The sequence below is a fragment of the Streptomyces sp. NPDC012794 genome, from assembly GCF_042901085.1.
Classification (GTDB): domain Bacteria; phylum Actinomycetota; class Actinomycetes; order Streptomycetales; family Streptomycetaceae; genus Streptomyces.
This window is the reverse complement of the sequence record NZ_JBIBCI010000018.1, coordinates 1-54,353: the sequence shown is the minus strand read 5'-3', so window position 1 is coordinate 54,353 and position 54,353 is coordinate 1. Positions and strand designations below refer to the sequence as shown.

54 protein-coding genes (1 of these 54 running past the window's edge) are annotated in these 54,353 nt (G+C 73.7%); 22 read left to right on the top strand and 32 right to left on the bottom strand.

What is annotated here, in order from left to right:
- Both ACFY7H_RS27460 and ACFY7H_RS27455 read right to left on the bottom strand, forming a co-directional pair.
- A protein-coding gene (locus ACFY7H_RS27460) for an exo-alpha-sialidase (RefSeq protein WP_388943086.1) crosses the window boundary here: on the bottom strand, positions 1–1,189 show its 5' portion. It extends 749 nt beyond the left edge of the window; only the first 1,189 of its 1,938 coding nucleotides appear in the window; it begins with the start codon at positions 1,187–1,189; its stop codon lies beyond the left edge, outside the window.
- Between the two features lie 133 nt (positions 1,190–1,322).
- Positions 1,323–3,014, bottom strand: coding sequence for a FadD3 family acyl-CoA ligase (locus tag ACFY7H_RS27455; RefSeq protein WP_388943084.1), 1,692 nt, complete (start codon positions 3,012–3,014; stop codon positions 1,323–1,325).
- Positions 3,015–3,106: 92 nt separating this feature from the next.
- On the opposite strand from ACFY7H_RS27455, the gene ACFY7H_RS27450 reads away from it, so the two are divergent.
- From ACFY7H_RS27450 to ACFY7H_RS27430, 5 genes are all read left to right on the top strand, one after another.
- Positions 3,107–4,258: a lipid-transfer protein gene (locus ACFY7H_RS27450; RefSeq protein WP_388943082.1), complete on the top strand. Its 1,152-nt coding sequence runs from the start codon at positions 3,107–3,109 to the stop codon at positions 4,256–4,258.
- A gap of 10 nt (positions 4,259–4,268) precedes the next feature.
- Complete coding sequence (locus ACFY7H_RS27445) at positions 4,269–4,730, top strand: Zn-ribbon domain-containing OB-fold protein (protein ID WP_388943079.1); 462 nt, start codon at positions 4,269–4,271, stop codon at positions 4,728–4,730.
- Positions 4,727–5,503 (top strand): enoyl-CoA hydratase/isomerase family protein, encoded by a 777-nt coding sequence (locus tag ACFY7H_RS27440; protein ID WP_388943076.1) that lies wholly within the window; start codon positions 4,727–4,729, stop codon positions 5,501–5,503. The genes ACFY7H_RS27445 and ACFY7H_RS27440 overlap by 4 nt, the downstream gene beginning before the upstream one ends.
- A gap of 211 nt (positions 5,504–5,714) precedes the next feature.
- Entirely contained in the window at positions 5,715–6,158 is a 444-nt protein-coding gene (locus ACFY7H_RS27435; protein ID WP_388943073.1) for an SRPBCC family protein, read from the top strand.
- A gap of 72 nt (positions 6,159–6,230) precedes the next feature.
- Positions 6,231–6,707, top strand: a complete 477-nt coding sequence (locus ACFY7H_RS27430) for a hypothetical protein (RefSeq protein ID WP_388943071.1) — start codon at positions 6,231–6,233, stop codon at positions 6,705–6,707.
- 60 nt (positions 6,708–6,767) lie between these two features.
- Here the strand turns inward: ACFY7H_RS27430 and ACFY7H_RS27425 are convergent, their stop codons facing one another.
- From ACFY7H_RS27425 to ACFY7H_RS27415, 3 genes are all read right to left on the bottom strand, one after another.
- Positions 6,768–7,265: a peptidylprolyl isomerase gene (locus ACFY7H_RS27425; RefSeq protein WP_388943068.1), complete on the bottom strand. Its 498-nt coding sequence runs from the start codon at positions 7,263–7,265 to the stop codon at positions 6,768–6,770.
- Positions 7,266–7,468: 203 nt separating this feature from the next.
- Positions 7,469–9,886, bottom strand: a complete 2,418-nt coding sequence (locus ACFY7H_RS27420) for a PQQ-binding-like beta-propeller repeat protein (protein ID WP_388943066.1) — start codon at positions 9,884–9,886, stop codon at positions 7,469–7,471.
- 95 nt (positions 9,887–9,981) lie between these two features.
- On the bottom strand, positions 9,982–10,815 hold the full coding sequence (locus ACFY7H_RS27415; RefSeq protein ID WP_388943063.1) for a VOC family protein: 834 nt from the start codon (positions 10,813–10,815) through the stop codon (positions 9,982–9,984).
- Between the two features lie 384 nt (positions 10,816–11,199).
- Between ACFY7H_RS27415 and ACFY7H_RS27410 the strand changes: the two genes are divergently transcribed.
- Positions 11,200–11,847, top strand: a complete 648-nt coding sequence (locus tag ACFY7H_RS27410) for a TetR family transcriptional regulator (RefSeq protein WP_388943060.1) — start codon at positions 11,200–11,202, stop codon at positions 11,845–11,847.
- Positions 11,848–11,931: 84 nt separating this feature from the next.
- On the opposite strand, the gene ACFY7H_RS27405 is transcribed toward ACFY7H_RS27410, so the two are convergent.
- Together ACFY7H_RS27405 and ACFY7H_RS27400 are read right to left on the bottom strand one after the other, a co-directional pair.
- Positions 11,932–12,405 carry a nitroreductase family deazaflavin-dependent oxidoreductase gene (locus ACFY7H_RS27405; RefSeq protein WP_388943057.1) on the bottom strand — a complete coding sequence of 158 codons (474 nt, stop codon included), beginning with the start codon at positions 12,403–12,405 and terminating at the stop codon, positions 11,932–11,934.
- A complete protein-coding gene (locus tag ACFY7H_RS27400) occupies positions 12,405–13,595 on the bottom strand; it encodes an acyl-CoA dehydrogenase family protein (RefSeq protein ID WP_388943054.1) in 1,191 nt (396 codons plus the stop codon). Before ACFY7H_RS27400 ends, ACFY7H_RS27405 begins: the two co-directional genes overlap by 1 nt.
- Positions 13,596–13,862: 267 nt before the next feature.
- Between ACFY7H_RS27400 and ACFY7H_RS27395 the strand changes: the two genes are divergently transcribed.
- From ACFY7H_RS27395 to ACFY7H_RS27375, 5 genes are all read left to right on the top strand, one after another.
- The gene (locus ACFY7H_RS27395) at positions 13,863–15,062 is read left to right on the top strand and encodes an acetyl-CoA acetyltransferase (protein ID WP_388943051.1); all 1,200 of its coding nucleotides are present in this window, start codon (positions 13,863–13,865) and stop codon (positions 15,060–15,062) included.
- Positions 15,063–16,544: 1,482 nt separating this feature from the next.
- On the top strand, positions 16,545–19,478 hold the full coding sequence (locus ACFY7H_RS27390; protein ID WP_388943049.1) for an alpha/beta fold hydrolase: 2,934 nt from the start codon (positions 16,545–16,547) through the stop codon (positions 19,476–19,478).
- A 121-nt stretch (positions 19,479–19,599) separates the two neighbouring features.
- Positions 19,600–19,791: a hypothetical protein gene (locus ACFY7H_RS27385; protein WP_388943047.1), complete on the top strand. Its 192-nt coding sequence runs from the start codon at positions 19,600–19,602 to the stop codon at positions 19,789–19,791.
- Positions 19,792–19,902: 111 nt separating this feature from the next.
- Complete coding sequence (locus tag ACFY7H_RS27380) at positions 19,903–20,667, top strand: proline hydroxylase (protein WP_388943044.1); 765 nt, start codon at positions 19,903–19,905, stop codon at positions 20,665–20,667.
- Between the two features lie 98 nt (positions 20,668–20,765).
- On the top strand, positions 20,766–21,605 hold the full coding sequence (locus tag ACFY7H_RS27375; RefSeq protein ID WP_388943041.1) for a PhzF family phenazine biosynthesis protein: 840 nt from the start codon (positions 20,766–20,768) through the stop codon (positions 21,603–21,605).
- 146 nt (positions 21,606–21,751) lie between these two features.
- On the opposite strand, the gene ACFY7H_RS27370 is transcribed toward ACFY7H_RS27375, so the two are convergent.
- The 16 genes from ACFY7H_RS27370 to ACFY7H_RS27295 form a co-directional block, all read right to left on the bottom strand.
- Entirely contained in the window at positions 21,752–22,222 is a 471-nt protein-coding gene (locus ACFY7H_RS27370; RefSeq protein WP_388943037.1) for a RidA family protein, read from the bottom strand.
- A gap of 276 nt (positions 22,223–22,498) precedes the next feature.
- Entirely contained in the window at positions 22,499–22,762 is a 264-nt protein-coding gene (locus ACFY7H_RS27365) for a hypothetical protein (protein ID WP_388943035.1), read from the bottom strand.
- 17 nt (positions 22,763–22,779) lie between these two features.
- Positions 22,780–25,314: a class III lanthionine synthetase LanKC gene (gene lanKC, locus ACFY7H_RS27360; protein WP_388943032.1), complete on the bottom strand. Its 2,535-nt coding sequence runs from the start codon at positions 25,312–25,314 to the stop codon at positions 22,780–22,782.
- A 42-nt stretch (positions 25,315–25,356) separates the two neighbouring features.
- Positions 25,357–27,039 carry a daptide biosynthesis intramembrane metalloprotease gene (gene mpaP / locus ACFY7H_RS27355; RefSeq protein WP_388943028.1) on the bottom strand — a complete coding sequence of 561 codons (1,683 nt, stop codon included), beginning with the start codon at positions 27,037–27,039 and terminating at the stop codon, positions 25,357–25,359.
- A gap of 14 nt (positions 27,040–27,053) precedes the next feature.
- Positions 27,054–27,797 carry an ABC transporter permease gene (locus ACFY7H_RS27350; RefSeq protein ID WP_388943025.1) on the bottom strand — a complete coding sequence of 248 codons (744 nt, stop codon included), beginning with the start codon at positions 27,795–27,797 and terminating at the stop codon, positions 27,054–27,056.
- Positions 27,790–28,542, bottom strand: a complete 753-nt coding sequence (locus ACFY7H_RS27345; RefSeq protein ID WP_388943022.1) for an ABC transporter ATP-binding protein — start codon at positions 28,540–28,542, stop codon at positions 27,790–27,792. The genes ACFY7H_RS27350 and ACFY7H_RS27345 overlap by 8 nt, the downstream gene beginning before the upstream one ends.
- A complete protein-coding gene (locus ACFY7H_RS27340; RefSeq protein ID WP_388943019.1) occupies positions 28,539–28,733 on the bottom strand; it encodes a hypothetical protein in 195 nt (64 codons plus the stop codon). Before ACFY7H_RS27340 ends, ACFY7H_RS27345 begins: the two co-directional genes overlap by 4 nt.
- A 155-nt stretch (positions 28,734–28,888) precedes the next feature.
- On the bottom strand, positions 28,889–29,044 hold the full coding sequence (locus tag ACFY7H_RS27335; RefSeq protein WP_388943016.1) for a daptide-type RiPP: 156 nt from the start codon (positions 29,042–29,044) through the stop codon (positions 28,889–28,891).
- A gap of 70 nt (positions 29,045–29,114) precedes the next feature.
- Positions 29,115–29,291, bottom strand: coding sequence for a daptide-type RiPP (locus tag ACFY7H_RS27330; RefSeq protein WP_388943013.1), 177 nt, complete (start codon positions 29,289–29,291; stop codon positions 29,115–29,117).
- An 82-nt stretch (positions 29,292–29,373) separates the two neighbouring features.
- Positions 29,374–29,550 (bottom strand): daptide-type RiPP, encoded by a 177-nt coding sequence (locus ACFY7H_RS27325; protein ID WP_388943010.1) that lies wholly within the window; start codon positions 29,548–29,550, stop codon positions 29,374–29,376.
- Between the two features lie 140 nt (positions 29,551–29,690).
- Positions 29,691–30,881, bottom strand: coding sequence for a daptide-type RiPP biosynthesis dehydogenase (mpaC, locus tag ACFY7H_RS27320; protein ID WP_388943007.1), 1,191 nt, complete (start codon positions 30,879–30,881; stop codon positions 29,691–29,693).
- On the bottom strand, positions 30,878–32,182 hold the full coding sequence (gene mpaD, locus ACFY7H_RS27315; protein ID WP_388943005.1) for a daptide-type RiPP biosynthesis aminotransferase: 1,305 nt from the start codon (positions 32,180–32,182) through the stop codon (positions 30,878–30,880). The genes mpaC and mpaD overlap by 4 nt, the downstream gene beginning before the upstream one ends.
- The gene (gene mpaM, locus ACFY7H_RS27310; protein ID WP_388943003.1) at positions 32,179–33,033 is read right to left on the bottom strand and encodes a daptide-type RiPP biosynthesis methyltransferase; all 855 of its coding nucleotides are present in this window, start codon (positions 33,031–33,033) and stop codon (positions 32,179–32,181) included. The genes mpaD and mpaM overlap by 4 nt, the downstream gene beginning before the upstream one ends.
- A 5-nt stretch (positions 33,034–33,038) precedes the next feature.
- Positions 33,039–34,094: a daptide biosynthesis RiPP recognition protein gene (gene mpaB, locus ACFY7H_RS27305; RefSeq protein ID WP_388943000.1), complete on the bottom strand. Its 1,056-nt coding sequence runs from the start codon at positions 34,092–34,094 to the stop codon at positions 33,039–33,041.
- Between the two features lie 246 nt (positions 34,095–34,340).
- A complete protein-coding gene (locus ACFY7H_RS27300) occupies positions 34,341–35,300 on the bottom strand; it encodes an LLM class flavin-dependent oxidoreductase (RefSeq protein ID WP_388942997.1) in 960 nt (319 codons plus the stop codon).
- An 89-nt stretch (positions 35,301–35,389) separates the two neighbouring features.
- Positions 35,390–35,644, bottom strand: a complete 255-nt coding sequence (locus tag ACFY7H_RS27295) for a hypothetical protein (RefSeq protein ID WP_388942995.1) — start codon at positions 35,642–35,644, stop codon at positions 35,390–35,392.
- Positions 35,645–35,909: 265 nt separating this feature from the next.
- Between ACFY7H_RS27295 and ACFY7H_RS27290 the strand changes: the two genes are divergently transcribed.
- Complete coding sequence (locus tag ACFY7H_RS27290) at positions 35,910–36,890, top strand: LuxR C-terminal-related transcriptional regulator (protein ID WP_388942992.1); 981 nt, start codon at positions 35,910–35,912, stop codon at positions 36,888–36,890.
- Between the two features lie 82 nt (positions 36,891–36,972).
- Here the strand turns inward: ACFY7H_RS27290 and ACFY7H_RS27285 are convergent, their stop codons facing one another.
- Complete coding sequence (locus tag ACFY7H_RS27285; RefSeq protein WP_388942990.1) at positions 36,973–38,163, bottom strand: multiprotein-bridging factor 1 family protein; 1,191 nt, start codon at positions 38,161–38,163, stop codon at positions 36,973–36,975.
- A gap of 114 nt (positions 38,164–38,277) precedes the next feature.
- On the opposite strand from ACFY7H_RS27285, the gene ACFY7H_RS27280 reads away from it, so the two are divergent.
- The 3 genes from ACFY7H_RS27280 (at position 38,278) to ACFY7H_RS27270 (ending at position 39,512) form a co-directional block, all read left to right on the top strand.
- On the top strand, positions 38,278–38,496 hold the full coding sequence (locus tag ACFY7H_RS27280) for a hypothetical protein (protein WP_388942987.1): 219 nt from the start codon (positions 38,278–38,280) through the stop codon (positions 38,494–38,496).
- Positions 38,493–38,702, top strand: a complete 210-nt coding sequence (locus tag ACFY7H_RS27275) for a hypothetical protein (protein WP_388942984.1) — start codon at positions 38,493–38,495, stop codon at positions 38,700–38,702. The genes ACFY7H_RS27280 and ACFY7H_RS27275 overlap by 4 nt, the downstream gene beginning before the upstream one ends.
- Before the next feature lie 141 nt (positions 38,703–38,843).
- A complete protein-coding gene (locus ACFY7H_RS27270; protein ID WP_388942981.1) occupies positions 38,844–39,512 on the top strand; it encodes a pyridoxal 5'-phosphate synthase in 669 nt (222 codons plus the stop codon).
- Here ACFY7H_RS27270 and ACFY7H_RS27265 read toward each other — a convergent pair.
- The 3 genes from ACFY7H_RS27265 to ACFY7H_RS27255 all read right to left on the bottom strand — a co-directional run bounded on the left by ACFY7H_RS27265 (position 39,461) and on the right by ACFY7H_RS27255 (position 41,228).
- Positions 39,461–39,934, bottom strand: coding sequence for a Zn-ribbon domain-containing OB-fold protein (locus ACFY7H_RS27265; protein ID WP_388942978.1), 474 nt, complete (start codon positions 39,932–39,934; stop codon positions 39,461–39,463). The two genes, ACFY7H_RS27270 and ACFY7H_RS27265, sit on opposite strands and share 52 nt — an antisense overlap.
- On the bottom strand, positions 39,931–40,383 hold the full coding sequence (locus ACFY7H_RS27260) for a DoxX family protein (protein WP_388942975.1): 453 nt from the start codon (positions 40,381–40,383) through the stop codon (positions 39,931–39,933). The genes ACFY7H_RS27265 and ACFY7H_RS27260 overlap by 4 nt, the downstream gene beginning before the upstream one ends.
- 74 nt (positions 40,384–40,457) lie before the next feature.
- Positions 40,458–41,228 carry a maleate cis-trans isomerase gene (locus ACFY7H_RS27255; RefSeq protein WP_388942973.1) on the bottom strand — a complete coding sequence of 257 codons (771 nt, stop codon included), beginning with the start codon at positions 41,226–41,228 and terminating at the stop codon, positions 40,458–40,460.
- 163 nt (positions 41,229–41,391) lie between these two features.
- On the opposite strand from ACFY7H_RS27255, the gene ACFY7H_RS27250 reads away from it, so the two are divergent.
- The 3 genes from ACFY7H_RS27250 to ACFY7H_RS27240 all read left to right on the top strand — a co-directional run bounded on the left by ACFY7H_RS27250 (position 41,392) and on the right by ACFY7H_RS27240 (position 46,336).
- On the top strand, positions 41,392–42,543 hold the full coding sequence (locus tag ACFY7H_RS27250) for a flavin-containing monooxygenase (RefSeq protein ID WP_388942970.1): 1,152 nt from the start codon (positions 41,392–41,394) through the stop codon (positions 42,541–42,543).
- A gap of 156 nt (positions 42,544–42,699) precedes the next feature.
- Entirely contained in the window at positions 42,700–44,928 is a 2,229-nt protein-coding gene (locus tag ACFY7H_RS27245; RefSeq protein WP_388942967.1) for an acetate--CoA ligase family protein, read from the top strand.
- 619 nt (positions 44,929–45,547) lie between these two features.
- The gene (locus tag ACFY7H_RS27240; RefSeq protein ID WP_388942964.1) at positions 45,548–46,336 is read left to right on the top strand and encodes an enoyl-CoA hydratase/isomerase family protein; all 789 of its coding nucleotides are present in this window, start codon (positions 45,548–45,550) and stop codon (positions 46,334–46,336) included.
- Between the two features lie 80 nt (positions 46,337–46,416).
- Here the strand turns inward: ACFY7H_RS27240 and ACFY7H_RS27235 are convergent, their stop codons facing one another.
- Both ACFY7H_RS27235 and ACFY7H_RS27230 read right to left on the bottom strand, forming a co-directional pair.
- Entirely contained in the window at positions 46,417–47,211 is a 795-nt protein-coding gene (locus ACFY7H_RS27235; protein WP_388943301.1) for a VOC family protein, read from the bottom strand.
- A 125-nt stretch (positions 47,212–47,336) separates the two neighbouring features.
- Positions 47,337–47,663: a hypothetical protein gene (locus ACFY7H_RS27230; RefSeq protein WP_388942961.1), complete on the bottom strand. Its 327-nt coding sequence runs from the start codon at positions 47,661–47,663 to the stop codon at positions 47,337–47,339.
- A gap of 171 nt (positions 47,664–47,834) precedes the next feature.
- Here ACFY7H_RS27230 and ACFY7H_RS27225 point away from each other — a divergent pair, with 171 nt between their 5' ends.
- Positions 47,835–48,461, top strand: coding sequence for a flavin reductase family protein (locus ACFY7H_RS27225; protein ID WP_388943298.1), 627 nt, complete (start codon positions 47,835–47,837; stop codon positions 48,459–48,461).
- 109 nt (positions 48,462–48,570) lie between these two features.
- Here ACFY7H_RS27225 and ACFY7H_RS27220 read toward each other — a convergent pair whose 3' ends face one another.
- The 3 genes from ACFY7H_RS27220 to ACFY7H_RS27210 are packed head-to-tail and all read right to left on the bottom strand — an operon-like array spanning position 48,571 to position 51,769.
- The gene (locus ACFY7H_RS27220; RefSeq protein WP_388942959.1) at positions 48,571–49,638 is read right to left on the bottom strand and encodes a Zn-dependent alcohol dehydrogenase; all 1,068 of its coding nucleotides are present in this window, start codon (positions 49,636–49,638) and stop codon (positions 48,571–48,573) included.
- Complete coding sequence (locus ACFY7H_RS27215) at positions 49,635–50,846, bottom strand: acyl-CoA dehydrogenase family protein (protein ID WP_388942956.1); 1,212 nt, start codon at positions 50,844–50,846, stop codon at positions 49,635–49,637. Before ACFY7H_RS27215 ends, ACFY7H_RS27220 begins: the two co-directional genes overlap by 4 nt.
- Before the next feature lie 11 nt (positions 50,847–50,857).
- The gene (locus ACFY7H_RS27210; protein ID WP_388942954.1) at positions 50,858–51,769 is read right to left on the bottom strand and encodes an SDR family oxidoreductase; all 912 of its coding nucleotides are present in this window, start codon (positions 51,767–51,769) and stop codon (positions 50,858–50,860) included.
- A 95-nt stretch (positions 51,770–51,864) separates the two neighbouring features.
- Between ACFY7H_RS27210 and ACFY7H_RS27205 the strand changes: the two genes are divergently transcribed.
- The 3 genes from ACFY7H_RS27205 to ACFY7H_RS27195 all read left to right on the top strand — a co-directional run bounded on the left by ACFY7H_RS27205 (position 51,865) and on the right by ACFY7H_RS27195 (position 54,024).
- On the top strand, positions 51,865–52,791 hold the full coding sequence (locus ACFY7H_RS27205) for a cyclase family protein (protein ID WP_388942951.1): 927 nt from the start codon (positions 51,865–51,867) through the stop codon (positions 52,789–52,791).
- A 265-nt stretch (positions 52,792–53,056) separates the two neighbouring features.
- Positions 53,057–53,584 carry a hypothetical protein gene (locus ACFY7H_RS27200; RefSeq protein ID WP_388942949.1) on the top strand — a complete coding sequence of 176 codons (528 nt, stop codon included), beginning with the start codon at positions 53,057–53,059 and terminating at the stop codon, positions 53,582–53,584.
- Between the two features lie 239 nt (positions 53,585–53,823).
- Complete coding sequence (locus ACFY7H_RS27195; RefSeq protein ID WP_388942947.1) at positions 53,824–54,024, top strand: DUF397 domain-containing protein; 201 nt, start codon at positions 53,824–53,826, stop codon at positions 54,022–54,024.
- Positions 54,025–54,353 lie beyond the last annotated feature (329 nt).

The following is a 54,353-nucleotide window of genomic DNA, read 5'->3' as shown; positions in this document are numbered from 1 at the left end:
TGGCGGTCTCGTAGAGCATGCCGATCCGGCCGCCCGGCAGGACCGTCATGTCGGAGTAGCCGGCGCGTTCCCGCAGGACGACGGCGCCGCCCTTGGACCAGGTGCGGCCCCCGTCGTGCGAGGTGCGCACGGCCAGGGTCCAGCGGTCGGAGAACTCGGCGCCGGGGCGGCTGGGCGCCGACAGCAGCAGGGGTCCGCCGGGGAGCTGGAGCACGGAGCCGGAGGCGGGCGGTGCCGGAAGGCCGGTGACGGGGAGGAACCCGGGGTCGGGGACGGTGGGCGCGGCGGCGTCCTCGACGATCGCGGAGACGCGGTGGTCGTCGGTGCCGCAGGTGGCGGTGGAGCGGGCGTTGATGTAGATCCGGCCGTCGGGCAGCTGGGTCAGGGCGGGCTCGTTGGGGGCGGGAGTGCCTTCGGGGGCGCCCCAGCGAGCTCCGGGCCGCCAGGTGAGGCCGCCGTCGTCGCTGTAGAGGAGCTGGGCGCCGGATTCGTTGGACTCGGTGCGGTAGTCGGCGCTGACGACGAGCCGGCCGGGGCGGTCGGGGCGGGTCGGGGTGAGCTGGATGCCGTGGCCGGGGCCGACGGAGACCCAGGCCCAGTCGGCGCCCTTGAGCTGGGGCTGCGGGGCGGGGTCGGTGCTCCAGCCGGCGCCGTCGTCGGTGCTGTGGGCCAGGCGCAGTTCGCGGGGGCCGCGTACGCGGTTGCCGTCGGCGTCGGGGGTCCAGGTGCTGTAGGCGTGGAGCAGGGTGATGCGTCCGGAGGCGGAGTCGACGACGGGGACGGGGTTGCCGTAGGCGCCGGGGTCGCCGGCGCCGCGGACGACCTGCATGGGGCCCCAGGTGCGGCCCTCGTCGGTGGAGCGCTTGAGGACGATGTCGATGTCGCCGATGTCGTTGCAGCTCGCGGTGCGGGCCTCGGCGATGGCCAGCAGGGTGCCGTCCTTGGTGGTGATGAGGGTGGGGATGCGGTAGCAGTCGTAGCCCTCGGTGAAGGCGCTGAAGGGTGCGGAGACGGCGGCGGTCAGCCCGGGTGCCTTCTTGCCGCCGGGCCCGCCGGCCGGCCTGCCGCCTCCGGCGGGCGCGCCGGGCAGCAGGACGACGGCGGCGAGGACCAGCGCGACGACGACGGCGGCACCGGCCCATATCCGGACGTCCCAGCGGAATCGAACACCTGCTTGTTGCCAGCTCACCCGTGCAGGCTAACGCGGGCGGCCGGGAGGGCCGTCGAGGGCGGGCCGGGGCGTGTCGGGGCAGTGACGGGGCGGTGGCGGGCGGGCGGGCCGTGCCCGCCCGGGGGGGGGCGTACCGTCCCGGTGGCCGCGGTCAGCGTTTCCTGAGCTCGGTCTTGAGGACCTTGCCGCTCGCGTTGCGCGGGAGCGCGGGGAGGAACTCCACCTCCCGGGGGACCTTGTAGTTGGCCATCTCCCGGCGGGACCAGGCGATCAGGTCGTCGGCGGTGAGGGTGGAGCCGGGGCGGCGGACCGCGTACGCCTTGCCGACCTCGCCGAGCCGCGGGTCGGGGACGCCGACGACCGCGACGTCGGCGATGTCGGGGTGCAGGCCGAGGAGTTGCTCGATCTCGGCGGGGTAGGCGTTGAAGCCGCCGACGATGAACATGTCCTTGATCCGGTCGGTGATGCGCAGGTTGCCCGCCGCGTCGAGGACGCCGACGTCGCCGGTGCGCAGCCAGCCGTCGGGGGTGATGGCGGCGGCCGTGCCCTCGGGGTCCTCGAAGTAGCCGCGCATGACGTGGTGGCCGCGGACCAGGACCTCGCCGGGCGTGCCGGCGGGGAGGGCGGTGCCGTCGGGGCCGGTGACGCGTACCTCGGTGCCGGGGATGGCCCGCCCTGAGGTGGCGGCGACGGTCTCGGCCGGGTCGTCGCGGCGGCACATGGTGACGATGCCGCCGGCCTCGGAGAGCCCGTAGGCGGTGAGGACGGTGGCGATGCGCAGTTCGGCGCGGAGCCGTTCGACGAGCCGGAGGGGGACGACGGCGGCGCCGGTGACGACCAGGCGCAGGGCGGACAGGTCGTGGTGGTCGCGCTGGGGGTGGTCGAGGAGGGACTGGTGGAGGGTGGGAGGGCCGGGGAGTACGGAGATCCGTTCGGCGGCGATGTTGGCGAGGACGGTGTCGACGCCGAAGACGGGCTGGGGGACCATCGTGGCGCCGCGCATCAGGCAGGCGATGATCCCGGCCTTGTAGCCGAAGGTGTGGAAGAAGGGGTTCACGATGAGGTAGCGGTCGCCCTCGCGCAGTCCGGCGAGCTCGCTCCACACGGCGTAGCAGCGCAGGGTCTGGGCGTGGGTGATGACGGCGCCCTTGGGGCTGCCGGTGGTGCCGGAGGTGAAGATGATGTCGGAGGGGGTGTCGGGGCGTATGGCGTCGGCGCGTTCGCGGACGGCCCGGGCGGGTACCGCGTCGCCGCCGGCGAGGAAGTCCTTCCAGGTGCGGAAGGAGTCGGGGGCGTCGTCAGCGAGGACGACCGCGTGCTGGAGGTGGGGCAGGCCGGGGAGGGGTCCGGTGCCGGGGCCTTCGGTGGTGGCGCGGCGCAGGGAGGCGACGTAGGAGGTGCCGAGGAAGGTGCCGGTGACGAACAGCAGGCGGGCCCGGCTGCGGCGCAGGACGTACGCGGCCTCGGCGCCCTTGAAGCGGGTGTTGAGGGGGACGAGCACCGCGCCGGCGGAGACGGCGCCGAGGGCGGAGACGATCCACTCGAGGCCGTTGGGTGCCCAGACGGCGACCCGGTCCCCCGGCTCGACGCCGGAGGCGAGGCAGGCCGCGGCGGCCCGTTCGACGCGGGTGCCGAGCTCGGCGTAGGTGATGCGGGTCCGTCCGTCGACGACGGCTTCGCGGTTCGCGTACCGCTCGGCGGCGTCCCGCACGAGGGCGGCGACGGTGCCCCAGCGCAGGTCGCCCCGGGGGTCGGGGCTCGCGGTTCCGGCGGCCGGGGCCGTGGGGCCGGTGCCCGGTCCGTAGCCGTGATCGATGCCGTTCGCGCCCGCGCCTTCGTACATCCGCCCGCCCTCCCTGGATCCCAGTAGCTGACTAACCGTCAGATTAGCTGTAGCCTTCGCGGCTGTCAGTACTGGTGCACCCGGAGGTGGCGATGGCGGCAACGCTCAAGGACGCTACGGCAATCGTCGGAATCGGCCAGACCGCCTTCGCCAAACGGCTGCCGCAGTCCGAGAAGGAACTGGCCTGCCGGGCCGTCCTCGCGGCCCTCGCCGACGCGGGCATCGCACCCGCCGAGGTCGACGCCTTCGCCTCCTACACGATGGAGGAGACCGACGAGGTCGAGGTCGCCAAGTCCATCGGCGCCGGCGACGTCACCTTCTTCTCCAAGGTCGGATACGGCGGCGGCGGCTCCTGCGCCACCGTCGGCCACCTCGCCGCCGCCATAGCCACCGGCCAGGCCACCGTCGGCGTCGCCTGGCGCTCGCGCAAACGCGGCAGCGGCCCCAGACCCTGGAAGAACACCGCCGTCCAGCTGCCCACTCCCGGCCAGTGGACCCGCCCCTTCGGACTGCTGCGCCCCGCCGACGAGATCGGCATGCTGGCGCGCCGCTACATGCACGAGTACGGGGCCACCCGCGACCACCTCTTCAACGTCGCCATGGCCTGCCGCAACCGGGCCAACGAGAACCCCGCCGCGATGATGTACGAACGCCCGCTGACCCGCGAGATGTACATGACCTCCCGCATGATCAGCGACCCGCTCTGCCTCTTCGACAACTGCCTGGAGACGGACGGGGCGCTCGCCTGTGTGATCGTCTCCGCCGAGCGCGCCCGGGACTGCCGGCACAAGCCCGTCTACGTGCACTCCGCCGCCCAGGGCCTGCCCGCCCAGCACCACGGGATGGTCAACTACTGGAACGACGACCCGCTGACCGGCCCCGCCTGGACCGCCGCCCGCCACCTGTGGAAGCAGGCCGACTTCGGCCCGGCGGACGTGGACGTCGCCCAGATCTACGACGCCTTCACCCCCCTGATCCCGCTCTCCCTGGAGGGCTACGGCTTCTGCGGGCGCGGCGAGGGCGCCGCCTTCACCGAGGGCGGAGCCCTGGAGACCGGCGGCCGGCTGCCGGTCAACACCGGCGGCGGCGGGCTGAGCGAGGCCTACGTCCACGGCTTCAACCTGATCAACGAGGGCGTCAAGCAGCTGCGCGGCACCTCCACCGCGCAGGTGCCGGACGCCGCCACCTGCCTGGTGACGGCGGGCGAGGGCGTCCCGACGTCCGCGATCCTGCTGCGCGCGTGAGGAACCGACGATGACCACTGCCGAAGAGTCCCCCGCCGAAGAGTCCCTCCTGCTGCCCGTCCCCGACGAGGACGGCGCCCCCTTCTGGGAGTACGCCGCCCGGGGCGAACTCCGCGTCCAGGCCTGCGCCGCCTGCGGCCGGCTGCGCTTCCCGCCCCGGCCCTGCTGCCCGCACTGCCGGTCCTTCGACGGCGAGTGGCGTCCGATGAGCGGCCGGGGCCGTATCTGGTCCTACGTACGGCCGCACCCGCCGCTGCTGCCCGCGTACGCCGCGCAGGCCCCGTACAACGTCATCCTCGTGGAGCTGGCGGACGCGCCGGGGATCCGGCTGGCCGGGAACCTGGTCGCCTCGGCCGACGCCCCGCTGAACTCCGTGGACCCGGCCCGGCTGCGCATCGGCGCCCGGGTGCAGGTGGTCTTCACCGAGACCGGCGGGATGAGCGTGCCGCGCTGGATCCTGGAGAAGGCGTGACCCCGCGCGTGGAGCGGGACGGGGCCGCCGGGGTCGCGGTCGTCACCCTGGACCGGGAGCACCGGCACAACGCGATCGACCTGGAGACGGCCGCCGCGCTGGCCCGGGTGTGGCGGGAGCTGCGCTTCGACGCGGAGGTGCGGGCGGTGGTGCTGACCGGCGCGGGCACCGCCGCCTTCTGCACGGGGATCGACCGCTCCGTGGAGGTGCCGCAGCCACGGTCCCCGTACTCGGCCGACGACCCGCTGATCGCGATCGGGCCGAAGGCCAACGACCTGTGGAAGCCGGTGATCGCCGCCGTCAACGGCATGGCCTGCGGCGGGGCGTTCTACCTGCTGGGCGAGGCGGAGTTCGTCGTCTCCTCCACGAGCGCCACCTACTTCGACCCGCACACCTCGTACGGGATGGTCAGCGCCTACGAGGCCGTGTACATGGCGCAGCGGATGCCCTTCGGCGAGGCGGCCCGGATGTCCCTGATGGGCACGGCGGAACGGCTCTCCGCGCGGCGGGCGTACGAGATCGGGCTGGTCTCGGAGCTGGTGGAGCCCGGGGAACTGCTGGAGGCGGCGCTGCGCTCGGCGCGGACCCTCGCCGGGTTCCCGGCGGAGGGCGTACAGGGCACCGTGCGGGCCCTGTGGTCGGCGAAGCGGGCCGCGCTCCAGCAGGCCCTGGACCAGGCGCCGGCGCTGATCGCGCTGGGGAACCTGCCGCCGGAGCGGCAGGCGGAGCTGTTCGCGCGGCGCGGGCGGGGCGCGGGGTTCCGGCTGCGCTGACGGGCGGGCCCCGGCCGTCCGACGTGTCGGCATTCACCACCCGACACCCGGAACGCCCTCCTCCATTCTCTGCGCCACCAGCGAAGACGCCCCCCTGCCCGCGCTCCGCCGACGGAATCCGTGGTTGCATCCCCGAACCGAACCCGGCGGCCGCCGCACCCCTCCGCGTCCCTTCGGTGCCAGCGAACCACCCTTGAGGAGCACGGCACCAGTGCGCACCATCTCCACCGAGATCACCATCGACGCGACCCCCCGGCAGGTCTGGACGGTCCTCGCCGACTTCCCCCGCTACCGCACCTGGAACCCGTTCATCCGGGAGGCCGCCGGGGAGGCGGTGCCCGGGGAACGACTGGCCCTGAGGACGTACCCGCGGTCGGGGAGGCCGACGGCGTCCCGGCCGACCGTGCTGGTGGCCGTCCCCGGCAGGGAGCTGCGCTGGGGCGGGCCCTTCCTCCTGCGCGGCCTCTTCGACGCCGAACACTTCCTGCGCCTGGCCGAGGGCCCGGACCGCACCACCCGGCTGGAGCACGGGGAGCGCTACCGGGGGGTGCTGGTCCCCTTGCTCGGCAAGCTGCTGGCGGGCACGGCCCGCGACCTCACCGCGATGAACGACGCCCTGCGCGCCCGCGTGGAATCGGCCCGCACCCCGTCCTGACCCGCCCGGCGTGCGGCCCCCGGACCGCGGACGTAGCGTCGGGATCATGACCGCTACCCCGGAGGGACGGGCATGATCCGCAACGCAGCCGGCTCGCTCATGGCCCTGATCGGGGCGATCGCCGCCGTCTGGAGCACTTTCCGTGCCTGGTACGACGGCCGTCCCGGACGGGACTACCGCCTCGAGGAGCTCTTCGCCGGCTCTGGCATCACCGACGACGGGGCCGCGCCGTTCGGCTCGCTGCTGCTGCCCTACCTGTGCGCGGCGGTGCTCGCGCTGCTGGCGGTCGTACGGCGCTCGCGGCCGCTGATGGCGGTCGCCGGGGTCGTCGTCCTCGGTTTCGCGGTGCTCTGGATGGTGCGGCAGGGCCAGGCGGCCGGGGGCCTGTCGGTCGGCGTCGAGGGCACCGGCCTCGGCGACGGGGTGGCCAACGCCTTCGGCGCGGGCGCCCTGCTCCTGCTCGCCGCGGCGGTCATGCGCGGCCGCCCTCGCCGCCGCCGCCGCGAACTGCCGCGCGATACGACGGCCCCGGAGCCGAGGGAGCCCTGAGACGGCGGCGGCCCCGCACCCCCGGAGCGGGGAGGCGGGGCCGACCGGCACGGGGGTCGATCAGGCGGCGTCGACGACGCCGGAGGCGGCGATCTCGATCTTGCCGCGGGTGGCGCCCGAGGGGGTGCCCAGCTTCTCGATGGCGTCGACCACTTCCTTGCCCTCGACGACCTCGCCGAAGACGACGTGCTTGCCGTCGAGCCACGGGGTGACGACGGTGGTGATGAAGAACTGCGAGCCGTTGGTGTTGCGGCCGGCGTTCGCCATCGACAGCAGGTACGGGCGGTCGTGCTTCAGGTCGAAGTTCTCGTCCTCGAACTTCGCGCCGTAGATGCTCTTGCCACCGGTGCCGTTGTGGTTGGTGAAGTCACCGCCCTGGAGCATGAACTGCGGGATGACGCGGTGGAAGCCGGAGCCGGCGTAGCCGAAGCCGTGCTGGCCGGTGGCCAGCTCGCGGAAGTTCTGGGCGGTCCTCGGGACGACCTTGTCGAAGAGGCTGAAGACGATGCGGCCGGCGGGGGCGCCGTCGATGTTGATGTCGAAGTAAACGTTGCTCATGGGTCCCATCCTGTCACTCCCGGTGCGGAACGCGACCCGAGGGTCCGCCGACGGCCCCTCGTGGCGCACCGCCGCGCCGCTGGGGCGACGTACGGACATATGCCATCGGCGTGTCGTCCCGGCGGGGGCGGCCGCGGGCCCGCCGGGCCGTCCCCGGCGCGGCCGCGCGCCCCCGCGCCGGCAGGGCCGGGGGCTGGGCCGCGTCAGGCGCCCGTGCGGGTGCCCGTGCCCTTGGCGGCGTCCAGGGCGTAGACGCAGCGGTCCTTGCTGCATGCGTAGACCACGCCCGCCTCCGCCACGGGGGCGCCGGTGATCTCGCCGCCCGTGGCCAGCTTCCAGCGGAGCTGGCCGCCCGCCGCGTCCAGGGTGTAGAGGCAGTGGTCGGCGGAGCCGAAGTGGACCCGGCCGTCCGCGACCACCGGGGGGCCGGTGATCTCGCCGCCCGCCGCGAACCGCCACTTCGGAGTGCCGGTGACCGCGTCCAGCGTGTACAGGGCGCTGCCCGCGCCCAGGTGGACGCTGCCGTTCGCCACCAGGACCGGGTCCACCGCCGGGCGCGGCTCGGTGGCGATGCGCCAGCGGTCCTTGCCGGTGGCCGCGTCCAGGGCGTACACGGTGCCCAGGTAGTCGGCGAGGTAGACGCCGCCGCCCGTGACCGCCGGTCCGGGCGCGAACGCGGGCGGGGCCAGGAAGACCGCGGGGGCCTCGAAGTGCCAGCGGACCCGGCCCGAGGCGCGGTCGACGGACAGCACGCGGGTGCCGGCCGCGACGTAGACGTTGCCGTCGGGGGCGGCGGTGACGCGGACCGGGACGTTGCCGCAGGAGGCGGCGTCGCCGACCGGGTACGACCAGGCCTCCTGGCCGGAGCGGGCGTCCAGCGCGCGCAGCCGGGCGTCCTGCCACACGTAGACGGTGCCCTCGTGGAGGACGGGGGCCGCCTCGGGGGTCTCGAAGTCGGACTGGGCGCCGCTCAGCTCCCACAGCTTCTGGCCGTTGGACGCCTCCCAGCCCTGGACGCCGCCGCCGCGCGTGGCGGTGATGACGGTGCCCCGCTCGGCGCGCAGCGCGTACACCCAGGCGTCGGCGTTCACCCGCCACCGCTCGGAGCCGTCCTTGGCGTCGAGGGCGAAGAGGGACGGGCCGTCGGAGGCGTGGATGCGGCCGTCGGCGACGGCCATGGACCAGGCGACGTCCCGGGTCTTGAACTGGCGCCGGCCGCTGCCGACGTCCAGGGCGTGCACCTCGAAGGAGGTCACGTACAGCAGGTCGCCCGCGACGGTCGGGGTGCCCCAGACCTCGTTGGACATGCGGAAGCGCCACGGCCGCCAGCGGCCGCTGTCCGGGGACGGTCCGGGAGCCGGCACGGACGGGGTGGCCGGCGGGGCCGCGGCGGACGCGGAGACGCCGGCCGGCGGGCGCACCCAGCCCGTCGCCGAGTCCGCGGCGGCGTGCCCCGCCGGGGCGGAGGCCGTCGCGCGCGGACCGGGCCCGATCGGCACCGGCGAACCGCCGAGCAGCACCGGCATGCCGGGCATCGAGGACACCGGCACCGGGGCGGGCCCGGGCACCGGGGGCGGGGTCAGCGGCGGCCGGTCCGGGCGCGGCGGCGCGGCCTGCCCGGTACGCGGGTCCGCCCACGGTTCGGCGGCGCCGCGCGGGGGCCGGCGGTGCGTGGGGCCGGCGGGCGGCGCCGGGGAGGCCACGGGGGGCGGGGTGGTCCCCGTACGGTTGCCCGCGCGGCGGGCCTCGATCATCGCGACGGCCCGCTCGGGCAGCCACGCGGAGGCCGTCCCGCTGTCGTCGCCGCCGTCGAACAGGTGCGGGGCGAGCTGCGCCTGGAGGTCGGCGGGGGTCGGGCGCCGCGTGGCGTCCATCTGCATGCAGGAGTCGATCAGCGGCCGCAGCTCGTCCGGCAGCCCCTCCAGGTTGGGGCCCTCGCGCAGCAGCATGAACACCGTCTCGACCGGGTTCGCCCCGTGGTACGGCGGGTGCCCGGTCGCGGCGAAGACGAGGGTCGAGCCGAGCGAGAAGACGTCGCTGGCGCCCTTGACGCCGCGCGAGTCCTTCGCCTGCTCGGGCGACATGTAGGCCGGGGTGCCGACGGCGACGTTCGTCATCGTCAGCCGGGTGTTGGACACCCCGCTCGCGATGCCGAAGTCGATGACGCGGGGGCCGTCCTCGACGACGAGCACGTTGGACGGCTTCAGGTCGCGGTGGACCAGCCCCGCGCCGTGGATGGACTGCAGGGCCTCGGCGATGCCGGCCGCGAGCCACCGTACGGCCCGGGCGGGCATGGGCCCGCACTCGTTGACGATCTCCTCCAGCGAGGGCGCCGGGACGTACGCGGTCGCCAGCCACGGCACGGCCGCCCGGGGGTCGGCGTCGACGACGGCCGCCGTGTAGAAGCCGGAGACGGCGCGCGCCGCCTCCACCTCCCTGGTGAACCGCACCCGGAACAGCTGGTCCTCGGCGAGCTCCGTCCGCACCGTTTTGATCGCCACCCGGCGCCCGGACGCCGACCGTGCGAGGTAGACCAGCCCCATGCCGCCGGCACCGAGCCGTCCCAGCACCTCGAAGGGGCCGATCCGTCTCGGGTCGTGCTGCGTCAGCTGCTCCACCACTCGCCTCCACTACCTCCCCGTACGGGCCCCTGCCGGACCCGCTTCCACCCGCGCGCGCCTGACAGCGGCCCGCGCACGGGTACGACCCGATTCTGTCAGGCCCGCGCCTGGTCCGGCCCCGGCTCCGGGTGCGCGTTCGCGCGCGGCTCCGACAGGAGCGCGAAGACGGCCCCTTGATTGTCCGCGACGACCGCGATGCGCCCGTACGGCGTGTCGAACGGATCGGCGGTGACGCGCCCGCCGATCCGCTGCACGGTGGCGACGGCGCGGTCGCAGTCGGGGACGGCGAAGTAGACGAGGAAGTGCGCCGGCATGATCTCCGGGAAGGCGTCGGTGATCAGGCTGCGCCCGAGGACGGCGGTGTCGGGGCCGGGCGCGCTGCCGGGCGGGGACCAGAGGCGGTACTCGACGCCGGTCCCGGAGTCGTCCTGGTCCTGCGGGACGTAGCCGAAGACGTTGGCGTAGAAGACGTCGACGGCGTCGCGGGCGCGCGTGTAGACCTCCGCCCAGCAGTACGTGTTCGGTTCGTCCTGGGCGTCGAAGCCGTGGTGGGTGCCGGGCTGCCAGAGGCCGAAGACGGCCCCGCCGGGGTCGGCGGCCATCGCGGCGGTGCCGTAGGGGCCGACGGGCTGCGGGTCCATCACCATCTGGCCGCCGGCGGCGCGGATGCGGGCCGCGCAGGCGTAGGCGTCGGAGGTGTACAGGTAGACGCCCCAGACGGTGGGCATGCGGCCGTCCGGCTTGGGGGCGAGGGCGGCGACGTTGCGGCCGCGGCTGTAGGCCTGGGTGTAGTGGCCGTACTCGGCGCCGGCGCTGCCGGCGAAGGTCCACCCGAAGAGCTCGCCGTAGAAGCGCTTGCCCGCCTCGACGTCCGGGAGCGAGGCGTCGACCCAGCAGGGCGAGCCTTCCGCGAATGCGGCTGCGGCCATGGGGCGGGTTCCTTCCGTCGTACGGGGCGTGCGGGTGGGGCGGGGGCGGGCGTCGGGTCGGTCGGCGTGCGGTTCGGGCGGTCTCCGGGCGGGTCGGGTCGATTGGAGCGTGGTTGTCCGGACAGAGGATGTTTCATCCCTTCTTGGCCATGGTCCGCCCGAAAACTTGTCCACAGCCTGTTGATAAGACTATTCGGGGGATAACACCCGGTACGGAAAGGGTCCCCCGGGTGCCGCGGCCCCGCCCCGGGCTTCGCGGGCGGTGCGGCCGGAATCCGCCCCCCACTGCCGCGCACGGGCGGCTCCCGGGCTGGTCGGCGGCCTCGTAACCCCATTTGCAGGCGGCCGAATAGCGCGCCGATCCCCCCTCGGTAAGCTGACGGCATGACAGGACAAGTACGCACCGTCGACGGGCGTGTCGCCGGCCGGCGCGGCCAGGCGACGCGGCAGAAGCTGCTCGACTGCCTCAGCGAGATGCTCAGCTCCTCGCCGTACCGCGACGTCAAGGTGATCGACGTCGCGCGCAAGGCCGGCACCTCCCCCGCGACCTTCTACCAGTACTTCCCGGACGTCGAGGGTGCCGTCCTGGAGATCGCCGAGCACATGGCCACGGAGGGCGCGCAGTTGACGGCGCTCGTCGAGGGCCGCAACTGGGTCGGCAAGGCCGGCTGGGCCGCCGCCGAGGAACTCGTCGAGGGATTCCTGGAGTTCTGGCGGCGCAACGACGCGATCCTGCGGGTCGTCGACCTCGGCGCCGCCGAGGGCGACAAGCGGTTCTACAAGATCCGCATGAAGATCCTGAACTCCGTCACCAACTCCCTCACGGAGTCGATGAAGGAGCTCCAGGCCAAGGGCAAGGTCGACAAGGACCTCAGCCCGGCGGCGATGGCGGGCTCGCTCGTCGCGATGCTGGCCGCGGTCGCCTCGCACCAGAAGGGCTTCCAGACCTGGGGCGTCAAGCAGGCCGAGCTCAAGCCGAACCTCGCCCTGCTCGTCCACCTGGGCATCACCGGTAAGAAGCCGACCAGGTGACGGCGGACCCCCTGGAGGGTCCGCCGCCCGGTTTCCCCCGCCACCGCGCGGCCACGTCGGGGCGCTCTGCCGGGCGGCCCGTGATCAGCGCCGCTCCAGGCGGAACAGTCTGATCTCGCGCTCGATGCGCGCCTGGTACGTCGCGTACGGCGGCCAGAACCTCAGCACCTCCTGCCACGCCGCCGCCCGCTCGGCCCCCTCCAGCAGCCGGGCCCGTACGGCGATGTCCCGCCCCTGCCAGCTCACGTCCGCGTCGGGGTGCTTGAGCAGGTTCCCGGTCCAGGCCGGGTGGCCGGGACGGCCGAAGTTGGAGCCGATCAGCAGCCAGCTCACGCCTCCGTCCTCCGGCATGCACGCGAGCGGTGTGGTGCGCGGCTCACCCGTCCTCGCACCCTTGGCGGTGAGCACCACCCCCGGCAGCATCCGGGCGCTGAGCAGCACCTTTCCCCGGGTCAGCCGGTGCACGGCCTTGTCCAGGGCGGGGATGAAGCGGGGCGCGATCCTGGCGAAGAGGAGGGTCGAGGAGACCTTCTGCATCAGCTTGACGCCGAGAGCCATCAGACGGCCGCCCTCTCCGGGGTCACGGACGGTTCGAAGAGGCCCGCGTGGTGCGCGGCGTGCGCGCGGAGGCGGTGCACGGGACCGAAGAGCAGCTCGTCGGCGGCCGCCCGCTTGAAGTAGAGGTGGGCGTCGTGCTCCCAGGTGAAGCCGATGCCCCCGTGCAGCTGGATCGCCTCGCCGGCGGCGGTGCGCAGCGCCTCCAGCGCCTGCGCGAGGGCGAGGCCGCCCTGGTCCTGGTCCCAGGCGGCGTAGTAGGCGGCCGAGCGCGCCGCCTGGACCTGTACGTAGAGGTCGGCGAGGCGGTGTTTGACCGCCTGGAAGGAGCCGACGGCCCGGCCGAACTGCTCGCGCCGGCGCACGTACTCCACGGTCCGCGCCAGCGCCCGGTCGGCCGCCCCGACCGCCTCGGCGGCGAGGACGGCGGCCGCCCCCCGGCCGACGGCGGCCAGGGCGGGGAGCACACCGGCGCCGGTCTCGGCGCCCAACGACTCCGCCGGCACGTCCCGGAGTTGGACGCGGCCCTGCGGGCGGGTCTCGTCGAGGGCGGTCTGCCGGTCCCGTACGAGGCCGGGCGCGTCCTCCCGTACGAGGAACAGCAGGATCCGGCTCCGGGCGAAGCCGCCGGTGTGCGCGGCGACGACGAGCAGACCGGCGCTGTGCCCGTCGAGCACCTGCGGCACCTCCCCGTACAGCCGCCAGCCGTCCTCGGCGCGGCGCGCCTGGACCCCGCCGGCGCGGCCCCCGCCCGCCCAGTCGCCCGGGGTGTTGTCGCCGGTCAGGGCGAGGGCGGCGGCCAGGACGGGGCCGGGCACGGCGAGGGCGGCCGTCAGCTCCCCGGCGGCCAGCGGCGGCAGCAGGGCAGAGCGCTGCCCGGGGGTGCCGAGGGCGGCGACCAGCGGGACGGCGAGGACGGCGGTGGCCAGCAGCGGCGAGGGCAGCAGCGCCCGCCCGGTCTCCTCACAGGCCAGCGCGAGGTCGCCCGGGGGGCAGCCGACGCCGCCGTACTCCTCGGCGACGGCGAGGCCGGGCAGTCCGAGCCGGCGGGAGAGCTCATGCCACAGCTCGCGGTCGTGCCCCGCGGCGGTCCGGACGGCGGCTTTGACCTCGTCCGGCCCGCAGCGCTTGCCCAGGACCTCGCGCAGGGTACGGCGCATCTCGTCCTGCTCCGCGGTGAAGGCGGCATCCATCGTCGGGCTCCTCCCCGTATCTGACGGGGCGTCATGTTAGGGCGGCGGGGGCGAGAAGCCCAGGGGGCGGAGCGGGGGGCTTGCGGGGGGCCGCCGGGAGGGAGGGGCGGGGACCGACGCCCTGAGGGGCGGCCCGGGGGGCCGGGGGCGGCTCGGGGGGCGGCCCGGAGGGCCAGCCCGGCCCCGGGTTCCACACCCCGGCCCGCACCCCCGGCCGGGGCGCCCCCGGTCTAGCACCTGACGATCCGTCAGATGTACTGTCCCTCCATGCCTGGACCCCTGTCTGCACCCGTGCCCCCCTCCCCGTCCCGCCGCCGGGTCGCGGTGGTCGGCGTCGCCCTCTCCGACTGCGGCCGGGTGGACGGCCCGACCCCCTACGCCCTGCACGCGCAGGCCGCCCGCCGCGCCCTCGCCGACTCCGGCCTCGACCGCTCCGTCATCGACGGCTTCGCCTCGGCGGGGCTCGGCGTCCTCGCCCCGGCCGAGGTGGCCGAGTACCTCGGGCTGCGGCCCACCTGGGTCGACTCGACCTCCGTCGGCGGCTCCACGTGGGAGGTCATGGCGGCCCACGCCGCCGACGCCATCGCCGCCGGCCACGCCAACGCCGTCCTGCTGGTCTACGGCTCCACGGCCCGCGCCGACATCAAGGCCCGCCGCCGCACCTCGAACCTGTCGTTCGGGGCGCGGGGGCCGCTGCAGTTCGAGGTGCCGTACGGACACACACTGGTCGCCAAGTACGCGATGGCCGCACGGCGGCACATGCACGAGTACGGGACGACGCTGGAGCAGCTGGCATCGGTGGCCGTCCAGGCCCGCGCGAACGCGGCGACGAACCCCGACGCGATGTTCCGGGACCCCATCACGGTGGAGGACGTCCTGACGTCCGAACCGATCGCGGACCCCTTCACCAAGCTCCACTGCTGCATCCGCTCGGACGGCGGCTGCGCGGTGCTGCTGGCGGCGGAGGACTACGTCCCCGACACCGCCAAGGCCCCGGTCTGGATCCTGGGCACGGGCACGTCCGTCTCCCACACCACCATGTCGCAGTGGGAGGACTTCACCGTCTCCCCGGCGGCCGTCTCGGGCCGCCGGGCCTTCGCCGACGCGGGCCTCACCCCGGCGGACGTGGACCTCGCGGAGATCTACGACGCCTTCACGTACATGACCCTGGTGACGCTGGAGGACCTCGGCTTCTGCGCCAAGGGCGAAGGCGGAGCCTTCGTCGACAAGGGCCGCCTGCTCCGCGACGGCGAACTCCCGGTCAACACCGACGGCGGCGGCCTCTCCGCCTGCCACCCGGGCATGCGCGGCCTCTTCCTCCTGGTCGAAGCGGTCCGCCAACTCCGCGGCGAAGCGGGCCGGGGCCAGGTCACCAAGCCCGGCGGCCGCCTCCCGGAGGTGGCCCTGGCGTCGGGCACGGGAGGCTGGTTCTGCTCATCGGCAACGGTGCTCCTGGGCCGGGGGTAGCTGCCGCCCGCACCACCCCGGCCGGCATCACAGCCGGTTTGGGGGTTTCCCGTCAGTCCCATCGTCCTTCCGGTTCGTGCCGGCCTGTCAAGGGCGCTCCTTCGTCGCGTCACTGCGTGATCGCCTTCGGCGACCCTTGACAGGCCGTCCCGCCCCGGAAAGCCGAAAGACTGCCGGGAAGCCCCCAAAAGAACGGCACGGTCGATGGGGAGGGGACGGGCGTCTCAGCGATGAGGCGGGCTGCCGGGCATCCGGGCCCCCAAAGTCCCTCGGCGGACCGCCCCCGCGCGTCAGATCGCTACGCGCTCCTGTCGGCATAGCGTCCGGCGACCGTCCGTGGCCGCTACCCGCACCAGATGACGATCAGGGCGGCATCCGGGACCGGTGGGCGCGTCAGATCGCTACGCGCTCCTCTCGGCTTAGCGTCCGACGACCGTCCTGGGCCGATACCCGCACCAGAGGTGGATGAGGGCAACGAGGGAAGCGGACAGGCGCGTCAGATCGCTACGCGCTCCTGCCCGGGAGGCGTCTGCGGCCCGTCTGGGGTGAGACGATCCACCAGCGAGGCCGATTGCTCCATTCATCCGCCTTTGGTGGGCGTGGGGGAGGCGTGAAGGCCATCTGTCGGAGTCTGCCGTTGAAGAAGGCATCCCCAGGCTCCGGCAGGCGGTCGAGAGGCCAGCGAAAGGCCCGAGAGACGTCCCGGACTGCCCGTTTCGACGCCTCGAAGCCCCCTCGGTTCCGGTCCGACGCATCTCAGCCCCAGACGGCCATCAGCCGCCTCGAAATGAGAAGCGCGTAGCGATCTGACGCGCCCACCGGTCCCGGACGCTGCTCTGATCGTCATCTGGTGCGGGTAGCGGCCACGGACGGTCGCCGGACGCTATGCCGAGAGAAGCGCGTAGCGATCTGATGCGCGGGGGTGGCCCGTTGAGGGTTTATGGCGGCCCGGATGCCCGGCAGGGCGTGGCCCGACCCCTCGCCTCATCGCTGAGGGAGCCGCTCCTCCCATCCCTGCCCCGTGACCGTTCCTTTGGGGGCTTCCCGGCAGTCCTTGTCTTTCCGGGGCGGGACGGGCTGTCAAGGGTGGCCGAAGGCCATCGCGTAGCGACGCGACGAAGGAGCGCCCTTGACAGGCCGGCACGAACCGGAAGGACGATGGGACTGACGGGAAACCCCCAAACCAGCCCTGAGACCGCCCAACAGCACCCCGCCCCCGGCTCCCGCCGCCAACCCACACCCCCCGCCCCGCCCCCCGCGCCCCCGCCCCGCCCCCGGGGCGCTCGCGCCCCTTGGGGGCGTGCTCGGTGCGCCCCCGCGCGCGGCCGGCGCGCCTTTCGCGCGCCGGGTCGGAGGGTGTCTTGTTATGGCTCCTGCGGTCGTCCCTCGTGCATCATTGACGCGGGTAGCTCTTCCCCCGAGTTTTCATCTGCGACCGAAATCCTTCTGCTTCAACCCACATTCTGGCTGCGGAGGTTCGCGATGGCGGTACGGACGCGCGTCCACCTCGTGCTGGTGCACGGTCTGTTCTCCTCCGCCAAGGTGTGGGCGGCCTTCCACGCACTTCTCGTCACCGATCCCGAGCTGGCCGACTGGGTCAGCGTCCACCGCTTCGGGTACGACTCCCCGCTCGTCCGTCTGCGGCCCGACCGCCGGGTCGCGGAGACCGACGACGTCGCCGACCAGCTCGGCACCTTCCTCGAGACCGAACTGGCCGAGGCCGAGCGGATCGTGCTCGTCACCCACAGCCAGGGCGGGCTGATCGTCCAGCGGTTCCTCGCGCGGAAGCTGTGGAACGGCGAGGGCAAGGAGCTGGCCCGCATCAAGCACTTCACGATGTTCGCCTGCCCCAACACCGGGTCCGGCTTCTTCCTCACCGTCCGCAAGTGGCTCAAGCTCTGGAACAACCCGCAGGAGCAGCAGCTGCGCCCCTTCGACCGGGCGGTGACGGAGGCGCAGCGCACCGTCCTCAGTGCCGTCGTCCACGGCCGGACGTACACGGACCAGGAGTGCCCCATACCGGTGCGCGCCTACGGGGGTTCCGCGGACGAGATCGTGCCGCCCGTCGTCGCGCGCGGGGTGTTCCCCAAGGGCGGAGTGGTCACCGCCGACCACTTCTCGATCGTGCAGCCCGCCGACCGCACCGCCGCCCCGTACATGGCGGTCCGCGCCGCCCTGCTCGAGGCGGCCCACGATCCGGTGGAGGCGGCCGGGCCGGTCGTGCCCCGCTCCCCCGCCGAAGCGGCCGGGCGGCCCTCGCTGCCGCCGCCCGCCGCCGGGGAGCTGGACCTGGCGCCCTTCCCGCCGCCTCCGTACGGGCCGTTGGAGGAGGGCAAGCTGAAGGGACAGGAGCGGCTGAGCCTGGTCGGCTCGCTGCTGAAGGAGGAGGCCCGCCAGCAGGTGCACGTCCTGTCGGGCCTGGGCGGGTCGGGCAAGAGCCGGCTGGCGCTGGAGGTCGCCGACCGGGCGCAGCGCGCCGGGCACCGGGTCTGGTGGGTGTCGATGCCGGAGCTGAGCCTGCGCATGCGGATGATCGCCCGGGACCTGGGGGCGCCGTCGATCACGGTGGAGCGGGCCTGGCTGCTGGGGACCGCCATGGACCTGGTGTGGACGCTGCTCAACGCGTGCCCGGACCCCTGGCTGCTGATCTTCGACAACGCCGACGACCCCGAGCGGCTCGGCCCGCGCGACGGCCAGGTCGCGGACGGCGGCGGCTGGCTGCGCCGCCCGCAGAACGTGAACGGCACGGTACTGGTCACCAGCCGGGTGCGCCGTCAGCAGACCTGGGGGGAGCACAGCGTCATCCACCAGGTGGTGCCGCTCGGCGAGGACGACGGGGCGTCGATGCTGCTGGAGCGGACCGGCGGTCTGGGCGGCACGAACGAGCAGGCGCGGCAGCTGTCGCGGCAGCTGGGCGGGCTGCCGCTGGCGCTGCGGCACGCCGCCGACGTCATCAGGGCGGTCAGCGAGAGCCAGATCTCCCTGGACAGCGACGTCCGGGACTTCGAGACCTTCGGCCGGACGGTCGCCGCGCGGGTGGAGACCGCCCCGGGCCAGGGGGGCCCGGACCTGAGCGAGCTGCTGGGCCGGGAGATCGTGGAGAAGGTCTGCGGGATCGCCATGGACCTGCTGAGCCGGCAGGAGCGGGCGCAGGCGGCGACCCTGCTGAAGGTGTTCGCCTGCCTGAGCATCGCCCCGATCCCGTACCGCTGCCTGCTCATCGATCCGGTGCTCTCCCAGTCCCCCCTGTTCCCCGGGATCACCCCGGCGCGCACCTACGCGGCCCTCGCGGGCCTGGAGGAGTTCGGGCTGGTGGACTTCTACGAGCGCGAGGGCGTCGCCGAGCGCGACCTGGCGCACGTACTGACCCTGCACCCCGTCGTGCACGGGGTGCTGCGCGAGGACCGGGAGGTACGGGACCGGCCGGCGGACTACTACGGGCTGGCGGTGCGGACGGTGCTCCAGGCCGCCCACCTGCGCAATCCCGACCATCCGGCGAACTGGCCGCTGTGGGCGGCGCTCGCCCCGCACGCGCTGGAGGTGTCCCGGGCCTGTCTGCTGGGGGACCTGAAGCTGTCGGACCGCACGGTGCGCACGGAGGCGCTGGAGCTGGCCCGGCTGACCGCCCGCTACCTGATCGCGACGGGGATGCTGGGGCCCGCGTACGACCTGGTGCTGCCGATGGTGGAGCGCTGCTCCTCCTTCGGCTTCGACGTCGACGACCGGGAGATCCTGGGGCTGCGGCACGAGCAGGGCCGCATCCACCTGGACCGGGAGCAGCTGCGGGAGGCCGAGCAGGTGCTGGCGCTGGTGGTGCGGGCGCGTACCCGGATCCTGGGCAGGGACCACGCCGACACCCTGGCCAGCCGGCACAAGCTGGCCCGTGCGATCAACGAGCAGGAGGGGCGGGAGGCGGAGGCCGAGGAGATGCTCCGTTCGATCGTGGAGGCGGAGAACGAGGTGCGCGGCCGGGAGCACTACGACACGCTCGTGGTGCGCCACACGCTGGCCCGGACGATGCTGGCGCTGGGCCGGCACGCGGAGGCGGAGGCGGAGGCCTGGCAGATCCTGGACATCAGCCGGCGCAACCACTGGCCGCCGTCGACGCCGGAGATCCTGCGGGTGCGGGAGACGCTGACGCACGCGCTGCTGCGCCAGGGCCGGGCGCCGGAGGCGGAGCAGGTGATCCGGGAGGCGCTGCGGGACGCGGCCCAGCCGCCGGATTCGAACTTGGTGATGCGTTTCCGGTACACCTTCGTGCTGGTGCTTCTGGGGGTGGTGGGGCGTACGCCCGAAGCGGTGAACGAGTTGAAGGCGCTCGTGCGCGACCTCACCCGGGTGGTGGGTCCGGAGCACCCGTTGTTGGTGCAGGCCAGGGCTCTGCTGGAGAAGCTGCTGCGGGAGATGCCGGGCTGAAACCTAGTGCTTTTCATACCAGTTGGGCGGAACTCCGTCGGCCGGTGCGGGCTTGCGCGTAACCTGACGTTGCCTCACCCTGTGTGACGCGTCCCACACCGAAAAGCGCGGAGGTCCGCCGATGACTGCTGTCCCCACCGATACGAACGACGACCAGTCCCTCAGATGGGGTGCTCCGGGGAGTGACCTGGAGCAGATGCAGGCGGAGGTCGGCCGACGGATCGCGATGGAAGCGCTGGAGGCCGGACGGCAGGCACTGGAGCTCGACGCGAAGACCGCGTTCCGCGCGACCAGCGGGGCGCATCCCGGATAGGTGCCATTGTTTTCTGTTGTCTTTCCGACGCCGGGGGGCGATCGAATGACGTCAGGGCAATCCACTCAGAGCGCGTTACCGAACCCATCGCACGATCCGTTCTTCCGCGCCGTGACCGCACCGGCGTTCACCCACGAGCTGCTCGCCGGGCTGGCCGCCGGGCGGTACGCGGCGGTCCGGGTCCCCTCCTTCCTGCCGCGCGAGCGGTGCGACGAGGTGCTCGGCGCGCTGCGGCAGCAGGTGTTCGACTCGTACGGGAAGGCCCGCGTCGATCCGCCGGTGATGCGGTTCGGGGTGGGTGTCAGCGACCACATGGCGGACGGAGGCGTCGCCGACTCCTACTGGAAGGCGCTTCAGGGGCACCACGAGGCCTGGCAGGGCCTGGGCCTTTCGTTCGATCCGTTCCGCACCTGCCGGGAGGCGCTCGCCGCGGCCTGGCCGGGCGGGGTGGCGGTGGGCCGCCGGGGCGGCGTGGAGATGGGCGACGGGGTGGCCCGGGAGCCGAACCAGGGCTTCCAGGTCCATTTCGACGACGCGCTGCGCGAGTACGACGGGGACCTGCTCGACGTACCGCTGATCGGGCAGTTCGCGTTCAACCTGTACCTCAGCGTGCCGCCCGAGGGTGGTGAGACGGTGCTGTGGAGGCACCGCTGGCGGCCCGAGGACGAGGCGCACCGGCTGTCGGCCCGGTACGGGTTCGACGAGGCGGTGGTGGCGGGTGCCGAGTCCATCGAGCTGGCTCCGCGGGTCGGTGAGGCGCTGCTGATCGATCCGCGGTTCTTCCACGCGGTCCGGCCGAGCCGCGGGGACCGCAGGATCGCACTGGGGTTCGCGGTGGGGATCGGTACGTCCGGCCAGCTGCTCACCTGGGCCTGACCGGCCCGCCGCGGGGCGGGCACGGCCCTGGTCGGCGTCAATGTCCGTGTGTGGTAGGGGTTTTGACGGCCGCGTGACGGGCCCGCTACGTTCGGGTGATGGACCTCTTGCGTTACGTGGCCTTCAGCACCGACCCGCTGGGCGGGAACCCGGCGGGTGTGGTGCTGGACGCCACCGGCATCGACGAGGAGACGATGGCCGCCGTCGCGGCGGACGTCGGCTACTCGGAGACCGCCTTCGCCGTACCCCGCCAGGACGGGGCGCTGGACATCCGCTACTTCAGCCCGCAGACCGAGGTGCCCTTCTGCGGGCACGCCACCATCGCGACCGCCGTGGCCTACGCCCAGCGGCACGGCGTCGGGGACCTGCTGCTGCACACGCAGGCGGGCCCGGTCCCGGTGACCACCTCGGCCGGCCCGGACGGCGGCGTCGTGGCGACCCTGGTGAGCGTGGCGCCGCGTACGGAGGCCATCTCCGACGCCGATCTGGCGGAGCTGCTGGCCGCGCTGCGCTGGTCCGCCGACGAGCTCGACGCGGCGCTGCCGCCGCGCGCCGCGTACGCCGGGGCCTGGCACCCGGTGATCGCGGCGGCGAGCCGGGCCCGGCTGGCCGACCTGGACTACGACATGCCCGCCCTCGGCGACCTGATGGCGCGCCGCGGCTGGGCCACGGTCGCCCTGGTGCACCGCGAGTCGGCGGACGTCTTCCACGCCCGCAACCCCTTCCCGCCCGGCGGGGTGGTCGAGGACCCGGCGACCGGTGCGGCCGCCGCCGCCCTCGGCGGGTACCTGCGGAGCCTGGGCCTGGTCGAGCCGCCCGCGCTGCTGACCGTCCACCAGGGCGTCGACATGGGCCGGCCGAGCCTGATCACGGTGGGCGTACCGGCGGACCCGGCGGCGGGCATCGAGGTGACGGGCACGGCGGTCCCGATCACCTGACCCGGGCGGCGCGGCCGGGCGCCTGCCCCGGGGGCCCCGCAGCTCGGACTGTGGGGCCCGATCGGCTGCCCCGGCCCGGCGGGCCACAGGTGACCTGGCCGGCCCCGGCGTCCGGGCCGGGCCCCGGCCCGGTCGCCGGGTGGCTTCTAGGCCCCGTCGGAGACCTCGAGGAGGACCTCGATCTCCACCGGGGCGTCGAGCGGCAGGATGTCCATCCCGACGGCGCTGCGCGCGTGCCGCCCCGCCTCGCCGAACACCTCCACCAGCAGCTCGCTCGCCCCGTCGACCACTCCCGCCTGCCGGGTGAACCCGGGCGCGGAGGACACGTACCCAACCACCTTCACCACCCGCACCACGGCCTCCAGCGGGGCCACCGAGTCCGCGGCGGCCAGTGCCGCCAGCGCGCACTGGCGGCTCAGCTCCCTGGCCCGCTCCGGTGACACCTCCGCGCCGACCCTGCCCGTCTGGGTCAGTTCCCCGCCGCTGAGCGGGATCTGTCCTGCGACGAAGACGTGGATGCCGCTGCGCACGGCGGGTACGTAGGCCCCCTTGGGGGCGCTCACCTCCGGCAGCCGTAATCCGAGCTCGGCTAGCCTTTCGCGGACGTCAACGCTCATGGCACCCCCTGGTGACCTCGACCTGACCTCGTCGGCTCACCCCATCGTCCCACCGCCCGGGGCCCGTTGGGGCGGCCTCCGCCCTTGTGGTCCCGGACCGGGCGCCGATCTGCTAGGTCCTGTCGCCAAAGTAGCGCCGGTCAGGTCCGCGGCGTCCGGTGCCGTGCATCGCAAGGCGGAGGGGCGCCCGAGTACTGGACGTACTTGGGCGCCCCGACAACGCGGCGAGGTGCGGTGCCGGGGGCCGCGGGCCAGGCGGGATTTTGACGACAGGGCCTAGCGGCCGGGCGGGTTCGCCCAGGTCCAGCCCAGCAGGCCGGGGTGGGCGAGGGTGCCGGCGAAGGCCGCGTGCGCCGCCTCCTCGGTGGTCCCGGGCGGCGGGGTCAGCCGCAGGGACACCGTCCCGCCGGGGAAGTCGGGCGCGTAGCCCCAGCCCGGTGGCAGTAACGAGATCAGCCGCACGGCCGCCAGCTCCGGCGCCGATCCCTCGGGGCCGCGTCCGTCGGGGGCGACGACGAAGTGGTACGTCGTGGTACGCATCGGAGCCTCCTGGCAGGTCATCGGCGGCCCGGCGCGAGGAACGGCAGGCCCTGGCCAGCATCGCCCAGCGCGGCCTCCACCGCGAGGAGAACACCGGCCGAACCCGTCGCCAAGTCGGCGGACAGGCGCAGCGTGTGGTCGCCGAAGAAGGCCAGGTGGCCGTCGCAGCGCACCGCGTGCCAGCCCAGGGTGTCCAGGTGGCGCCGGACGGCCCGGTCGGTGGCGGCGGAGCCGTCGTGCAGGTGGCGCAGGGCGAGCAGGGCCCCGGCCCGGCCGTGGAAGAGCCCGGCGTTGAGCATGAAGGACGGGCCGGCCTGCGCGCGCAGCGCGTCCCTCGCCCGGGTGAACTCCGGCTCGGGCAGCCGGCGTTCCACCTCGTGGAGCACCATGGCGAGGCCGGCGCCGCCGAAGGCCAGGAACGGCACCTTCCAGGCGGCGTCCTCGGAGCCGGCCGGGTCGCTGTCCTCGGACCAGCCCGCCTCCGCGAGGTCGTGGCGCATCAACTCGCCCGCCACGTGCAGGTACTTGGGTTCGCCGGTGGCTTCGTGCAGCCGGAGCATCAGCAGCGCCCCGCCCGACGCGCCGTGCAGCAGACCGGGCCGGGGGCGGCCCGGGCCCCCGCCCGGCCCCTGGTCGGCGATGAGCGCGGCGATCCGGGCGGCCTCGTCGGTGTTCCCGAAGTGCAGCTGGGTCAGGCCGATCCCGGCGAGGCCCCCGAAGAGGCCGTGGTCGACGTCCTCCAGAGGTGCGCGGGAGACCCGGTCCAGGACGGCGGCGGCCTCGTCGGCGCGGCCGAGCCGGTCCAGGGCGTAGGCGATGCCGCTCAGCCCGTCGTAGAAGCCCGGGCCCATGCCGGCGGTGCGGGCGGTGGCGTTCGTCAGCCAGGCCACGTGCTCGTCGGCGGGGGCGAAGCCCAGCTCGGCGAGGGTCCACAGCACTCCGGCCGCGCCGTAGGCGAAGGTGGCGCCGCCGCCGGGCACGGAGAACTGCTCGACGTCGCCGGGGAAGAGCCGGTCCTCGCGCTGCGGGGTGGCGCTGGCGAGCAGGTCCTCGGCGAGGGTGGTCCGCAGCGCGGGCCAGCCGGCGGGCGTGGGCGCGGTCCACAGGGGGGCGGGGCCGGTACCGGGCAGCTGCCCGGGGTGCGGGTCGGGTCCGAGGTCGGCCATGACCTGCCCGGCGAAGCCGTCGGGTACCGGGAAGTGCTCGGTGACCAGGCCGATCAGCTGGTCCACCTTGGCCGGGGACCAGGTGGCCATGACCGTCAGCGGCAGGAACACGCCGATGCGGATGCAGCCGAGGGCGTACCGGTCGACGGCGGTGCCCTTGTAGCCGGCGGGCGCGCGGAATCCGGGGGCGCCGATGGCCTGGGCGGATTCCACCTCGGCGGGGGTGGCGGTCTCCAGGTCGATGAAGGAGACGGTGTCGTCGGGCCGGACCAGGATGTTGTTGGGGTGCAGGTCGCCGAAGACGACGCCCTTGGCGTGCATGGCCTCGACACCCCGCTCCACCTGGTCGACGATCCTCAGCGCCCAGTCCGCGTACGCGGCGTACGCGCCTTCGGTGCGGTCGTCGTTGACGAGCGGGTTGCGGCTGAGGAGCTCCCGGGCGAGCGGCTTGCCGTCGACGTACTCGCGGGCCAGGAACCAGTGCTCGTTGCCCTTGCGGTAGTCCACGACCGGCGGGATGCAGTCCAGTCCGGCGAGCCTGTCCAGCGCCCAGTGCTCGCGCTCCAGCCGGGCCACGGCGTCGGCGCCCTCCTCGTCGAGGCCGGCGAGGGGGCGGGCCTCCTTCAGCAGGACGCGGCCGCCGTCGCGGATGTCGGTGGCCTCGTAGACGCCGCCGCCATTGGAGAAGTGCAGGGCCTTCGTCGCGCGGAACGGGAAGTCCTGGAGGGTGGCCGCGTTGCGGGCGGCGAGCGCCTCGCCGAGGAAGGCGGGCAGTTCCACCCAGGACGGGGGCCGGAAGGACGGGCCGCGCACGTCGGGTACAAGGCGGCCCTCCGGGTCCTCGATGCAGTGCACCAGCTCGCCCGTCTCGGAGCGGCCCAGGCGGGAGACGAAGCCTCCGTAGCGCACGTACAGCGGGCCGGAGCGCCAGCGCAGGTCGCTGAGGATGGTGGGGCCGCTCTCGCCGTCGAGGAGGTCGCCGAGGCCGTGCAGGATCCGCTCCAGCTGCGCCTCGTCGACCGGGTAGACGGTGAAGAACTTGCCGCTGCTGCCGCGGTCCCCGTACTTGCTGTTGCGCATCTTGAGGATGCCGGCGCTGCGGATGAACTTGAAGGTGACCCGCTCGGCGACGCAGAAGTCCCAGACCAGGCCGAGGACGCGGTCGGCGTTCTCGAGGGTGGCCGACACGTGGATCTTCCAGCCCTGGGCGGGCAGCCGGGTGCCGGGCGGGGTCATCAGCAGCCAGTGCGTGTTGTCGGTGCGGGTCCAGCCCTCCGGGAGGGGGCCGGTCACCGCCGGGAAGGCACTGGCGTCGGCGTCGGCGGTGGCCGGTACGTCGTAGAACGGATTGCCGGGCTGGCAGTAGTTCATGTAGCGAAGATCCATGGTGCTCTCCGTTCGTGACGGGTGGGTGGAGGGGGGTGGCGGCTACCGGCGCCAGAGCGGGGCGACGTACTTCGTGTACAGCCACTCGCCCAGCGGGAGCCGGCCGAGGTCGACCTGCGCCGCTCCGACGCGGTCGGCGGGGGCGCGGCCGACGGTCAGGGGGAGGCTGACGACGGGCATCCGCACCGGGGTCGCGGCCACCGGGAAGAACGCCGACATGGGTGCGCTGCTCTGGGTGCGGGTCAGCGCGGCGACGCTGGCGGTGCCGGTCTGCTCGCGGGTCATCAGCCCGGCCCGGTAGAAGCGGACCGGGGAGTCGGGGCGCACGGAGGACAGGTCGGCGGTGTCCGGCAGGACCAGCTCGACGCGGCCCCGGTCGTGGGCCACGTAGCCGGCGGCGAGGGTGTACGGCGCCTTGACGAGGACCAGCGCGGCCCCGGCCGCCCCGGTGAGCAGCACGGCCGCGGCGATGGTGCGCCACAGCGGGGCGCCGGCGGTGCGGCCCTCGGCGGCGAGGCGGCCGAAGCCGAGGCCGAGGCGGTAGACGAGGTAGCAGACGACCATCAGGACGGTGCTGGTGCCGACGGCGCCGAGCCTCTGGAGCAGGTCGGACCACAGGGCCAGGGCGCCGGCGATGACGTAGAGGGGGAAGGTCATGCAGGCCAGTCCGAAGGCCACCGCCCAGCGCTGGGCAGGGAGTTCGCGGGTGTAGCCGCGGCCGCCGAAGAGGATCTTCGCGAGGAAGCGGCGGGCGTCGGTCATGGCCCGGTCGCGCAGGTGCGGCACGTCGAGGTGGCTCATGAGGGCGATGTAGCCGTCGAGCTTCACGAAGGGCAGCAGGTTGACGACGCCGCTGGTGTAGGTGGCGACGGCGAAGACGAGGACCGCGTCGCGCAGGTCCGAGGGGCCCAGGGCCAGGGCGCTCAGGGCGGCGGCCCCGGCGATCACGGTCTGGGTGGCGATGCCGGCGAGGGCGACCCGGACGCGCTGTTCCTTGCGGGAGAGCCGCCAGCCGTCGGAGACGTCGCAGAAGAAGGCGGGCGACATGTAGAAGAGCATGAAGCCCATCCGGCTGGGCTTTCCGCCGTAGTACGTGAGGACCGCGCCGTGGCCGACCTCGTGGACGGCGGTGGTGGCGAGCACCCCGGCCATCACGCCGAAGTAGGCGTAGAAGGGGAGCGGCCGGCCGAGTGCGGTGTCGACCTCGGGTGTCATCAGCGCGAGGGCGAGGACTCCACCGAGGGCGAACAGGGCGGCGACGGCGGCCGAGGTCCGCCCGGCGAACAGGCGGATCACGGGGGCGAGGCGGGCCAGGAGCCGCTCGGGGTGCACCACCGTGAACTGGAGCGTCATCGGCGGCGCGAAGCGGAACCAGGTGCTTCGGCGTTCGGCGGGCTTGCCGTCGTCGAGGACCTTGGTCTCGGCGAGCTTGTGCACGGCGGTCCCGACGTGCTGCGCGGTCCACGGCGGGCCGAGGACCTCGGCGAGGCCGGTGTGGTCGAGGGAGCCGTCCATCGCCCGGACGAGGCGCGCCATGTCGGGCTGGAGGCGGAAGTGCTGGTGGTTGCCGCGCTGGAGGACCCACGGCGCGCCGCTCTCGATGGGCTCGTGGATCTCCACGTTCGCGGCGATGCGCGGGCGTTCCAGGAGCGCGGGGTCCCAGTCGTCCGTGGCGGCGGCGGCCGGCTTGGGGGCCGCCTTCCGGATGAGCGTCTTGGTGGACATGTCTGGATCACGCCTTAGATGACGTCGCGGGAGAGCAGCAGCTGGCGGGCGGCGGTCCCGGCGGCGGCGAGCCAGCCGGCGAGGACCAGGAGGGCGAGCGGTACGGAGAGCAGCTCGGGCTTGCCGTCGAGGTAGACGGAGCTCATCGCGATGGTGGGCAGGTAGGCGGCCGCCTCCGGGGCGACCTCCTGGAGGCCCGGCTCGACGAGGAGGGTGAGCGCGATGACGGTGATGACGGTGGCGAGCTGGCTGCGGATGATCCAGCCGAGGAGCGCGCCCCAGGGGGCGGCGAGCACGTTCACGGTGATCACGCCGACCACGATGCGGGTGGTGTGGCCGGTCCAGTCGCCGTCGTAGCCGAAGTGGCCGGGCAGGGTGAAGGCGCACAGCACCGCGAGGGCGGCGGCGAGGAGGCCGTTGAGGAGCCCGGCGGCGGTGGCGACGAGGGCCTTGGCGGACAGCAGCCGCATCCGGCCGCCGCTCAGCAGGACCGAGCGGGCGATGGCGCCGGAGTTGTACTCGCGGGTGACGAGGATGGCGCCGAACACGGCGGACATCAGGAAGGTCATCATCCACGCCTGGGCCATGTCGTCGGTGACGGTGGCGGCGGTGGCCTTGCCGAGGGCGATGCTCTCGTCGCCCGTGGAGGCGTACCCGAAGCAGGTGAGCAGGGACATGAAGATCCCTGCGGTGGCGAGGATCAGCCAGGTGCGGCCCGTCCAGGCCTTCATCCACTCGCCGGCGAGGACGTTACTCATGGGTCGGCCTTTCGGTGCGCGCGGCGGTCCCGGTGTCCCCGTCCACCAGCGAGAAGAAGCGGTCTTCGAGGCGTTCGGCGCCGTCGGAGGTGAGCTCGGCGAGGGAGCCGGCGAAGCGCAGGGTGCGCTGGATGACGATCACGTCGTCGACGGTCTGCTCGACCTCGGCGAGGAGGTGGCTGGAGACCAGGACGGTGCGGCCTTCGGCGGCCAGGGCGCGCAGGGTGTCGCGCAGCCAGCGGATGCCGTCGGGGTCGAGGCCGTTGGCCGGCTCGTCCAGGACGAGGAGTTCGGGGTCGGCGAGCAGCGCGGTGGCGAGGGCCAGGCGCTGGCGCATGCCGGTGGAGTAGCCCTTGGCGGCGCGGTCGGCGCTGTCGGTGAGACCGACGCGTTCCAGTACCGCGTCGACGCGGGCCGGGGAGACGCCGAGGGTACGGGCCCAGATCCGCAGGTCGCGGCGGCCGGAGGCGCCGGGGGTGGGGCCGATGCCGTCCATGCAGACGCCGACGCGGCGGGCGGCGTCGGGGAGTTCGGTGTAGGGGCGGCCGAAGACGGTGGCGGTGCCGGAGGTGGGGCGGGCCAGGCCGAGCAGCATGCGCAGGGAGGTGGACTTGCCGGCGCCGTTGCGGCCGAGCAGTCCGGTCACCCGGCCGGGGCGGACCTCGAAGGTCACGTCCTGCACGGCGGTGAACGGGCCGAACTCCTTGGTGAGGCCCGACGCGCGGACGACGCCGGCGGCGCTCATCGCTTGCTCGCGGCGACGTTGGCGCCGACCTTGGCGGCGCAGGCGACCAGGCCCAGGCCGATGACCGTCATGACGGCGACGAGCGCGGCTCCGGTCAGCTGCGCGTTGGCGACGGCCAGCGCCAGCGCGAGCAGCGCGGCGGTCGTCCCCAGCTGTCCGTTCGTCCCCTTGCGGGGGTTCTCCTTCGGCATGTTGGCTCCCTCTTCCTTCTGCTCCGTGCGTGGGGTGCGTGATGCGGTGCGGGGGCCCGCGGCGGTGGCTTGCGCCACCGCCACGGGGCCGGGTCACCCTGGGGGACCGGCGTTCCGGTCCGCTGTGATCGGGGTAGCCGTGGCTACCGGTGCGATCAGGTGGCGAGCGTGGCGCTCGCGACGGCGATGCCGCTGATGACGACGCCCTGCTTGAAGCCGGACCAGAAGCCCGGGGCCTCCATGGCTTCCAGCTCCTGCATGCCGAGCTCGAGGTTCTCGGTGGCGATTTCCTGCTTCAGAACGTCCTGCATGGGGTTCTCCTGTTTCTCGTGTGTCTTCTCGGTGGGTGGAAGGCGTACCGCCGTGCGCGGTACGGGCTTCTCAGGTGGCGATGAGCGCCGCGGAGGCGACGTAGCTGCCGTAGCCGGCCGCGGAGGCGACGACCACACCGGCGCCGACGCCGATGCCGGTCCACCAGCCCGGGGCCTCCATGGCCTCGAGCTCCTGCATGCCCAGCTCCAGGGCCGGGAAGGTCTCGATCGCGAGGTTGTCCTGCATGAGGGGTACTCCTTTTCCGTGGGTGTTCTCGGGTGCTTCAGTGGGAGGTGGAAGGCGTACCGCGGTGCGCGGTACGGGCTTCTCAGGTGGCGATGAGCGCCGCGGAGGCGACGTAGCTGCCGTAGCCGGCGGCGGAGGCGACGACCACACCGGCGCCGACGCCGATGCCGGTCCACCAGCCCGGGGCCTCCATGGCCTCCAGCTCCTGCATGCCCAGCTCCAGGGCCGGGAAGGTCTCGATTGCGAAGTTGTCCTGCATGAGGGGTACTCCTTTTCCGTAAGGGTCGTTCGGGGTGTGCTGCGTGTTCGGGATGTGCTCCCGTCCGCACCGCGCGGCCGTGCCTGCGGGTGCGGAAGTCCGTGGGTGGTGCGTACGGGCGCCTGGTGCGCCTGGTGGTGTCAGGCCGCCGCGGCCCCGGCCAGCAGGCCGTACACGTCGTCGGTCCGCAGGCCGCCGAGCATCGGCAGCCCGGCGCCCCAGGCGCGGACGGTGCGGCCGGCGATCTCGGCGAGCCGGTCGGGGCCCGCGCTGATGCCGCGGTCGATCCCCCAGGAGTCGACGAGGGCTTCGATGCCCGCCGCCGGGTCCTCGGGGAGGGTGTCCGGGTCGGTGGCCCGCAGCCGGGACCACAGGCGCCGGAGCCTGACGTCCGAGCCGAGCCGTGTCTCGCCGGCGCAGACGGCCCGCCACAGGTGCGGCAGGATCGCCGCGACCGCGGTCATCTTGCGCACGCCGAGGGCGGAGGACAGCTCGTTGGCGATGAGCCAGCCCTTGACCGCGTACAGGTCGCGGCCCAGGTGGGCCCATTCGGCGTGGCTGAGGCCGCTGAGCTTGGCGATCTCCAGCCGCAGCCGGTCGCCGGTGGGGCGTCCGGCGCGGCGCGCGTCGCGCACCTCGTGGCCCAGCAGCACCAGCCGTTCGGCGATGGTCTCCACCAGGGCGTCCTCGGTGGGCAGGTCCCCGTGGTCGCCGACGTACGGGCTGATCACGCGGTGCAGGGCTTCGAGGACCCCCTCGGCGACGAGTGCGTCGTCGAGGGTGGCGGTGGCGGCCGGGTCCAGGACGGCTGCCCTGGGCCGCAGGGCGGTGCCCATCACGAGCCGCTTGCCGAGGCCGGAGTAGCCGAGGCAGGCGACGCCGCTGGACTCGGTGCCGGTGCCGACCGTGGTGGGTACGGCGACCAGCGGGAGTCCGTGCCGGGTGTGGTGTCCGAGGACCAGCAGTCCGCTGCGCTGCGGCACCGTGAGGCGGGCGTACGCGTCGGGGTTGGTCCGCATCAGGGCGGCCAGCTTGGCCTGGTCGAGGAGGGAGCCGCCGCCGATGCCGACGATCAGCTCCGTGTCCGTGTCCGCGAGCCGGCCGGCGAGCGCGGCCACCGTGTCCAGGTCGCCGGGGCCGGACAGTTCCAGCACCGTCGTCCCGTACCGGTCCCCGGGCAGCAGGGCGCGGATCCGGGCGGTGACCGGGGCGGCGGCGACCGCTTCGTCCACGAGGACGGTGATCCGCCGCTCGGGGCGTCCGGTGAACCAGGCGCCCAGGCTGTCGCAGCCGATCAGCTGCTGGGCCGGGGCGTGCCAGCCGGCGCTCACGCCAGGGCCTCCGCCGCCGGGGCGGTGGTCCGTGCCAGGTGGAGGTTCAGTCCGGCGGTGACGCGGGCCAGGAGTTCGGTGAGGTCGGCGTCGGTGTAGGTGAGGGCGGGGAAGAGCTGTACCCCGTTCACCCCGGGGTGGACGATGGCGCCGGCCTCCCGGATCGCCCGCACCAGGGCGTGTACCTGGTCCTGCGGGAAGGGGGTGCCGTCCGGGTCGCACAGCCGGACGGAGCGGAAGCAGCCCAGGCCGGTGGTGGCCGCCACCCGGGGGTGGGTGGCGACGAGCGCGGCCAGTTCGGTGTCGAGCCGGGCCGACAGCCGCCGGCCGAGGGCGACCGCGTCGAGGCGGCGCATCTCGTCGAGGGTGGCGGTGATGGTGGCGCAGGTGACCGGGGTGCCGGCCTGGGTCTCGCCGTGGGTGAGGACGGCGCCGGCCTCGGTGAAGGCCTCCGCCACCTGGCGGGAGGCGATCACGACGGCGGCCGCGCTGGTGCCGTTGGTGAGTCCCTTGGAGGAGACGAGCAGGTCGGGCTGTTCGGCCCACTGCTGGGAGGCGAAGAGGCTGCCGGTGCGGCCGAAGCCGGTGGCGACCTCGTCGGCGACCAGCAGGAAGCCGTGCTCGCGGCGCACCCGCAGCAGTTCGGCGAGGTACTCCTCGGTGAGGGGCACGGCGCCGCTGCCGAGCACCGGCTCGACGACGACGGCGGCGATCTGGCCGCCCTGGCGGGCCATGAGGGTGCCCAGCTCGGACGGGTCGTTGGGGGTGACGTGGCGGACGAACCGCTGGTCCACGCCGTACAGCTGCTGTCCGAGGTCGTCCCCGGTCAGCGCGAAGCTGCCGTAGGTCAGGCCGTGGTAGCTGCCGCGCAGCCCGACGACCACCTTGCGCTGCGGCTGTTCGCGCAGTGCGTGGTACTGCCGGGCGACCTTCATGACGAGGTCGTTGGCGGCGCCGCCCGAGGTGGAGAACAGCACCCGGCCGTAGTGGGCGGGGCCGGCCGCTTCGACGAGGGCCTCGGCGGCGCGCCGGGCGTAGACGTTCTCGTAGCGGAAGACGGAGAGGTACGAGGCCTCGCGCAGGGCCTCGGCGGCGGCGCGGGCGATCTCCTCGTTGCCGTAGCCGATGTTGGTGTTCCACAGGCCGCTGGAGCCGTCGAGGAGTTCGCGGCCGTCGGCGAAGCGGACCCGTACGCCGTGGGCGGAGACCGCGCAGGTGTCGTCGCGTCCCTGGTCCCGCGGTGCGGTCAGGGACGGCCACAGCGGGTGGTGGCCGGGGGGTGTCGTGGTCGTCCCGTTCACCGGGTCACCTCCGTTTCCAGCAGTACGTCGTGGTGGCGCTCGCCTACGGCGGGCAGCGGGTGCCGGGACAGGACGCGGAACCCGGCGGCGGCCAGTTCGGCCTCCAGCAGTGCGGCGGGCAGGACGCCGATGGTGGTGGTGCACACCCGTACGGGGCCTTCGTCGCCGATGGCGGCGGGGAAGAGCGTGACGGTGCGGCTGCCGGAGTCCGGCGTCCAGTGCTCGAAGAGCCGGTAGGCGCGGCCGCTGTCGGTGACGATCTCCATGTCGACCTCGGCGGGTCCGGCCTCCCCGGTGGCGGCCATGTCGACCGTCGAGAGCAGGAACCGGCCGCCGGGCTCCAGGTGTTCGCGCACCGCCCGGTACAGGCCGGTGCGTCCCTCGGCGTCGAGCAGGGAGATGGTGGTGGTGCCCAGCACGATCGCCCCGAAGCGCCGGCCGAGGTCGAAGTCGCTCATGTCGGCCCGTACGGGCAGGCAGCGCTCGCGCAGTGCGGGCGGTACCGCGGCGAGCCTCTCGTCGAGCAGCTCCAGCATGTACGGGGAGAGTTCGAGGGCGGTCACCTCGCGGCCCAGCGCCAGCAGCGGCAGCGTCAGGCGTCCGGAACCGGCCGCCAGGTCGAGCACGGGGCCCGGGACGCGGCGGACCAGGGCGAGCAGCTCGCGCACCTCGTGGGTGCCGGTACCTGCGAGGTCGTGGTAGACGGAGGCGCCGACCGCGTCGTACAGGTCGCACAGCACGGCCCGCCCGCCGAGGGAGGCGAGCAGCTCGCCGGCGCGTCCGGGGACGTCGGCGGGGGTGGGGACGCGGTGGCCCGCGTCGGACATGGGGGTGGTCGTCATCGTGGTCATGGCGGTCAGTGCCCCGCCGTCACGAGCTCGTCCGCACGGTCGCCGAGGGCTGCCGCCGGGGCTCCGGCGGCCGCGCGGAGGGCGACTCCCGCGTCCTCGAAGTACGCCGCGACCTGCTCCAGGCCCGCCCGGTCGGCGTAGGAGGCGCCCGCCTCCACCGAACCGGCGACCAGCAGCACTTCCGCGAAGGCGGCGGCGGCCCGGTCGAGGCCGAAGGTGCGCCCGCTCGCCGGGTCGTGGAGGAAGGCGTCCCCGCCCGACCACAGCAGCAGCGGCAGCAGCGCGTCGGCGGTGTCCGCCTCGGTCCCGGCCGGGACGGACGCGGCGGCGGAACCCAGCCGCCCGCCGAACCCGGACACCCGTATGCCGGCCAGCCCGCGGGCCCGCAGGTCGCGGATGGCGCCGACCGCCGCGAGGTAGCGCCCCAGCCAGGGGCGTTCCGCGGCATGCCGCTGTCCGGCGGCGCCGTCGAGCAGCCAGCGGGTCTCCAGCCGCTCCAGGGTGTCCTCGCCGAGGACACCGAGCCGGGCGCCGCCCGGGGCGGTGGACAGGAAGCCGTCCTGGTCGGCGTACAAGCGGTGGCGGGGGCCGTCGCCGGCCGGACCGGCACCGAGGGCGGGCAGGTCGGCGAGCTGGATGACGGGGTTGGTGAGGAAGTCCTGGAACTCCCCCGTCTGCCGGGCCTGGTCGGCGTCGGCGAGGTAGGCGCCCTGGTCCAGGTCGTCGGCGACGCGGATCAGCGTCGGGCCGACCACCGACATGTAGGCGCTGACGCCGTAGTTCTGGATCTGGAGGTAGAAGTCGGTGCCGAGGGAGCATTCGGCGCCGGGCTCGCTCAGCGAGCCCTCGTAGCCGACGACGACGGGGCCTTCGGGGCCGGCCGTGTCCTCGGTGTGGCCGGGGGTGAACACCACGGAGTGCGGGCCGACGAGATCGGAGCCGAGCAGCGTGGAAAGGTGGTCCGGATTCTCCAGGACGACCGTCGCGGAGCCCGTCGCGGAAAGCTCCGCGCCCGGCTTTCCGGTACCCCAGAGCATCAGATGCCGTTTGATTCCCGCCATGACTCCCCCTTCAAGGAATGCGAAGCGATTCGAAGCGATTCGGTGGACGCGCCGGACGCGCTGGACGCGCTGAAAGCGGCGGACCCGGTGGACTCGGTGGCCTCGGCCGAGTCGGTTGACTTGGTGGCCGCGGTGGACGCGGTGGACCCGGTGATCGGAGTCCGGCCGGACTCCGGACGGGGACGCGTCCGGGCAGGCCGGATCGGGGCCCGGCCCGAGTGGGGCCGGACCCGGACGGGGCCGGGGTCAGGCCAGGGCGGACAGAATCGTCCTGAGTTCTTCGGTGGCCGCCTGCGGGCCGAGGCAATTCGCCACGCCCGTGACGTTCAGGACGACTTCGTCGACGCCCGCCTCCTCGTACTCCTTCAGCTGCGCGACCAGTTCCGTGATGTCGCCGCTGAGGAATCCGCGCCCTTCGACGAGGGCCCGCGCGTCGAGTTCCCGGTCCGTGCCGGTGATGCCGATCCCGGACTTGCGCAGCATGTCGACGTAGTGCGGGAGTCCCAGGTGCGCGGCGTTGCTGGCCAGTGCGATCTCGCCGGGTGTCCGGTCGGTCCGGGCGAGGGCCAGGGGGACGATCGCGGTCAGCCTGGGCACCGGCCGGCCGGTCTTCGCCGCGCCCTCGCGCAGCGCCGGCAGGACGGTGTCCCGCAGGTAGGCGGCCGGGGTCAGCCAGGTGATCGCCACGTCGGCGACCTCCCCGGCGAGCCGGGCCATGGCGGGCCGCAGCACGCCGAGCCCGATCTCCACCGGGGCGGAGGGGAAGGGCGCGAGCTGCGCGTCGCAGGTGACGTACTCGCCCTCCATCCGTACGTTCTCCCCGGCCAGCAGGCCGCGCACGGCCGTCAGGTACTCGCGGGCCGCGGTCAGTGGACTGCGGTACGGGGCCCCGCGCAGGGCCTGCTGGAGGGAGGGCGCCCCGGGCCCGAAGCCGGCGGTCACCGGCTGCCCGGTGGCCAGGGCCAGCGAGCGGGCCTGGAGCGCGGCCTCGTAGGGGTGGCGCAGCGGCATGAGCGTCACGCCCAGCCCGGTCGGGACCCGGAAGCCGGCTCCCGCGGCGTGGACGAACCCGTGGTGGGGTTCGACCATCAGGGACTGCCCCTGCCAGAGCCGCTGGGCGTGCGTCCAGTGGACGAGGCCGGCGTAGGGGAGGATCTGTTCCGGCCGGCGCGGCAGGAACGGTATGAGTACCGAGTAGGCGGTCATGGTGTCGTGCTCCCCTCTTCCTTCCTCGTACCGCGTTGCGGGATCTGCGGCTCTGCGTTGTGCGATGTGCGATGTGCGACTCTGCGTTCTTAAACCCAGTCGAAGGTTTCACGCCGGTCGAAGTGCGGCTTGCCCATGCCGGCGCAGTTCCGGAAGTCGACGTCCTCGAGTTCCACCACGGAGAGGAAGCAACGGGCCCTGTCGGCCGCCTGACCGGACGCGGTGAGCGTGTCCTGGGCCGGCGGGTGGATGAAAGGCCCGGAGAAGGTGAGTCCGGCCGCCACCGCGAATCCCGCGATGACGGAGGCGATTCGAGCGCGCCCGCCGAGCTTGGTCTTCTTCATCGTTTCCCCCTGTGTGGATCGTCGTCGTTCCGACATGGATAAGACTGCCGTTCGCCGGTCGGACTTTCGAGCGAATCTGGACGCAGCTTCCTGCGTCGGTGTGTGCAACAAGCTGCACGGACGCGGGAACCAAAACCGGTGGGAATGCTTCCGTTACCCATGGTCAGCCGGTCTCCGCGTTCGTATGATCAGCCCACCGTGCTGACCACACGGAGTACCACCACAAGGGGGAACATTGCGCGCCGGAAGCCTCGTGCACTTGGGGATGACAACCGAGGACGAAGACCTGTACAGATGCCTGCTCCGCCTCACGGAGGGGACACCCGCCGTACTGGCCGAACACCTCGGGGCGCCGCTGCCCGAGGTGGAGGAGTGGCTGGCGCGGCTGGAATCGATGGAGCTGACCTCCCTGGCGGACAACGGCAGCATCCGGCCGGCCCCGCCCGCGATCGCCGTGCAGCGGCTCATCGACCTGCGGCTGAGGGAACTGCAGGAGGAGCTGCGACGGGTGACGGCCGAGCAGCGGGTGGTGGAATCGCTGCTGGCGGAGCGGGACGCGGTACGCCCGGTCATGCGCGGGGCGTCGGAGCGGCCGGCCATCGAGCGGGTGGAGGGGACGCCCAACGTCCGGGCGGTGATCGACGAGCTGACGTTCTTCACCCGTGAGGAGGGGCTGACCACCCAGCCGCACGGGGCGCTCAGCGCCGCCAGCATCGAGGCGTCGCGCCCGCTGGACGCCCGCATCCTGCGGCGGGGCATCAAGATGCGCACGATCATGCGCCCGGCGGCGGTGGAGGACGCCCCGACGCTGGCCTACCTCCAGGAGATCTCGGCGATGGGCGCGGACATCCGGATCTCGGCCAAGCCGCTGGAACGGATGCTGGTCTTCGACCGGGCGGCGGCGCTGACCCCGATCGACCCGCAGGACCCGCGCCTGGGGGCGCTGGTGATCCGCGAGACGGGACTGGTGGCCAACCTGGTCTCCCTGTTCGAGCGGATGTGGTCGGACTCGGTCCCGCTGGCGGAGGCGGTCGCGGCCCGCCAGGGACCGGAGGGCGGGCTGAGCGAGATCGAGCGCAAGGTACTGACGACCATGTACGAGGCGGAGAAGGACGAGTCGGGGGCGCGCGAGGTGGGCGTATCGGTCCGCACGTACCGCAAGTACGTGGCGGACCTGATGCAGCGCCTGGGAGCGACGAACCGCTTCCAGGCGGCCCTCCTGGCCCGCGACCACGGCTGGATCTGAGGAACCGCCCGGTGGGCACGTGGAGGACCCGACGCGGGTCGGGTCCTCCAGGGTCCGCCAAGTCCTCCAGGCGAGGTTCCGCTCAGACAGTCGCGCCGACCTTCTGGGAGAACCCGCGCAGCCCCGGCATCTCCGGGTTCATCACCAACAACTCCGAGACGATGGACCTCACCTTCGGCCGGGTCGCCTCCTCGGGCGCGTACGAGGCCAGAACGCGCAGGGCGTGAAACGCCTTCTCCGGCTCGCCGAGCCTCTGCCACACGCGGGCGACGTCCATGCACATCCGGCCCCGCCTCTCCGCGTTCGGCAGCCGACGGGGGTCGATCTTCTCCGCGTGAATCAGCGCCTGATCGTCCTCGCCGAGCGCGTGGTGTACCGAGATCCGGAAGACCTTCGTCTGGTCCTGGCCGAAAACGCCGGGGATGTAGAGGCGCTGAGCGGCGCTCTCCCGGCGCTTCGCGGTCTCCTCGGCCTGCCCGATCAGCTCCATGGCCTGCCCCCGCCAACCGGCCTGCGCGGCACTGTAGGAGGCCGTCAGCATCAGCGTCCCCCGCATGGCCAGTTCCTCCGACCGGCTACCGAGCCGGTCCGCTGCCTGCCGGAGATGGTCGATGGCCGCCTGGTACTCCCCGCCGCGCCGCAGCGTGATGCCCATGGAGTGCGCCGCCTCACCCATCACCACCGCGTTGCCCGTCAGCTCTGCCTGCGCGCGTGCCCGCTCGGCCGCGACGCCGGCGAACGGACCCTGGTAGTTCTTGATCGCGAGCTGGGCGAGCAGCACGTACGCGCGGGCTGCGATGTCGTGGGCCTGCGACGCCAGGGAGCCGGAGATCAGCGACGGCAGACTGCGGCTCAGCCTGCTGTACTGCGCCTCCTGGAACACGGTCCGGGCCTCGGTCAGCGCCGCCACAAGCGACGCGCGGGACGCCGGCCGCACCTCGGGCAGACGGAACAGCGACCGCTCCACCAGCTCCTTGGGATCGGTGGAGGCCGAGGCGGCCGTACCGGGAAGCGCGGCGGCGATGCCGACTCCCAGACCGAGCGCGAGCACGTTTCGGCGGTGCACGTCATCCCCTTCGAGTCCGACATCAGCGGCCTTCAGGCTCAGGACACCACACAGAGCGGCCAACGCGTCATGGTCGGGCTGGATCTTCCCGGTTTCGACCCGCGACAGCCAGGACCCGGAGTATCCGACGGCCTTGCCCACTGCCCCTTGCGACAGGCGCTTGGCGTTGCGAGCCCGCCGCAGCACGTCCCCTGGCAAATCGCCCATGCACAGAGTGTGCCGATCCACGCACAGACTTTGCAGACCCTCCGTCAGACATCGTCCGAACGGGTCCGGACGGCTTCACTGTCCATACCACCCCTTCGGATAGGAGCGAGTGCCATGAACGAGCCCCTCCCCCTCCCAACCCCGGACGCCCAGCAGCCCGAGGACCGGCACACCGCGTCCATCCCGTGGCACGCCTTCGCCGCCGGAGCCGACGTCACCAGCTTGTACGGCCAGCCCTCCCCGGCCCTGATCGCGAGGGCCGGGCGCGGCCGGCGGGATCCGGGCGACGCGTACGCCCGCACCGAACCGGCCCGCGGGGAAGGAACGGCATGAGCAGGCCCCCGTCCTGGCTCCACGAGGGCGCCCGCGTCCTCGATCCCGCCGGGGACCGCGAAGGGATCGTCCAGTTCATCGGCGAGTGGGAGGACCCGCAGACCCGGCGCGTCATCCCCGGCGCGATCTTCCTGCGCCCCGAAGGCGGCGGAGTCGAGTGGGTCGTCGCCGACCACCGGGCGCTCCGTCAGGCCGACGCGCGCTGAACGTCCGGACTCCCCGCCTCACCCGCCCCAGTCCGGCAGCGTCCGCTTCCAGACCCCGTCGTACCGAGGCCGAAGGCGGGGCCCCGTCCCCGCAGGACCGGTCGTCCCGGGCGCGCCGGAGTACCGCCTAGCCTGGGCGGCATGAGCGACAGCAGCAGCGAGTTCCACGAGGTCCTGCACTCCCTGCGGGTGTGGGAGGCGCCGCTTCCCGGCTTCGATCCGGCCGGGGCCCCCGCCGCGCCCACGGCGCTGTTCCGGGAGTGGTTCCTGCACGCCGCCCGGGCGGGGCAGCCCGAGCCGCACACGATGAGCCTGGCGACGGTCGACGCCGAGGGGCGGCCCGACGTGCGCGTGCTGATGCTGCACGACGCCGACGAGCGGGGCTGGCACTTCGCCTCCCACTCCACGAGCGCGAAGGGCCGCCAGCTGGCCGGCCGGGCCGACGCGGCGCTGGTCTTCTACTGGCCGTCGGTGGGCCGGCAGGTACGGATCCGGGGCCGGGTCGTGACCTGCGGGCCCGAGGAGAGCCGGGCGGACCTGGCGGTGCGTTCGCGCGGGGCGCTGGCGGCCGCGCTGACCGGTCGGCAGAGCGAGGTGCTGGGCTCCGCCGAGGAGCTGGCGCGGGCCTCGGCGGCGGCGTGGGAGCGGGCCGCGGCGGAGCCGGACGCGCCGGCGCCGACCTGGACGCGGTACGTACTGGAGCCCGCGGAGGCGGAGTTCTTCCAGGGTGACGCCGCCCGCCGGCACGTCCGCCTGCGCTACCGCCGCTCGGCCGGGGACTCCTGGCTGCGGGAGCTGCTCTGGCCCTGAGCGGCGGGCCCGTCCGGCCGGAACACCGCCACCCGCACCCCCTCCGCGACCTCCCGGAAGGCGACCCGCAGGGGCATGCCGACGCGCAGGTCCTCGTACGGGCAGTCGACGACCTCGGTCATCATCCGGGGGCCCTCCTCGAGGTCGACGACGGCCGCCGCGTAGGGGACGCGCGTACCGAAGGGCGGCAGGTCGTTGCGGTGGACGACGGACCAGGTGTAGAGGGTGGCGCGGCCGCTCGCCGGCTCCCAGGCGACGCGGTCCTCGCCGGCCCAGCACAGGGGGCAGAACTCGCGCGGGTAGTGGTGGGCGCGCCCGCAGTCGGCGCAGCGGCGCAGCAGGAGGCGGCCTTCGGCGGCGGCGTCCCAGTAGGGGCGGGTGAACTCGTCCGGCTCGGGGAGGTCGTACCGTACGGCGCTCACAGCAGGATTCCGATCGTCGCGTCGAGGGACCAGGTCTGCCAGGACATCGCGAGGAGCGCGACGAGCGAGATGAGCGCCATCATCGCGTTCTGCCCCTGTTCGGCCCAGTCGTGGATCATCAGGACCAGGTAGAGCAGGTTCAGGAGCAGCCCGCCGACGAGGGCGACGGGGGTGAGGAAGCCGAGCACCAGGCCCAGCCCGAGGGCGAGTTCGGCGTAGACGACGGTGTACGCCACCAGCCTGGGCCGGGGCCGGACGACCTTGTCGAAGCCGGTCCTGACGAAGGTCCAGCGGTGCTTCCCGGCGACGTCGGCGGCCCAGGCGATGCCGGTGCCGCGCTCGAACCAGCCCTTCTTGTCCTTGTGCCGCCAGCTCTCCAGCCACCACAGGCCGAGGCCTATCCGCAGCACGGCGAGCCATTCGGCGCCGGTGAGCCAGATGGTCTGCACGGTTCGCCCCTCCACCCCTCGATCTGACGATACGTCAGTTCAGCGGACCGGAGCGGATCGCGCAAGGCCCCGCGTCAGGGTGCCGAGAACAGCCGCCCGTACCCGGCGATCCCGCCCGTCGGCTCGCCCGCCGCGCGCAGAGCGGCCCACAGCAGCACCTGGTTCGCGGTCAGCACCGGCCGGTCCAGCTGCGCCTCCAGGGCCTCGATCACCCCGACGGCCCGGAAGCCGTTGCCGCCGACGACCACCGCCTCGGCCTCGTCGGGGACCTGCTCCAGCACCCAGCCGTACAGAGCGTCCGGCCGGATCAGCGCCTGCCCGCTGGGCAGCCCGCACGGGGCGGCGTACGGAACCCCGAACCCGGCCTCCTCGTAGTAGCCCCGCCCCAGGTCGCTCAGGGTGGCGTCGAACCAGGGCGGATCGACCAGCGCGAGCCGCGCGACGTCGAGCGCGCGCAGCGCCTCGACGGCGGCGGCGCAGGTGGCGACCACGGGCAGCCCGCCGGCGCGCTCGCGCAGCCGGTCGAGCATGTACGCCTCCCCACGCGCGCCGATCACGTACGCGGAGCTGGTGAAGGCGTAGGCGATCGCCGCCACCGGCGCGGCGGCGAGCAGCTCGGCCGCGTCGTCCACGTGCGGCGGCTCGGCGAAGGCCCGCACCGGGGCGAGCGGCACGGTCGGCCCCATCGCGCCGCCGGGCCCCATCGCGGCGAACGGCACCCGGGCGGTGTGCAGGCCCACGTCCGACGGGACCATGGCGCGCAGCTCGGATTCGGGGCCGACGTCGGCGTGGGGGGTGAGGACACCGAGGCGGACGCGCACGTCCCACCCGTCGGGCTGCCACATCGCGCACGCACTCCTCTCCGGGGCCGGATGCCCCACTTTGTCATCACTCGTACCGTCATGGCGGCGGGCCGCGCCGGGCCCGCCGCCGCCCGTGATCGATCCGCAATCGATTCCCTCCTCGTCCGAGACCCATCAACGCTGGGTGTCGATACGCTCACTGCCCATGTCCGAGCCCGACCTGACCTCCACCGAGCCCCGCCCCGTGTACGTGATCGGCGCGGGCCCCGGCGGCCTCGCCGTCGCCGCCGCCCTGCGCGCCCGCGGGGTGCGCGCGGTGGTCGTCGAGCGGTCCGGCGCGGTCGGCTCCTCCTGGCGCGGCCACTACGAGCGGCTGCGGCTGCACACCACCCGGCGGCTGTCGGCCCTGCCCGGGCTGGCGATCCCGCGCCGCTTCGGACGCTGGGTCGCGCGGGCCGACGTGGTCCGGTACCTGGAGAAGTACGCCGAGTTCCACGAGCTGGAACTGGTGACCGGGGTCGAGGTGACCCGGATCGAGCCCGCCGCCGACGGGGACGGCTGGACCCTGCACGCCTCCGGCGGGCGCCTCCTCGCGGCCCGCGCGGTGGTGGTGGCGACGGGCTACAACCACACCCCGGCACTCCCCGACTGGCCGGGCCGCGACACGTACACCGGACGGCTGCTGCACGCCCGCGACTACCGCGACCCGGCCCCGTACGCCGGGCAGGACGTGCTCGTCGTCGGCGTCGGCAACACCGGTGCCGAGATAGCCGTGGACCTCGCCGAGGGCGGGGCCGCCCGGGTGCGGCTCGCCGTGCGCACCGCCCCGCACATCGTGCGCCGCTCCACCCTGGGCTGGCCGGCGCAGCGCACCGGGATCCTGGTGCGCCGGCTCCCCGTCCGGCTGGTGGACCGGCTGGGGGCGCTCGCGGCCAAGGCCGTCCCCGACCTGTCGGCGTACGGACTCCCGCGCCCGGACACCGGCCTGTACAGCAGGGTCCGGCAGGGGGCGGTGCCGGTGCAGGACGTCGGCCTGATCAAGGCCGTGCGCGCGGGCCGGGTGGAACCGGTGGCGGCCGTGGCCGCCTTCGACGGCGCCGAGGTGGTGCTGGCCGACGGTACGCGGATCACCCCGGACGCGGTGGTGGCGGCGACGGGCTACCGGCGCGGGCTGGAGGGGCTGGTGGGCCACCTGGACGTACTCGACGACCGCGGCCGCCCCGTCTCCCACGGCGCCCGCGCCCCGCGGAACGCCCCGGGCCTCCACTTCACCGGGTACACGAACCCGATCAGCGGCATGTTCCGCGAGCTGTCCCTCGACGCCGTACGCATAGCCAAGGCCCTCGCCCGCCGCTAGGCCGAAATCACCCTGTACCGCACCGGACCCCTCTGCCACCGTTCAAGCACATCACCTCCACCACCTTTCCTGCGCAGCCCTGTTCCTGACGGCGCGTCAGTTCAGTAATCTGACTACGCGTCAGCTAGGGACTCATCGAGCAGGGCGGGCGAAGCGATGCTTGGATCTACTCACGGCACCCTCACCACCGACTTCCGCGCGCGCGTCGAGGCCTGCGGGGAGACCCCCAGGGCGGCCGTCCACTCCACGGCCACCGCCGAGGACACCGCCGCCCTGGACGTCAGCGGACGGCCCCTGCACTCCGACGTGCCCGACCTGGACCGGTTCTTCCGGCCCGAGTCCGTGGCGGTCGTCGGCGCCTCAGACGCCGAGGGCAGGCCCAACACCGGCATCACCCGCCAGCTCATCGCCTGGGCCGAACGCGTCGGTGCCCGCGTCCACCCGGTACACCCCACCCGCACCACCGTCTTCGGCCTGCCCTGCCACCCCTCCGTGGCCGCGCTGCCGGAACAGGTCGATCTCGCGGTGCTCCTCGTCGCGGACCCGGTTTCCGTCATCGAGGAACTCGCCGACACCAAAGTCAAGTTCGCCGTCGCCTTCGCCTCCGGCTTCGCCGAGACGGGTGACGCCGGCGCCGCCGCCCAGGCCCGCCTCGCCGCCGCCGTCCGCCGCTCCGGACTGCGCCTGCTCGGCCCCAACACCAACCTCAACGCCTTCCAGGAGTTCCGCGACGACCTCGACGGCCCCGCCATCGCCCTCATCACCCAGTCCGGCCACCAGGGGCGGCCCGTCTACACCCTCCAGGAGCTGGGCATCCGCCTCTCCCACTGGGCGCCGACCGGCAACGAGGCCGACCTCGAAACCTCCGACTTCATCTCCTACTTCGCCGAGCGGCCCGAGGTCGGAGCCATCGCCTGCTACGTCGAAGGCCTCAAGGACGGCCGTTCCTTCCTCCTGGCCGCCGACCGCGCCGCCCGCAACAAGGTCCCCGTCGTCGCCGTCAAGGTCGGCCGCACCGAGACCGGAGCCCGCACGGCCGCCTCCCACACCGGCAAGCTCACCGGCGCCGACACCGTCGTGGACGCCGCCATGCGGCAGTTCGGGGTCATCCGGGTCGACGGACTGGACGAGCTCCAGGACACCGCCGCCCTCCTGGCCCGCGCCCGGCCGCCACGGGCCGACGGCGTCGTCGTGTACTCCATCTCCGGCGGCACCGGCGCCCACTTCTCCGACCTCGCCACCGAGGCCGGCCTGACCCTGCCGACCCTCTCCGAGGCCAAACAGGCCGAGCTCCACCAGTGGATCCCCTCCTACCTCGACGTCGCCAACCCCGTCGACAACGGCGGCCACCCGGTGGGCGACTGGCGCGGCCGCAAGATCATCGACGCGCTCCTCGCCGACCCCTCGGTCGGCGTCCTCATCTGTCCGATCACCGGCCCCTTCCCCCCGATGAGCGACCGGCTCGCGCAGGACCTCGTCGACGCCGCCGAAGCCACCGACAAGCTGGTCTGCGTCATCTGGGGCTCCCCCGTCGGCACCGAGGAGGCCTACCGCACCACCCTCCTCGGCTCCTCCCGCGTGGCCACCTTCCGCACCTTCGGCAACTGCATCACCGCCGTCCGCGCCTACATCGGACACCACCGCTTCACCGCCTCCTACCGCTCCCCCTTCGCCGACGCCCCCCGCACCCCCTCCCCCTCGCACCGCAAGGCCCAGGCCCTGATGCGCTCCGGCCAGCAGCTCAGCGAGCACGCCGCCAAGCAGCTGCTGCGCGCCTACGGCATCCGCGTCCCGCGCGAGCAGCTGGTGACCAGCGCGGCGGCCGCCGTCCGCGCGGCCGGCCTCGTCGGCTACCCGGTCGTCATGAAGGCCTCCGCCCCCCAGCTGGCCCACAAGACGGAACTCGGCCTGGTCAAGGTCGGCCTCACCTCGGCGAGCCAGATCCGCGACGCGTACCGCGAACTGACGGACATAGCCCGCTACGAGAACGTCCCCCTGGACGGCATCCTGGTCTGCCAGATGATCGAGCGCGGCGTCGAAATGGTCGTCGGCGTCACCCAGGACCCCCTCTTCGGCCCCACCGTCACCGTCGGCCTGGGCGGCGTCCTGGTGGAAGTCCTGGGCGACACGGCGGTCCGCGTACCCCCCTTCGGGGAGGACCAGGCCCGCACGATGCTCCGCGAACTACGCGGGCACGCCCTGCTGGAAGGCGTACGGGGGGCACCGCCGGCGGACGTGGACGCGCTGGTGGAGGTCGTCCTGCGGGTGCAGCGGATGGCGCTGGAACTGGGCGACGAACTCTCCGAGCTGGACATCAACCCCCTCATGGTCCTGCCCCGCGGCCAGGGCGCGGTGGCGCTGGACGCACTGGCCGTGTGCCTCTGACGCCGCCGCGCGGGGCCGTCCCCGCCCACCCTTCGCCCGTTCCCCGGAGCTCAGCCCCGGCCCCCTTCCTGGGGGCCAGCCCCCAGACCCCCACGCCTCAAGCGCCGGCGGGGCTGGAGGTGGCGGCCAAGCTGGATCCGCACACCTGCGCGGCCAAAGACACGGGCGGGCGGCCGGACAACGGACGCAAGGGGGTGGGGACGGGGTGGGGTGTCGTCCGGGGCCAAAACGAGATGAATTCGGCGCGCGGTACCTCGCACAACCGGATCCGGAACAGGCGCCGAACATCGAAGCCCGCCCCGGACGACACCCCCCCCCCGCCCCCCCCCCCCCCCCCCCCCCCCCCCCCCCCCCCCCCCCCCCCCGCCCGGCCCCCCCCCCCCCCCGGCCCCGCCCCCGACCCACCCGAAACCACCCCACCGCACCCCGCCAGGCCGGGCAACCACCCGGCAGGGCAACACCCCACCCCCGAACCGCCCGACAAGCCGCCCGCCCCGCAGGGCAGCACCCGCCCCGGCACCGCCCCACAGGGCAACCGCCCGACGGGGCACCCCGCCACCCCCGAACCGCCCGGCCAGGGCACGGGCAACGGCCACCCCGACAGGAGCCCCCGCACCCCATGGACGAGATCCTGCACCGCGTCGAGGCCAGCGTCAGCTGGATCACCCTCAACCGCCCCGACGCCATGAACGCCCTCACCCCGGACCAGCGCGACCGCGTCATCTCCCTGCTCGGCACCGCCTCCGCCGACCCCGGCATCCGCGCTGTCGTCCTCACCGCCACCGGCAAGGGCTTCTGCGCCGGCGCCGACCTGCGCGGCGGGGCGCCGGTCACCGGCGACCGCGTCGCCGGTGACGTCGCCCGTATGATCCGCCTCGGCGCCCAACGCCTGATCACCGCGGTCCTCGACTGCGAGAAGCCCGTCATCGCCGCGGTCAACGGCACCGCCGCCGGCATCGGCGCCCACCTCGCCCTCGCCTGCGACCTCGTCATCGCCGCCGAAACGGCCCGCTTCATCGAGGTGTTCGTCCGCCGCGGCCTCGTCCCCGACGGTGGCGGCGCCTACCTCCTGCCCCGCCTCCTCGGCCCCCAGAAGGCCAAGGAGCTGCTGTTCTTCGGTGACGCCGTCCCCGCCGAGGAGGCCGCCCGCCTCGGGCTGGTCAACCGGGTGGTCCCGGCCGACGGGCTGGAGGCCGCCGCCCGCGACTGGGCGGAGCGCCTCGCGCAGGGCCCGACCCGTGCCCTCGCGCTCACGAAGCAGCTGGTCAACGCCTCCCTCGACGGCGACCGCGCCACCGCCCTCGCCGCCGAGGCCACCGCCCAGGAGCTCAACATGACCACCGCCGACGCGAACGAGGGCGTGGCGAGCTTCGTGGAGCGCCGCACCCCGAAGTACCTGGGCCGCTGACGGCCCGCCCGGCGGGGCGCGGACCCCGCCGGCTGGTCCCCTCCCCCGACCCCGACCCCGACCCCGGCCCCGCCGCCCCGCTACCTCCGCGGCTCCGGCTTCAGCAGCGCGAACACCGCCCCGGCCGGGTCGGAGGCCCAGGCGATCCGGCCGACCTCGGGCACGTCCTCCGCCGGCATCAGCACCGCGCCGCCGTGCTCCTCGGCCGCCGCGACGGTGGCGTCCACGTCCGCCACCTGGAAGTACGGCACCCACCGCGGCACCATCGTCGACGCGCCGCCCGCGCCCTCGCCCTGCGGCGCGACCCCGCCGAAGGACCCCTCCTCCTGGTCCCCGTCGCCGACGCTCAGCACCCGGTACGTCATCCCCGGCGCCTCCATCTCGGCGGACCGCCAGCCGAACACCGCGGTGTAGAACCGGATCGCGGCGACCGGGTCGGGTACGTGGAGCTCCACCCACACCAGCGTGTTCTCCTCGGAGGCGATCTCCAGCCCGCCGGTCTTCCCGGGCTGCCAGGCGGCGAACTGCGCGCCCTGCGGGTCGGTGAACTGGGCCAGCCAGCCCTCGCCCATGACGTCCATGGGCTCCGTCCGCACCTGCCCGCCCCCGGCCCGCACCGCTTCGGCCGTGGCCCGCATGTCGGGGCTCTGGAAGTGCACCATCCACGCCGACCGCGCGCCCTCCTCGGTGAGCGGACCGAGTGCGGCCACGGTCTTCCCGCCGCGCCGGAAGAAGCCGTACCCGCCCGCCTCGGGTCCGGCGGAGACGAACTCCCAGCCGAAGACCGCCCGGTAGAACGCGGCGGCCGCGCCGGTGTCGGGGCTGCCGAGGTCGAGCCAGTTGGGTGAGCCGGTACGGAACGCGGTGCCGAGCATGGGGTCCTCCAGCGGGTGGGGCGACACGGTCGCTGGCCACCTTGCCCACGCCTCGCGCACGCGACGGCGTACGGCCGCCCGAGGCCGGGCGGATTCACCCGTTCGGGGGTCGCGGGCGGCGGTCCTCAGCCCCCGACGGCGAGCCCGACGCCGAACAGCAGCAGCACCAGCAGGCCGGCCACCGTGACACCGACGCCCCGCGCGAGCATCGTCAGCGGCCCCGCGTCCCGCGCGCGGGTGTACAGCGCCCCGGTCACCGGCAGCACCGCGAGCCCGGCCACCCACGCCCAGGCCGGCCCGAAGGGCAGCCCGCGCCGCCATCCCTCGGCCGCGTACAGCGCGGCGAGGGCCGCTCCCAGCAGGACGGCCAGGGCGGCGGCGGGCAGGCCGGTGCGGCGGCCCAGCGCCCGGGCCGCGGCGGTGACGGGCAGCGCGAACAGAACGGTGTGCACTCGTGCGCCATCGCGCCCCGCCCCTCCGACTTGAACACGTTCAACTCGTCGGCACCCCACACCCGCGCCCCACACCCGCCCGACCCCCTCCCCGACCCCGGCCGGACCCCCCACCCCCTAGCAATCTGACACTCCGTCAGCTTCAATCGTCGTGTGATGGGACACGCAGGGATGGCGGCCACCGTCGTCCGATACCTCAGATCAGCCGGCTCCCCCACTTCCGGCGGGCGGCCCGGCGCTCCCCCGGACTTCGTCCCGGGGCACCCCCCGTCCCGCCCCGGCCTGCGGGCCGTCGGCGCGGACGAGCGCGCGCCCGTCAGTCCCGCCGAGTTCCGGGCCGTACTGGGCAACTTCGCGAGCGGCGTCACGGTCATCACCGCCCCGCCGGCCGACGGCGGGGAAGGCCCGGCCGGCTTCGCCTGCCAGTCCTTCGCCTCGCTCTCCCTGGACCCGCCGCTGGTCACCTTCATGGTGGCCCGCACGTCGGCCACCTGGCCGCGCATCGCCCGCGCCGGGGTGTTCTGCGTCAACATCCTCGGAGCCGAGCAGGGCGGGCTGTGCCGGGCCTTCGCGGTCAGCGGCGCCGACAAGTTCGCCGGCGTCTCCCACCGGCCCGCCCCCGCGACCGGATCCCCGCGGCTGGACGACGTACCGGCCTGGATCGACTGCCGGATCCACGCCGTCCACACCGGCGGCGACCACCTCATCGTCGTGGGCCGGGTCGAAGCCATGGGCGCCGCCGACGAGGGCGACCCGCTGCTCTTCCACAAGGGCCGCTTCGCCCGCCTGGCCGACTGACCGCCGCCCCCGGCCCCGGGCCCTCCCCGCGCTCCCCGCGCCCGCGCCGGCGCTGACCTGAGGGCCCGGCGCGCGCGGGAGACTCCGTACGCGCGCCGGGCCATCCGGATCAGAACGTGAGCACCCCGCGCGCGACCCGCCCGTGGTGGGCGTCGTCCGCGGCCTTCGCGAAGTCCTCCACCGGGTAGACCTCCGTCACCAGTTCGTCCAGCAGCAGCTTCCCCTGCCGGTAGAGCTCCGCGTAGAGCGCGATGTCGCGCTGGGGGCGCGAGGACCCGTACCGGCAGCCCATGATCGTCTTGTCCAGGTACATGGAGGACACCAGGAAGGACGCCTCCTCCTTGAAGCCGGGCACCCCGAGCAGCACCGCCTGCCCGTGCCGGTCGAGGAGATCGACGGCCTGCCGGATCAGCTTGACGCTGCCGACGCACTCGAAGGCGTGGTCCGCGCCCGTCGGGAGGACCTCCCGGACCGCCGCCGAGGTGTCGGCCACGGCCGAGGCATCGACGAAGTGGGTGGCGCCGAACTGCCGGGCCACCGCCTCCTTCGCCGGGTTCGCGTCCACCGCGACGATGACCGCCGCGCCCGCGATCCGGGCGCCCTGGATGACGTTGAGCCCGATCCCGCCGGTCCCGATGACCACGACCGTCTCACCGAGGCCGACCTTCGCCCGGTTGAGGACCGCGCCCACGCCGGTGAGCACCCCGCAGCCGATCAGCGCGGCCGAGGTCAGCGGGACGTCCTCCGGAATCTTGACCGCCTGCACGGCCTTGACCAGGGTCCGCTCCGCGAACGCCGAGTTGGAGGCGAACTGGAACAGCGGTTTTCCGTCCCGCGAGAAGGGCTGGTCCGGCATCCCGATCGCCTTGCGGCACATCGTGGGACGGCCCCGGTCGCAGTCCGCGCAGGTCCCGCAGTTGGCGAGGGTGGACAGCGCCACGTGGTCACCGGGCGCCACGTGCGTCACCCCCGCCCCCACGGCCTCGACCACGCCCGCGCCCTCGTGCCCGAGCACGACCGGCGGCGGGAAGGGGATCGTCCCGTCGATCACCGACAGGTCGCTGTGGCACAGCCCGGCCGCCGCTACCGCGACCAGCACCTCCCCCGGTCCCGGATCCCGGATCTCCAGGTCCCCGACCACCTGGGCCTGCTTGCCGTCGAACACGACGCCTCTCACCTGGGCTCCTTAGGCAGGCCGAGCACCCGCTCGGCGATGATGTTCCGCTGGATCTCGTCCGAGCCGCCGTAGATCGTGTCGGCCCGGGTGAACAGGAAGAGGCGCTGTTCCTCGTCGAGCCCGCGTTCGTACGGGTCCCCCCGCGCCCAGAGCCCCGGCCCGGCCGTCGCGACCGCACCCCGCACCTGGACGGCCAGTTCCCCGAGCCGCCGGTGCCACCCGCCCCACAGCAGCTTCGCCACGCTGGGCGCGCCCGCGTCGCCCGCGGCCCCCGCGGCCCCCGCACCCCCCAGCGTCCGCAGGGCGTTCCAGCGCATGGTGCGCAGCTCCGCCCACTGCCGTACGAGGCGTTCGCGCAGGACCGGGTCCGGCGCGCCCGAAGCCGCGTACGCCTTGACCACGCGCTCCAGTTCGGCGGCGAAGCCGATCTGCTGGACGAGGGTGGAGACGCCGCGTTCCAGGGCGAGCAGGCCCATGGCGACGGCCCAGCCGTTGCCCTCGCCGCCGACGGCCTCCCGCGCCACGGCCCCGTCGAAGAAGACCTCGTTGAACTCCGCCGTCCCGGACATCTGCCGGATCGGCCGGACCTCCACCCTGCCCGGCTGGTCCATGGGGACGAGGAGGAAGGACAGCCCCCGGTGGCGGCGGGAGCCGGCCTCGGTGCGGGCCAGGACGAAGCACCAGTCGGCCTCCCGGGCCAGGGAGGTCCAGATCTTCTGCCCGGTGACGCGCAGCAGCCCGTCCGCGGTGTCGCGTACGGCGGCCGTGCGCACCGCGGCGAGGTCGGATCCGGCACCGGGCTCGCTGTAGCCCTGGCACCACAGCTCCTCGCCGCGGGCGATCGGGGGCAGGTAGCGGTCCTTCTGCTCGCGGCTGCCGTAGGCGATCAGGGTGGGGGCGAGGAGGTTCTCGCCGATGTGGCCGACCCGGGCGGGGGCGCGCAGGGCCGCGTACTCCTCGGCCCACACCACCTGTCCGGTGAGGGAGAGCCGCCGGTTGCCGTAGCCCTCCTCCTGCCAGCCCTGGCCGATCCAGCCGCCGCGGCCCAGCTCGCGCTCCCAGTCGCGGCGGATCCCGGTGCCTTCGTGTTCGCTGCCCGGTCCGCCGAGGCCGGCGGCCCGCGCGTACGGGCCCACGAGGTGCCCGGTGAGCCATGCGCGGGCGCGGGCGCGCAGCTCTTCGTCCTCGGGCCCGAAGCTGAAGTCCACGGCGCTCCCCCTCAGGCGTTGGGCCGGTCCTTGGCGGCGGCGGCCTTGGCCATGGCTTCGAGCTGGGCGAGCATCGGCATCGGGTCGGTGCCGACGGTTCCGGGGAGGAAGTCGGCGATCTTCTCGGGGGTCCAGGCGCCTTCGGCGTAGCCGGCGCGGAGCTCGCGCGGCTGGGCCCAGACGGCGATCTTGGGGCCCGCGATCGTGTAGACCTGCCCGGTGATGTCCTCGGCCTTCGCGCGGTCGCTGAGGAGGTAGGTGACGAGCGCGGCGACGTCCTCGGGCTCGCCGATCTCCTTGAGTTCCATCGGCACGTTGGCGGACATCCGGGTCCGGGCGACGGGCGCGACGGCGTTGGCGGTGACCCCGTACTTGTTCAGCCCGAGGGCGGCGCTGCGGACGAGGGAGATGATCCCGCCCTTGGCGGCGCTGTAGTTGGCCTGGGCGACGGATCCGGCGTGGTTGCCGCTGGTGAAGCCGATGAGCGTGCCGGAGCCCTGCCGGCGCATGACGGCGGAGGCGGCGCGGAAGACGGTGAAGGTGCCCTTGAGGTGGGTGGCGACGACGGGGTCCCACTCCTCCTCGGACATGTTGAACAGCATCCGCTCGCGCAGGATCCCGGCGACGCAGACGACGCCGTCGAGGCGCCCGTACTCGGCGAGGGCGGTGTCCACGACGCGCTGACCGCCGGCCATGGTGGAGATGTCGTCGGCGACGGCGACGGCCTTGCCGCCGGCGGCGTGGATCTCCTTGACCACGTCCTGCGCGACCTCGCTGGTCGGTTCGCCGCCCCCGATCCCGACGCCGTGGTCGTTGACGACGACCTTGGCGCCCTCGGCGGCGGCGGCGAGCGCCACCGCCCGGCCGATGCCCCGGCCCGCGCCGGTGACGGCGACCGCCTTGCCTGCCAAGAAATTCCCCACGGCCGACCCCTTCCCGGGTTTTCTGACGGACCGTTAGATTCTATGACCAGTCGGATCCCTTCACACAAGCCCCGGGCCCTAGGAGCTGATGGCCGGTGACCCTCCCCCCCGAGTTCCACGACATCGCCGAGCGCGTCAACAACTGGGGCCGCTGGGGAGCCGACGACGAGATCGGCACCCTCAACCTGATCACCGACGAGGTGGTGCGCGCCGCCGCCACGGAGATCCGTACGGGCCGCCGGATCCCCCTCGCGCTCCCCTTGAAGGAGGACGGCGTCCAGGCGGGCCTCATCCCGGGCCGGGTCAACCCCCTCCACACCATGGTCCAGATCAACCAGGAGCTCTTCGGCCCGGGCACGGTGGCGTGCAGCGACGATGCCGTGACGATGGGCCTCCAGTCGGCCACCCACTGGGACGCCCTGACCCACGTCTCCCACTCGGGCCGCATCTACAACGGCCGCCCGGCGTCGACGATCACCGCGCACGGGCGCTCGGAGTTCAGCGGCATCGACAAGGCCCGGCACATCGTCTCGCGCGGGGTCCTGCTGGACGTGGCCCGCGCCAAGGGCCTGGACCGCCTCCCGGGCGACCACGCGGTCACCCCGGACGACCTCGCGGAGGCGGAGGAGTTCGGCGGCGTCACGGTCCGCGCGGGCGACGTCGTCCTCGTCCGCACCGGCCAGGTCCAGGTCTACCTGGCGGGCGACAAGCACGGCTACGGATTCCCCTCCCCCGGCCTCTCCGTCCGCACCCCGCGGTGGTTCCACGCGCGGGACGTGGCGGCCGTCGCGAACGACACCCTCACCTTCGAGATCTTCCCGCCGGAGATCGAGAACCTCTGGCTGCCGGTGCACGCGCTGGACCTGGTCGAGATGGGCATGCACCAGGGCCAGAACTGGAACCTGGAGGAACTGTCCACAGCCTGTGCGGAAGCGGGCCGCTACCGCTTCTTCCTCTCCGCCATGCCGGAACCTTTCGTCGGCGGCACCGGCACCCCGGTGGCCCCGGTGGCGGTCCTGTGACCCGCCCCATCACGCCACGGCCGCCGGGCCGGACCGGGAACCCGGGCCGGCCAGCGGAAACGGTGCATTGACCACACACTTGATCGGATACTCCTGTGCCGTCCGAGGCTGGTACACACGGCAGTTATCCACACAAGAGCCGCAACCCGGCCGAATCCCCCCTTCATGCACCCGACCCGACTTCGGAACGATGAGTCCCGCGACTCCCAGACCGCCGCCACGAGCGGCGTCCACCTGGCTGCCGAAGACGAAAAGGGGAACACCCATGTCACCGCGCAAGATCCTGGCGATGATGACCGCGACCGCGGCCCTGATAGCGGGCCCGGTACTGACAGCCGAAGCCTCCACCTCGACCGCCTTCTCCCAGCAGACCCGCGCGGCGGGGCTGACCGCCCCGCAGGCGGCCGAGCTCCAGCAGCGGGTCGACGCCGTCCTCGCGTCGGACCCTCAGGCCCGCCAGATCTCCGCGAACAAACTGACCGTCGCCGGCGGCGAGCTCGTCGTCAGGGCTCCGGGCCAGACCGAGACCCGCGACCTGGCGACCCCGGACACGGCGCTGGCCTGCGACAACGGCCACCTGTGCATCGTGGACGGCCGCGGCTACACCTACGACTACTACCGCTGCGGCTACTACGGCTTCAGCGGCATCGGCGACGGCACGTTCAACAACAACCAGACCTCCGGAACCCGGGCCCGCTTCTACAACTCCGACGGCAGCGAGCGCTGGTCGCACGTGGCCAAGGGCACGGGCACGGCGTCCTGGACCCCGGTCTACCACATCCGCCCCTGCTGACCCGACCCCTCGACGGGCCGCCCGCGCCCCGCCCCGCCAGGCGGCGGGGCGGGCGGCCTCCGCGTACCCGGCCCCCTCAGGCGCCACCTCGAAGCTGAACCAGACGACCTTGACGCAGTCCCCCTGCGCTCTGCGCAAGTACCGCGCGCCGTTCGAGATCGCGGAGAAGGCGCCCTCGACCCGGAAGGGTCCCGGCAGATCATCCACCACATCGCACGAGAACTGTGAGAGACAGCGGCATGAGCGCACCCACCACGTGGCAGAAGTCCTCCTTCTCCGGAGGCAACGGCGAGAACTGCATCGAGGTCGGCCGGCAAGCCGGCCAGATCGTGATGCGCGAGAGCGACGAGCCGGGCCACGTCATCACCACCAGCCGGGCCAAGCTGGCCGCCTTCATCCAGGGCATCAAGGCGGGCGAGTTCGACCACTTCGTGAGCTGACCCCTCGCCCGGAAGGTCCATGCCCCCGCCGGCCCGGCGGGGGCATTCACATGGCACGGCCGGACAACCACGCACCGGGGCAGACGTGGTTCCGAAGGCGGTTCAGGACTGAGAGGCCCTCGCCGCCGGGGCAGCCGCGGCACTGCCACCACAACGCCGCTTGGAACCAGACGAAGTTGTGTCCACGTCATTTGACGGGTAGACAAGGATGCTCGCGAACGCAGCTCGACTTCGGGGGGCGGGTCAGAAGTGACCGACCACGTACCGATCAATCCGTGCACGATTCCGCAGTTCACGGGTGATCTGGACGCGCTGGAGCAGGACCGTAC

What these genes read in the sequence shown, in the direction of transcription:
- ACFY7H_RS27235 (WP_388943301.1), bottom strand. Translation starts at nt 47,211, where the DNA reads ATGCTCGGCACCGCGTTCCGTACCGGCTCACCCAACTGGCTCGACCTC.
- ACFY7H_RS27330 (WP_388943013.1), bottom strand. Translation starts at nt 29,291, where the DNA reads ATGCAGGACAACCTCGCGATCGAGACCTTCCCGGCCCTGGAGCTGGGC.
- ACFY7H_RS27225 (WP_388943298.1), top strand. Translation starts at nt 47,835, where the DNA reads ATGGCGGCCACCGTCGTCCGATACCTCAGATCAGCCGGCTCCCCCACT.
- ACFY7H_RS27370 (WP_388943037.1), bottom strand. Translation starts at nt 22,222, where the DNA reads ATGAGCGTTGACGTCCGCGAAAGGCTAGCCGAGCTCGGATTACGGCTG.
- ACFY7H_RS27410 (WP_388943060.1), top strand. Translation starts at nt 11,200, where the DNA reads ATGACAGGACAAGTACGCACCGTCGACGGGCGTGTCGCCGGCCGGCGC.
- ACFY7H_RS27455 (WP_388943084.1), bottom strand. Translation starts at nt 3,014, where the DNA reads ATGTACGAAGGCGCGGGCGCGAACGGCATCGATCACGGCTACGGACCG.
- ACFY7H_RS27405 (WP_388943057.1), bottom strand. Translation starts at nt 12,405, where the DNA reads ATGGCTCTCGGCGTCAAGCTGATGCAGAAGGTCTCCTCGACCCTCCTC.
- ACFY7H_RS27325 (WP_388943010.1), bottom strand. Translation starts at nt 29,550, where the DNA reads ATGCAGGACAACTTCGCAATCGAGACCTTCCCGGCCCTGGAGCTGGGC.
- ACFY7H_RS27245 (WP_388942967.1), top strand. Translation starts at nt 42,700, where the DNA reads ATGCTTGGATCTACTCACGGCACCCTCACCACCGACTTCCGCGCGCGC.
- ACFY7H_RS27280 (WP_388942987.1), top strand. Translation starts at nt 38,278, where the DNA reads ATGAACGAGCCCCTCCCCCTCCCAACCCCGGACGCCCAGCAGCCCGAG.
- lanKC (WP_388943032.1), bottom strand. Translation starts at nt 25,314, where the DNA reads ATGGATCTTCGCTACATGAACTACTGCCAGCCCGGCAATCCGTTCTAC.
- mpaB (WP_388943000.1), bottom strand. Translation starts at nt 34,094, where the DNA reads ATGGCGGGAATCAAACGGCATCTGATGCTCTGGGGTACCGGAAAGCCG.
- ACFY7H_RS27340 (WP_388943019.1), bottom strand. Translation starts at nt 28,733, where the DNA reads ATGCCGAAGGAGAACCCCCGCAAGGGGACGAACGGACAGCTGGGGACG.
- ACFY7H_RS27335 (WP_388943016.1), bottom strand. Translation starts at nt 29,044, where the DNA reads ATGCAGGACGTTCTGAAGCAGGAAATCGCCACCGAGAACCTCGAGCTC.
- ACFY7H_RS27255 (WP_388942973.1), bottom strand. Translation starts at nt 41,228, where the DNA reads ATGTGGCAGCCCGACGGGTGGGACGTGCGCGTCCGCCTCGGTGTCCTC.
- ACFY7H_RS27395 (WP_388943051.1), top strand. Translation starts at nt 13,863, where the DNA reads ATGCCTGGACCCCTGTCTGCACCCGTGCCCCCCTCCCCGTCCCGCCGC.
- ACFY7H_RS27290 (WP_388942992.1), top strand. Translation starts at nt 35,910, where the DNA reads ATGACAACCGAGGACGAAGACCTGTACAGATGCCTGCTCCGCCTCACG.
- ACFY7H_RS27250 (WP_388942970.1), top strand. Translation starts at nt 41,392, where the DNA reads ATGTCCGAGCCCGACCTGACCTCCACCGAGCCCCGCCCCGTGTACGTG.
- ACFY7H_RS27345 (WP_388943022.1), bottom strand. Translation starts at nt 28,542, where the DNA reads ATGAGCGCCGCCGGCGTCGTCCGCGCGTCGGGCCTCACCAAGGAGTTC.
- ACFY7H_RS27285 (WP_388942990.1), bottom strand. Translation starts at nt 38,163, where the DNA reads ATGGGCGATTTGCCAGGGGACGTGCTGCGGCGGGCTCGCAACGCCAAG.
- ACFY7H_RS27425 (WP_388943068.1), bottom strand. Translation starts at nt 7,265, where the DNA reads ATGAGCAACGTTTACTTCGACATCAACATCGACGGCGCCCCCGCCGGC.
- ACFY7H_RS27300 (WP_388942997.1), bottom strand. Translation starts at nt 35,300, where the DNA reads ATGACCGCCTACTCGGTACTCATACCGTTCCTGCCGCGCCGGCCGGAA.
- ACFY7H_RS27200 (WP_388942949.1), top strand. Translation starts at nt 53,057, where the DNA reads ATGTCACCGCGCAAGATCCTGGCGATGATGACCGCGACCGCGGCCCTG.
- ACFY7H_RS27270 (WP_388942981.1), top strand. Translation starts at nt 38,844, where the DNA reads ATGAGCGACAGCAGCAGCGAGTTCCACGAGGTCCTGCACTCCCTGCGG.
- ACFY7H_RS27390 (WP_388943049.1), top strand. Translation starts at nt 16,545, where the DNA reads ATGGCGGTACGGACGCGCGTCCACCTCGTGCTGGTGCACGGTCTGTTC.
- ACFY7H_RS27450 (WP_388943082.1), top strand. Translation starts at nt 3,107, where the DNA reads ATGGCGGCAACGCTCAAGGACGCTACGGCAATCGTCGGAATCGGCCAG.
- ACFY7H_RS27365 (WP_388943035.1), bottom strand. Translation starts at nt 22,762, where the DNA reads ATGCGTACCACGACGTACCACTTCGTCGTCGCCCCCGACGGACGCGGC.
- ACFY7H_RS27430 (WP_388943071.1), top strand. Translation starts at nt 6,231, where the DNA reads ATGATCCGCAACGCAGCCGGCTCGCTCATGGCCCTGATCGGGGCGATC.
- ACFY7H_RS27275 (WP_388942984.1), top strand. Translation starts at nt 38,493, where the DNA reads ATGAGCAGGCCCCCGTCCTGGCTCCACGAGGGCGCCCGCGTCCTCGAT.
- ACFY7H_RS27295 (WP_388942995.1), bottom strand. Translation starts at nt 35,644, where the DNA reads ATGAAGAAGACCAAGCTCGGCGGGCGCGCTCGAATCGCCTCCGTCATC.
- ACFY7H_RS27415 (WP_388943063.1), bottom strand. Translation starts at nt 10,815, where the DNA reads ATGGCCGCAGCCGCATTCGCGGAAGGCTCGCCCTGCTGGGTCGACGCC.
- mpaM (WP_388943003.1), bottom strand. Translation starts at nt 33,033, where the DNA reads ATGACCACGATGACGACCACCCCCATGTCCGACGCGGGCCACCGCGTC.
- ACFY7H_RS27350 (WP_388943025.1), bottom strand. Translation starts at nt 27,797, where the DNA reads ATGAGTAACGTCCTCGCCGGCGAGTGGATGAAGGCCTGGACGGGCCGC.
- mpaP (WP_388943028.1), bottom strand. Translation starts at nt 27,039, where the DNA reads ATGTCCACCAAGACGCTCATCCGGAAGGCGGCCCCCAAGCCGGCCGCC.
- ACFY7H_RS27195 (WP_388942947.1), top strand. Translation starts at nt 53,824, where the DNA reads ATGAGCGCACCCACCACGTGGCAGAAGTCCTCCTTCTCCGGAGGCAAC.
- ACFY7H_RS27385 (WP_388943047.1), top strand. Translation starts at nt 19,600, where the DNA reads ATGACTGCTGTCCCCACCGATACGAACGACGACCAGTCCCTCAGATGG.
- ACFY7H_RS27445 (WP_388943079.1), top strand. Translation starts at nt 4,269, where the DNA reads ATGACCACTGCCGAAGAGTCCCCCGCCGAAGAGTCCCTCCTGCTGCCC.
- ACFY7H_RS27375 (WP_388943041.1), top strand. Translation starts at nt 20,766, where the DNA reads ATGGACCTCTTGCGTTACGTGGCCTTCAGCACCGACCCGCTGGGCGGG.
- ACFY7H_RS27240 (WP_388942964.1), top strand. Translation starts at nt 45,548, where the DNA reads ATGGACGAGATCCTGCACCGCGTCGAGGCCAGCGTCAGCTGGATCACC.
- ACFY7H_RS27400 (WP_388943054.1), bottom strand. Translation starts at nt 13,595, where the DNA reads ATGGATGCCGCCTTCACCGCGGAGCAGGACGAGATGCGCCGTACCCTG.